The sequence below is a fragment of the Paenibacillus lycopersici genome (assembly GCF_010119935.1).
GTDB classification, from domain to species: Bacteria; Bacillota; Bacilli; order Paenibacillales; family Paenibacillaceae; genus Paenibacillus_Z; species Paenibacillus_Z lycopersici.
In genome coordinates this window covers 4242045-4299389 of sequence record NZ_CP048209.1, presented here as the reverse complement: position 1 = coordinate 4299389, position 57345 = coordinate 4242045, and the positions used below count along the sequence as shown (strand labels likewise).

Genomic DNA, 57345 nt, shown 5'->3' with positions numbered 1-57345 from the left:
CCGGCGTGCGGGGCGACGTTCCCGCATCACCATCCGCGATTCGATATCGACGAGCGGGCGATGCTGATGTCGGCCAAGCTGATGGTGGCGATGGCGGAGGATTTCGCCGCGGAAGCTTCGTCCGACGGGGCGCGTTCCGAACGGTAACACGGACGGATGGCAACAGTTATTTGCGCGGCCTCGCGCATGACTGCCGCCGGAGACGGCCAACCTAAAGAATGCAAACGAGCATTCAAGGGAGGAACGCCGACGATGGCACGTTCAATCAAGGAATTGATGTCGACGGACTGCGTGACGGCAACGCTGCTGGATAATGTGTATGAGCTTGCGGTTTTGATGAGAGACCATGACATCGGTTTCGTGCCGATCGTGGACGGGAAGAAGCTGATCGGCATCGTCACCGACCGTGATTTGGTTATTCGCGGGTATGCGGCCAAACACCCGGGCTCGACGGCCGTGTCGGAAGTGATGTCGTCGGATATCAAAGCGATCGATGCGGATACTTCCGTCGACGAAGCGGCCATGATGATGTCGCGCAATCAGATCAGACGGCTGCCGGTCGTGGAGAACGGCAATCTCGTCGGCATCGTATCGATCGGCGATTTGGCCGTGAGAGACAAATTCGCCGATGAAGCCGGCGAAGCGCTCAGCGGCATTTCCCGGCAGGACGCGGACGATACGCAGCAGCATGCTTATCATTAGGAAAGACAATTTCGCTCGGAGAAGACGCCTTCAGGTCGGAGGCGTCTTTTTGATTGGAATCGACCGGACCGCAAACGGCGAGTGACAGTGTTTCCATGATTGTATATATAACATATTTAATATATCGTTTCGACAAAAAAACCGACAATGGACTCGAAATTCGAGAGGTTAAGTGCCGATAGCACGACAAATGCGAAGGAACGATAAGAAATATACGAAGTTTCTCATGAAAATGATTGATAATATATGTTAAATATATTATATTTGGATCAGGCCGTTGTGACCGGTTGCAGTTGAGGTAGAAGGAGACGCTTATGACGTACGAAGAAGTGAGCCCGACAACATGGAATTTCATATCCGTACGTTGGTCGGCGTCAACCGATGTGCCACCTTCAAACGTAAGAGTCCTTTCTATTGAGAAGCATCCGGAATTTCCGGCAAGCGGTTCCTTGATTCGGCTTCGGTATGCCGGTGAGCGGATCGCCGGCCGGAATGTATGGAATCGGTTCCTGTCTTGGCTGCGAGAAGACAGCGGACACGGTGCGGGCATGGCTTTCGCTGCGCGCCGCCGGTGCAGGGCTGCGATTTCAGCTCGCTTTGCTGGAATTTAAAGCGCTTACTCTATAGGAGGTGGAAAGGGAAATGGTTGTAAACGAAGCAAGAACCGAAGTTTTGCCGGCGAAGAAGAGCAAAACGTGGACGAAAGTCTGGAGCTTCAGACATGCGTACTTATTTATGCTCCCGGCTTTTATCTGGTACCTCGTATTCAGTTACTACCCGATGTACGGCATTTTGATCGCATTCAAGGATTTCAAGTACAACCTCGGTATTTTGGGCAGTCCCTGGGAAGGCTTGCGCTTTTTCAAGCAGTTTTTGAACGATTCCAGCTTCTATTCCGTGCTCCACAATACGCTGTCCATCAGCGCCCTGAAACTGTTGTTCGGATTTCCGGCTCCGCTGGTCCTCGCCTTAATGCTTAACGCCGTGATGCACGGCAAAATCAAACGGATTTTCCAAACGATTTCCTATCTGCCTCACTTTGTGTCATGGGTCGTTGTCGTGACGCTGATGCAGAAGATCCTTTCCCCGAACGTGGGGCTTGTCAACGACATCCGCGAACACATGGGGTTGAAACCGATCTTCTTCATGGGGATGCCGTCCTTATTCTATCCGCTCGTCGTCTTGTCCGATATCTGGAAGGGCATCGGATGGGGATCGATCATTTATTTGGCCGCGTTGACCAATATCGATCCGCATTTGTACGAAGCCGCGGATATGGACGGGGCGGGCCGCTGGAGCAAGCTGTTTAAAATCACGCTGCCGACCCTTACGCCAACGATCGGCATCCTGTTGATTTTCTCCCTCAGCGGCATTCTGAACGCGGGATTCGACCAAATTTGGCTGATGCAGACGCCTGCGACTTTGAGCGTCTCTGAGATATTGGACACCTACGTATTGAAAACGGGTCTCCAGCAAGGACAATTCGCGTATTCCACGGCGATCGGCTTGTTCAAGTCGGTAATCTCGCTGTTCCTCATCGTGATCGTGAACAAAGTATCCAAGAAGGTAAGCGACGTTTCGCTGTGGTAAACGACACTCAATTCATCGACTAAGGAGGTGCGGGTATGGGCGCGAGAAGAATGTCGGCTGCCGATAGAATGTATGCAACAGTGAACTATGCGGTGCTGATCGTATTCTGCCTTACGGCTCTCTATCCCTTTATCTATTTTCTGGCGCTATCGTTAAATGACGGCTATGACGCCATGAAAGGCGGCATTTACTTCTTCCCTAGGGTTGCCACCCTTCAGAACTACGCGAAAGCTTTTAACAACTCGCACATTTTGAACGCGTTCATGATTTCCATCTCCCGGACGTTGATCGTTACGACATGCTCCGTATTGCTGACGGCGCTGCTGGCCTACGGTCTATCGCGCAAAGGGCTGCCGGGAAGAAAGTATATCGTCTTCTTCTTCTTCTTTACGACCCTGTTCAGCGGCGGTCTGATTCCGACCTTTATCCTGTACCGGCAAATCCATATCCTGAACACGTATTGGGTGCTCGTGCTGCCGGCGCTGTACGACTTCTTCAACGCCATCGTCATGAAGACGTTCTTCGACGGGATTCCCGGAAGCCTGTCGGAATCGGCCCGAATCGACGGCGCAAGCGAGCTGTCGGTATTCTGGAGAATCATCCTTCCGCTATCGATGCCGGTATTGGCTACCATCGCCTTGTTCGTCGGCGTAGGCATCTGGAACGACTGGTTCACCGGGCAGTTCTTCATTCAGAAAGAGAACTTGCAGCCCGCGGCCACGTTCCTGAACAAAATGATCAGCGAGGCATCCTTCCAGTCCATGACCGGATCCAGCAGCGGCTCGGCCATCAAGAACATGAACGAAGCCCAAGTGGCGCTGCGCGGAGTTACGCCGGAAGCGCTCCGGATGACATTCGTCATTATCATCACGCTGCCGATCATCTGCGTATATCCGTTCCTGCAGAAGTTCTTCGTGAAGGGCGTGCTTGTCGGTTCGCTCAAAGAGTAGTCGAGGAGTATAAGAGGCATTGCCTTTTATATATAAAAATTTGCAAACGAAAGGGGCTTGTCAAATGCGTAAGACCAGGCTGAAACGTTCACTTAGCTTGACGGTTGCGATTCCATTGCTTGCATTGACAATGACGGCATGCGGAGGGAACAACAACGATCCGGGCACGACGGGCAATACGACCGACTCGACGAACGCGTCGAACACGGGGCAGAAAACGGATGCGCCCAAACCGGTCACATTATCCTTCCTGAGCGCCTGGAACGGCGGTGGAGCGGGCTTCCCGCAAGATCAGGAGAATAACCCCGTAGCCAAAGCGGTAAGAGAGAAAACCGGCGTGACGCTCAAGCTGGAATCGATTACGACGAGCGAAGTAGAGAAACTGAACACGATTTTCGCTTCCGACACGGTTCCGGATATCGTGAACGCGCCGTACTGGTCGACGACAAGCGGGGAAGGACAAGTCATCAAGAAGGCGGCCATGGAAGGACAGCTGCTGGATTTGACGCCTTATCTCGATAAATATCCGAACGTGAAGAAATTGATGACGACCGGCGTAGCCAAGGATTTCGCCGAATTCGATATGAACAGTCCCGACCTCAACGGCAAGCAATACGTCATTCCGATGCAGACGCCGGACGGAACTCCGGAGAGCATCCATAACTGGAATTACGGTCTCTACGCCCGCGGCGATATCTTGAAGGCGCTTGGCGTGAACCCTGCGGATATCGATACGGAAGATAAAGTGTACGACTTGCTCGAGAAGATCAAGAATGGCAATTTCAAGGATATCAGCGGAAAACCGGTCGTTCCCGCGGGTACGATGCATAACGGCTGGGACTACAGCCAATTCCTGTCCGGCTGGTCCGATTATAATATCTCCGATTTCCGCGAAGAAGACGGCAAGCTGATTTTCTGGACGCAATCCAAAGATCAGGAAGCGCGTCTGTTGTACATGAGAAAGCTGATCTCGAACGGTCTGTTCGATCCGGAAGCGTTCAGCAATACCGATACGACGGCGAACGAGAAGCTCGCTACGGGCAAGCTGGCCGTATTCGGCGCGCAAAGCATGATGGGACAATTGCAAAATACGCTGTATAAGACGAATCCGGAAATGCAGTACGAGCTGCTTGGACCCATGAAGAACAAGAGCGGCAAAATCGTGACGCAAGTCGAGAAGCCGGGCCGTTCGGGCTTCCCGGTCATCTTCCTGAGCGCCAAAATCAAAGATCCGGACGCAGCGCTTCGCTTGATCGATTATGTCAACAGCGACGAAGGCCGCCTGCTCGCTTATTGGGGCATTGAAGGCACGGACTACACGATGGTGGACGGCAAGCCGCAATGGATTCCGGACATGAAGAAGAAGTTCGACGACAATACGGACGTGAAACGCGACGAAGGTCTGAACTACCTCTCCGGCAGCTTCATCGGCGCGTTCTCTTCCGAAGTCACCTGGCCGACGCCGGAGGATCAGAAGACGCAGTGGGAGAAGCTGGAATCCAGTTTCTCGGCCAAGATGCCGATTCAAATTATCGACAAAGTCAGCGCGTCCTACCTTGAAAGAGATTGGCCGAAATACCAGAACTATATCGATAAGACGAGCAGCTTGAACTTCAACGACGAGTTCCAGAAAGCTTGCTTCGCAAAATCGGATGCGGAAGCATTGAAAATTTTGCACAACATCCAAGACAAGTACAAAGCAGCGGGCGTGGAGGAAATGGCTGAGTACGTGAGCCAAAAAGCAGCTGAACGTACGGACATCGGCTACTAGGATCGGGATTTACTACGGATTCATCCATCTGTCTTCCTAGCAAGCTTCGCAGCGAAGGACCGGACCGCGTTACGCGGTTTGGTTCTTTGCGTTATCCGGCAGTTTTGGCCGGCCTGCCGCAGGGTGCATATTTTCAACCGTTTCCAACCATACTGAATTATTATCTTGGAACCGGGAGCTGGTAATCGTGATGAAACGACAGAATCGCCCGCTTTGCGTACAGGCCGATTTGACCGTGCTGCTGGACGACAGGCATGAACAGTCGGATATGGCGCGCGAGCAGTTGAACCGTTTTGCCGATCTGACGAAACGTCCCGGCCATATCCATACGTATCGCATGACGCCGATGTCGCTCTGGAACGCCGCGGCGGCGGGCATGAAGCCGGAGGCCGTCATCGAAGCGCTCGATGCGTTCAGCTCCTACGAGCTCCCGCTGCAGGCCGTCAGCGCGATCCGCAAGCTGGGCGACCGATACGGGAAGCTGATGCTGCAGCATACGAGCGACGGACGCCTCCTGCTGCTCGGCGAAGAATCGCTGCTGGCGATGCTGGAGGAGAAGCCGTCGGTCGCCTCCGCGCTGCTCCCCGCGCAAGAAGAAGGGCGGCGGCTTGTGAAGCCGGAAGCCCGGGGAGTCATGAAGCAGGAGCTGATCAGGCTCGGTTATCCGGTCCTGGATTTAGCCGGGTACCGGCACGGCGAGGCGCTGGACGTGGAGCTGCGCGCGACTACGGCCGCAGGACGCCCGTTCCGGCTGCGGGACTATCAGGAGCGGGCGGTCAATTTATTTTATCGGGAAGGGCAGGCCGATGGAGGAAGCGGCGTGCTCGTCTTGCCGTGCGGCGCGGGCAAGACGATCATCGGCATTGCGGCTCTTGCCCGCATGCGCTGCGACACGCTCATTCTGACCTCCAACGTGACGTCGGTGAATCAGTGGAAAGCGGAGCTGCTGGATAAGACGTCGCTGCGGGAAGAGCAGATCGGCACGTACGCCGCTTCGGCCAAGCAGGTGAGGCCCGTAACCATCGCCACCTATCAAATCTTGACCAGCCGCCGTCAGAAGAGCGACGAGTACGCGCATATGCGCTTGTTCAGCGAACGGAACTGGGGGCTGATCGTCTACGACGAGGTGCATCTGCTGCCTGCGCCCGTATTCCGCATGACGGCGGATCTGCAGGCGACCCGCAGGCTCGGCTTGACGGCGACGCTCGTCCGGGAGGACGGCCGGGAGCAGGATGTCTTCTCGCTGATCGGTCCGAAGCGGTTCGACCTGCCGTGGAAGACGCTCGAGACGCGCAGATGGATCGCTTCGCTGACGTGCACGGAGATTCGGCTGCCGCTCGCGCACGGCGAAGCGGAAGCGTACGTGGCCGCCGACGAGAAGGCGAAGATCCGCATCGCCGGGGAGAACGGCGACAAAGCCGAGGTCGTCCGCGCGCTGCTGGAGCGGCATCCCGGCAAGCCGGCGCTCGTCATCGGCCAATATTTGACTCAGCTGCACCGGCTGGGGGACGAGCTGAATGCGCCCGTATTGACGGGCGAGCTGTCCCATGAAGAACGATCCGTGCTGTACAGCCGGTTCAAGACGGGCGAAATTCCGGTGCTCGTCGTCTCCAAGGTCGCGAATTTCGCCGTCGATTTGCCTGAAGCGGCCGTCGCCATTCAAGTATCCGGCAGCTACGGTTCGCGGCAGGAGGAAGCGCAGCGGATCGGCCGAGTTCTCAGGCCGAAGGCCGGCGACAACGAGGCATGGTTCTATACGGTCGTGACGCAAGGGACGAAGGAAACGGACTACGCGGGCCGGCGGCAGCTGTTCCTGCTCGAGCAGGGCTATCGCTACGAGCTGGCGGACTGGGCGGAGCTGCGCGGCAAGCTGCTGGCGGAGGACGCGGCGAATCGAGGGGCTGCCCTGTGAATGCGGGCCAAATGAATGCGGGCCAAGTAAACGCGGGCCAAGCGAATGCGCATCCGATGAGCGCGGGTCAAATCGCGGCCCGTCTGACGGCCGAACAAGCCGACCGGCTGCGAAGCCATGCCCTATGGCGCGAATGCCATCCCGTAACGTGGCCGGAGACGCTGCTGGATCCCGGATGTACGGCGGCCGTCTGGCCACTCATGGCCGAAGAGGCCGCGCTTGCGCTTGAACTGATCGCCGCCGCCTTCGGGACGAGCCCGTTCACCGAGGAGCAGCTGCTGCAGGCCGCCAGGCCCGGAATCGCCGGCGCCGCATTGCGCCTTGGCTTGCATCGGCTCGGCGAAGCCGGCATCGTCTTCACGGTGCGGCGGGGCTGGGGCGAGAAGCTGTTCGTGCTGCCGCTGGACAGCCTGCTGCCGTGGCATGAGGCGATCCGAACGGCGCGCCGCGGTTCGGATCGCCGGCAGCAAGGCCTGCCGCCGGTTGAAATTGACCCCCGCGGCATCGATGCCGTCGAAGGCGATGGCTACGCTCCTCCGTTCAGCCTGCAGCTGCTGCACGCGATGGCGCATATGGCCGATGCCGGATTGAAGCTGACCGCGAAGCGGGTATTAACGAAGAAGACGATCGCGAGAGGCGCCGGGCAGTTGTTCGTCGAAGACGCGGCGCTGTCGGCGCTTATCCAGTCGCCGGATGCATCGGCCGGACCGAACGGCATGGCGGACGCAGTCTATCCGCCCGCGCTGCTGTTCGTGCTGGAGACGGCGTTTGCCTCCGGATGGCTTCGCGAAGCGAACGGCAGCCTGGTACGGGACGATGCGGCATGGCAGGGCTGGCTGCATGCGTCCCCGGCCGAAAGGGAAGCGTCGCTGCTGCGCCAGGTGCTGGCGGCGGCCTGCGCCCGTCATGCTGCGGCCGCTGCAGGGGCGGCTGCGTTATGTTCGCTCGCTCCGGGCGTATGGTACCGCGCGGCTGAGGTCGAGGCCGCTGCGGCGGCATGCCGGCGCTTGCTTGCCAAACCTCGGCCTTCCATGATCGATGACTGGTGCCGGCTGTTCATACAGATGGGCTGGCTCGAAAGGGGCGTAGACGGCACGGGTTCGACGGTCATTCGATGGCTGATCGAACCGGCGCCATTCCGCCGACAGGCGGAAAGCCCGGCCGGCGGCGATTCGGGGCGGTTCGCCCGAAGCGGCGTGCAGCTAACGCCGGACGGCGATTTGTACGTCGATGAGCATTGCGCCTACGCCGTCAGATGGCAGCTTGAAACGGCCGCCGAACGCCGCCGGACCGATATTACGACCGTTTACCGCATCCGGCCCGACAGCTGCAAGCGCGCGGCACGGGCGGGGCATACGCGGGAATCGCTGACAGCCTTTCTGGAGGAGCTTACGCAGGAACGCCTGCCGGATACCGTACGCGCCATGATCGTGCTCGGCATGGAGGGACGGAGCGGGGAGAACGGCGGCACGAGGCGGGATGAAACGAGTGAAGCTGCGGCTGTTCCGACTTGCGCGAACACGTTATTCGCGCAAGCCGAAGACGGCTTGTACGAACTGATTCAAGAGCGGACGACGCCCAGGCAATTGTTCGCCGGCATCGACGACGTCCCGTCCATGTGGCTGAAGCAGTTTCGGGCGTACCATCTGTCGACGAGGCGGGAGTTAATGGAACAAGCATTGCGATGGCGGACGGCGGTCAAACTAAACTGCGCGGGAGCCGTAACGCATTTCATCCCCGAGCGCATCATCGACGAGGACGGCGGATGGGCCGTATCCGGCTATAGTCGGCTGCGCTACGACGACGACCGGCATCGATTCCGGGAAGAGCAATTGACGCAGGTGAAGCTGTATCCGGCGATGTGGGACGAAATGATGCTCCTGCTGCCGATGCCGTTCGGCGGGTAAACGTTCTCAAAATCGCAGGCTGCTCTACCTATTTACGATCATGGTATGGTATGATACGTTTAAGGCAGAAGAGCCTATTGATATAGAGGGGGCGGAACTAATGGAAACATTGCCGTTATCGGACCCCGCAGCGCATGAATTGGATTTGCCGCTCTACGAATCTTTCGATTCCTTCGAGTCCGGCGATTCAACTTCGCTCGATATGGGTCAACTGTTGTTACGCGCCTACGACATTGGCGATTTAGTGAATCAGTCGGCGGAAGTCGCCGAATACGCATATTGGAAAACCGTTGTCGACGAGCATGAGCAAGTTCGCGAGCTCGTGAAGAAATTCGCCAAGGCGAAAGAGCTGTTCGCGGATTGCGAACGGTTCGGCCGGTTTCATCCGGATTATCATGCGGCGAAAGACAAGGTGAAAGAAGTCGAAGCGCAGTTGAACGGGATCGAGTGCGTCAGCCGGTTCAAAGCGGCGGAGCAGGCGGTCGACGATCTGCTGCTCGCCATCGCGACGGAAATCGCCGGCGCCGTATCGGAGACGATCAAGGTGCCAAGCAACGATCCGCTGCCCAAAGGAGGCGGCTGCGGAGGCGGCGGCTCCTGCAGCTGCGGAAGCGGCGGCTGCGGTTAGAGAGAGGAGACGGGAGCTTTCATGTTTTCGGAACGCTTAGGTTATATCGTATGGGTCAGCGATCTTAAGGCTGCCCGTTCGTTAGAGAAATACGGCACGGTGCATTACATGTCCCGTAAAATGCATTATGTCGTCATGTATATGAATGCGGATCGGGCGGAGGAGATCGTGCGCAACATGGGACGGCTGCCTTACGTGAAGCGGATCGAACGCTCGTACCGCAACGAAATCAAGACCGAGTATACGCAAGGCGTTCCCGACAAGACCCGCTATTACAGCATCTAGGACGCAGGCCCCCGGCTGGAGTGAAGTCGGGGGTTTTATTTACCCATTTAACCAACCATAATATGCCATATTTGGAGCAAGTTTATTTTTGAGTTGAAATCTCGGACATGCATGCTACAATAATATGGAAAGTAGATATAGATAATAAGGCCTACTTCCGGGGAGGGGTGGATCTGAAATGAAAGACAAGATTACAGAGCGATGGAACACGTACGAGTCGTTTCATGTCGATCTGGGCGACAAGAAAGTGGCGGATATTGTCATCACGAACCACGCCAAGAGCCGCTGGGCCGATCGCATCGAAGACAAGAAAACCGGCTACGAGGATATCGCCGACTTCATGTGGCAATGTTTGAAGCAAGGCCGAATCGAGCCGTACTATCGCAACGAGCAGGACGTCTATCTCATTGACGATGACCTGGTGTTCGTCGCGGAGTTTGCCGTATTGGAGAAAGAAACGGACTTGACCGGCAATCCGCTGCACAAGATGATCGTCGTTACCTATCTCGGACGCATGTCTGAGACGATCGAACTACGCGATTTGAAATCCTATTATTCCTGGCTGCGTCATTCCAGACGGATGACCTTGATCAAGAACAGCCGTAAACGGAAATAATCCATATATAACGCGAGCATGGCAGCGAGCACGGGGTGCGGGGACCCGTGCTTTTTCTCATTCGGACGATATTTCGGACTGCGTTTGATGTATAATAGGCGAAAGAGAAAGGAAGGGATGCCCTTCATGGCGCTAAATTTCCATCAGCTGCATATTTTCTATACCGTTGCGGAACGGGGGAGCTTCTCCGCGGCGGCCCAGGCGCTGCATATGACGCAGCCTGCCGTAACGATGCAAGTCCAGTCGCTGGAAGATTATTTCGGAACGAAGCTGCTGCACCGTTCGACGAAGCGGATCGAGCTGACGGAAGCGGGGAGGGCGCTCATGCCGTACGCCCAGCGCAGTATCGATCTGATCCGCGATACCGATCTGCAGATGTCCAAATTCACGAAGCAGCTGAAAGGCCGCCTGCAGCTTGGGGCGAGCCTGACGATCGGCGAATACATTTTGCCGCGGCTGCTCGGCCCCTTCGGGCAGGAATTTCCGCATATCGCGATCAGCATGAAAGTCATGAACACGGCGCAGATCATGGAAGAGATCGTCAATCATCAGCTTAATTTCGGCTTGATCGAAGCGCCGGTCAATCACCCTGACATGCATATGGAAGCGGTCTTGAGCGACGAGCTGAAGCTGATCGTCGGCAAGTCGCATCCGCTGGCGGGCGTGAAGGAAGTCGATCTGGAGGAAGTGATGAAATATCCGATCGTGCTCCGGGAGCAGGGATCCGGCACGCGGCTCGTCATGGAAGAACAGCTGCGGGCCAAACAGATGAACATCGCCGACATGAAGATCGTCATGGAGCTTGGCAGCACGGGCGCGGTCAAGTCCGCGGTCGAAGCCGGGCTCGGCATCTCGTTCGTATCCGCATCGTCGGTCAAGCACGAGGTGGCGCTCGGTCTGATTCAGATCATTCCGATCCGCGACGTACAGTTCAAACGGCAGTTCTATTCCATTTTCCTGAAATCGGCGCTGCTGCCGATATCGGCCGTAACCTTTATGACGTTTCTGAGAGAGAGGGATCTGCAGCAATGGCTATAATTCGGACGGGCAGGGCGGATTTGCATACGCATACAACGGCGTCGGACGGCATGCAGCGGCCGGCCGACAATGTCGCCGCCGCGAAGGCGAAAGGGCTGTCCGCCATCGCCATCACGGACCACGACACGGTGGACGGCATCGACGAAGCGATGGAAGCGGGCGAACGGCACGGCATCGAAGTCGTGCCCGGCGTTGAAATCAGCACCGTAGCCGACGGGATCGATATCCATATCCTGGGCTATTACGTCAATTGGCGCGATCCGGACTGGCGGGAGAAGCTGAAGCGGCTGATTACGCTGCGCGAACAGCGGAACGACATGATCCTCGCGAAGCTGAACGAGCTCGGCATGGCGATTACGCTGGAGGACGTGGAGGAAGAAGCGAGGCTGCAGGGCAAGGACAGCGGTTCCATGGGCAGGCCGCATATCGCCGCCGTGCTGATCAAGAAAGGCCATGTCGGCACGATGCAGGAAGCGTTCGACCGCTACTTGGCGCAAGGGGCGGCCGCTTACGCGAACCCGCCGCGGCTTCATCCGTTCGAAGCGTTGGATTGGATCCGCGAAGCGGGCGGAACGAGCGTCATCGCGCATCCCGGGCTGTACGGCAACGACGAGCTCGTCCGGGCGATCATCGCCCAAGGGGCGCAAGGCATCGAGGTCTTCCATTCCGACCATGACGAAGCTGCCGAAGCGCGGTATGCGCGGCTAGCCGCCGAGCATGGATTGATCGTGACGGGCGGTTCGGATTTTCACGGCGAACGGCAGGGCGTCATTTTCCATGGCGACATCGGCAGCCGCACGGTCGACGCGGCCGTATTGAATCAATTGAACCCGGCTTGGCGGAACGGGAACTAGGCGGACGAGTCGTGAACGGGCTGGAACCGTGGTTTGTTCGCGATTCATTCGTCACCTGGTTAAGCTGTTTATCGTTACGCAGCTTTAAGTTACGCAGCATGTAATTGAAACGCAAAAACGGCACGAAGCTTCTTCGCGAAGCTGTCGTGCCGTTTTTTGTTGGTGCCGGCTGCCTGCGCAGGGCCGCCGAATCCGGTTCAAGCTTTGATTTGCGAGGGGAGCTGCTTCAGCCGCTGCTCGTCCGGCGTGATGAACAGCGTTTTCTGATGATCGTAGATGACGAAGCCCGGCTTGGCGCCGCTCGGCTTCTTGACATGCCGGATCAGCGTATAGTCGACGGGAACCATGGACGACGAACGGGCCTGGCTGAACTGGGCCGCCAGCATGGCGGCTTCCTCCAGGGTGCTGTCGTTGAAGCTCGTGCCCCGAATGACGACATGCGAACCTGGAATGTCCTTCGTATGCAGCCACGTATCGTTCGGACCGGCAACCTTGTTCGTCAGAAAATCGTTCTGCGTGTTGTTCTTGCCGACGTAGATCGGCAGTCCTTCCGAGGACGTATAGCATAAGAGAGCGGGCTGCTTCGGCTTCTTCTTCCGGCTTCCGCGCTTCTCGCGCTGCCGCATGTAGCCCTGTTCGGCCAGCTCGTCGCGGATTTCCTCGATATCCGCCAAGGATGCGCTGTCCAATTGCTGCAGCAACGAGGCGAGATACCGGATTTCCTGCTCGGCCAGCTCCATCTGCCCGGTGACGAACGTCTGGCTGTTGCGGAATTTCGCGTACTTCTTGAACAGCCGCTGCGCGTTCTGCGAAGGCGTCAGCTGCGGATCGAGCGGGACGGTGACGACGGGCATATCCTCTTCATAGTAATTGGCCAGCTCCACGGAAGTATCGCCCCGTTTGATGAGGTGCAGGCTGGCCGTCAACAGCTCGCCCAAGATGCGGAATCGATCGGCGTCCTGCGCTTCGCGGAGCGACTCCTCGAGCTTCTCCAGCTTCTTCTCGTTCTTGCTGCGCTCGTTCTGCAGGAAGCGGAGGAGGTCGGACACGCGCTGCTTGACGGTATCGCGCTGCGCCTTGTCGCCGAAGAACGCCTCCAGGCAGGCGCTTACCGTATCGAACGAGGCGATTTCGCCGTTCAGATGCGTAAGCTGCGTAACGGAGAAGGCGGATTTCCCGCTGCCGCCCGCCGGCGTCACAATCTGCGGAGCGTAAGTTCCGGAACGGAACGCCGTCATCATGTCGCGGAAGCTCGGCCAGAGCGCCGCTCCGGCATGCCGCAGCTCGGCCAGCCCGTTCGGCAGCTTGACGCCCGCGTTCGCCGCTTCCGCGCGGTGTACGATCTCCTTGGCCAGCAGCGGGCTGATGCCGCTGAACGCGGCGACGATCAGCTTGTCCGGCGTAAGCGACTCGACCGGAACGGGCTTCGGCGCGGAGCCGAAATGGATGCTGTCCTCGTCGGGGATCGGCGGATGGACCAGCAGCTGCCCGGCGGCATGCATCGCCTCGGCGAATTCCTGCTCGCCGTCGATCTCGAACGGATCGCGCTTGCCTTGCTCCGGCGGCGCGACATAGGCGGTGCCGGGCATAATGACGCGATAGCTGCTGATGGACGGCGTCACGTGATGAATGCCGTCATGGATCATCTCCGATGCCGCATCGAGCAGAATAATGTTGCTGTGACGCCCCATCAGCTCGATCACGATCCGTTTCTGGAACGTATCGCCGAGCTCGTCGCGCTGCCGGACGTCGATATGCAGGATGCGCTCGTTGCCGACCTGGCTGACGGCTTCGATGACGGCGCCTTCGCAGTGCTTGCGCATCAGCATGCAGAACATCGGCGCTTCCAGCGGATTGACGAACGTCTCTTCCGTCCAGTGAACGCGCGGATACGTCGGATTGGCCGACAGCAGCAGCCTGCCCGGATTGCGGCCGCCGCGGATTTGCAGCACGAGGTCGTGCGGCGAAGGCTGGTGGATTTTATGAATGCGCGCGCCTACGCAGGTTTGAAGCTCGTCTGCGATCGCGCGGGTAACGATTCCGTCTAATGCCATAATGTAAAATTCCCCTTTGCATGGACTTCATCTTCCTATCATGCCATAACCCGTCCAAAAACTTAAGTCCCGGCTGGGATATTTTCCGGTTTGTCCGAATACATTTAGCCCATAGAGGCTGTCCGTTCGGGCGGCGAGTATCGGAAGGGAGTCGGAGCAATGGAACAGGGAATGTGGCATGGGCTGGAAACGGCCGACCTGGCGCAAGCGCTGGATGCGAACCTGGATACGGGACTGGCGCCGGGCACGGCAGCCGAGCGGCTGGCGCAAATAGGCCGAAACGAGCTGTCGGAGGGGAAGAAGACTTCTCCGCTGATGCTGTTTCTCGGCCAGTTCAAAGATTTCATGGTGCTGGTGCTCATGGGGGCGACGTTAATCTCGGGGCTGCTCGGCGAATACCTGGATGCGATTACGATCGTCGCGATCATCGTCATCAACGCGGTGCTCGGCTTCGTGCAGGAATTCAGGGCGGAGAAATCGCTGCGCGCGCTTAAGGCGCTGTCCGCCCCGATGGCCAAGGCGCTTCGCGGCGGCGATATCGTCGTCATTCCGGCCAGCGAGCTCGTCCCCGGGGACGTTGTCGAGCTCGAAAGCGGCGACCGGATTCCGGCGGATCTTCGTTTCATCGAGACGAACAGCTGTTATGCCGAGGAGTCGGCGCTCACGGGCGAATCGGTGCCGGTCAGCAAGCATTGCGACCCGATCAAGGCCGCCGATATCCCGCTCGGGGACATGCGCAATATCGGTTTCATGGGCACGATGATCACCCGCGGCACGGCCAAAGGGATCGTCGTTCGAACGGGCATGAACACGGAAATGGGCAAAATCGCCAATCTGATCCAGCAGACGGAAACGATGGAAACGCCGCTTCAGCATCGCCTGGAGCAGCTTGGCAAAATCCTCATCATCGTCGCGCTTGCGCTCACTGTCATGGTCGTCGTCGCGGGCATCCTGCATGGGCAGCCGGCGTACGAAATGTTCCTTGCCGGCGTCAGCCTGGCGGTCGCGGCCATCCCGGAAGGGCTTCCGGCCATCGTAACGATCGCGCTCGCGCTCGGCGTGCAGCGGATGATCAAACGGCGCGCCATCGTGCGGAAGCTGCCTTCCGTCGAGACGCTCGGCTGCGCGTCCGTCATCTGCTCCGATAAGACGGGCACGCTGACGCAGAACAAAATGACCGTGACCCAGCTGTGGATCGGCGGGCGCGGCATGGATATCACCGGCGAAGGGTACGAGCCTGCCGGCGGCTGCTTCGAGGGCGGCAAGCCCGTCGACATAAAGCACGATCAATCCCTTCGCCGCTTGCTGCAGGTCGCCGCGCTCTGCAACAACGCGACGGTGACGAAGCTTGATCAAGATCCGGATGCCATCAAGCGCAAGAAGAGCAAAACGGCCGTCGTTCAAGACGAGTGGGTGCTGAAAGGCGATCCGACGGAAGGCGCGCTGACCGTATTGGCCGCCAAGCTGGGCGCGTCGGCGAAATCGATGGAGGGGCTCTACAAGCGGGTCAAGGAATATCCGTTCGATTCCGAGCGGAAACGGATGTCCGTGCTCGTCACGCATCAAGGCGGCCGGCTCATCTGCACGAAGGGCGCGCCGGATATGTTAATGAATCAATGCACGTACATGCTGTGGGACGGCAAAGTCGTGCCGTTCACGGCGACGCTGAAGCAGAAGGTGAACGATGCCGCGGAGAAAATGGCGGCCGGCGCGCTGCGCGTGCTCGGCTTCGCGTACCGCGAGCTGCGCCCGCAGGACGCCTCGGAAGTCGAGTCGGACGTCGAGAACCAGCTCATCTTCGTCGGCCTGTCCGGCATGATCGATCCGCCGCGCCGCGAAGTGAAGGACGCCATCGCGAATTGCCGCCGCGCGGGCATCAAGACGGTGATGATCACCGGCGACCACCAGCTGACGGCGGAAGCGATCGCCGGCCAGCTCGGCATCATGCCGCGCGGCGGCATCGCCGTCAGCGGCCAGCAATTGAACGAGATGACGGAGGAAACGCTCGACAGGCTGGCGGACAACATTTTCGTCTATGCCCGCGTCTCGCCCGAGCATAAGCTGCGCATCGTCAAAGCGCTGCAGCGCAAAGGCCATGTCGTGGCGATGACCGGCGACGGAGTGAACGACGCTCCGGCGATCAAAGCGGCCGATATCGGCATCGCGATGGGCATTACGGGGACCGACGTCTCCAAGGAAGCGTCCTCGCTCGTGCTGAGCGACGACAACTTCTCGAGCATCGTGGCCGCCATCGAGGAAGGCCGCGGCATCTACGAGAACATTCGCAAATTCATCCGGTACCTGCTCGCGTCGAACGTCGGCGAAATCCTGACGATGTTCCTGGCGATGATGGCGGGCCTGCCGCTGCCGCTCGTGCCGATTCAAATTCTGTGGGTCAACCTTGTGACGGACGGCCTGCCGGCGATGGCGCTCGGCGTCGACCAGGCGGAGAAGGATCTCATGCAGCAGAAGCCGCGCTCCGCGAAGGAAAATATATTCGCCCGGCGCCTGGGCTGGAAAATCATCAGCCGCGGCATACTGATCGGCGTCTTCACGCTCCTGGCGTTCTGGGTTACGCTGCGCATCAGGCCGGGCGATCCGCAAAACCTGGTCCATGCGCAGACGGTCGCTTTCGCCACGCTGGTTATGGCGCAGCTGATCCACGTGTTCGACTGCCGCAGCTCGCGGTCGATCTTCCACCGCAACATCCTGCAGAACAAATACTTGCTGTTTGCCGTTCTGTCCTCCGTCGTGCTGATGGCGGCCGTCCTGTACGTGCCGATGCTGCAGCCGATTTTCAAAACCGTGCCGCTCATGTTCCGCGACTGGTGCCTCGTCATCGTCGCCGCCGGCATCCCGACGTTCCTCATGGGCATCGGCAGCGTGCTCGGCACGTCGAACAAGAAGAAAACCAAATGGCCGCTGCAGGGACAGAAATCGATTGCGCGTTAAATTCACTCGTAATGATGGTTCGGGACCGCCGGAATGCATTTCCGGCGGTCTTTCGCATGAGCAGGTCAGCCTGTTGTTACGTGGTGGCCTCGGCATGTCGAGAAGGTCCGAGGGATTTCCGGTGCAGGCGGCGAGTTAAGGCGCTTTGAACGTCCAAGCAGCGGCGATAGCGTTGTGTTATGAGGTTGACAGCCGTCATGCGCCGTCCCACTTCGCGCAGGGAGCTGCGCGAAGTGCCGGAAATGCGAAGGATACGGACATGAGATCCTTTATTTGCCCGTATTCATCGTTTGTTGCTTGCTGCCGGACAGGAGATTCGCTATTACTGTCGAAAGTCGGGTTTTCGCTTCATTTCGGAGCCGATAACGAATCCAATGTCCGATCGCTGCCTTCAAAACGCCGATTTCGACCAAATAGCGGATCCTCTGTCCGCCTGCATTTGCGCGAAAAGAAAAGCTGCTCTAGCCGGTCGGTACCGTCGTCAGCCGCTGGTCTTGACCCGAACGCGTTCTCCACAGTCAGAGGTCAACCCGTTATTAGGGTTGGCCTGTTTCTCTGTTCGTGTATTGGCCAGCGGCAGTGGCAGCGGCAGGCCATATACCTTGACCCGGCGTCATGGTTTATAATGAGCGCATGGAGGCGTTGACGGATGAAAATCAATGAAATCGCCGAGCGGCTCGACATGACGCCGCGCGCGATCCGGCTTTATGAAGCCCGCGGCTTGCTGAAGCCGGAGCGGGAAGCGGAGAACGGCTACCGGAGCTTCGCGGAAAGCGATGCGTGGCGGCTGCAGACGATCGGGGCGCTGCGCGGCGCAGGGCTGGGGCTGGGCGCGGTCAAGGCGCTGCTCGACAAGCTTGATCAAGGCGATTCCGCGACCGTGCATCATTATTTGGAGCTGCAGCGGATGGCGCTCGCGTCGAAGTGGGTGGAGGGGAAATACGCGATGACGATGCTGGACGAGCTGATCGGCCGATTCGAGGACAAGGGACGGCTCGACGCCGCGGATCTATTCGAGCTGACCGGCAGGCTGAGAACGATCCGGCGGCAGCAGGAGACATGGATCGATGCCTGGCAGTTCGACGACATCGCGCCGCAATTCGACCGTTCCGCCGCGCTGCTGTCGACCGGCACGGCGCTGACGCAGGACGAATACGACCATGTGCTGGATCTGATCGCGCAATGGATATCCCCGCGTCCGGGCGAGCAGGGGCTCGACATCGGGACGGGGACGGGCAACTTGGCGGGGCTGCTTGCCTCGCAAGGAACGCGGATGTCCGCCGTCGATCAGTCCAAGGAAATGCTGGCGATATGCCGGGACAAGCATCCTGGCGTCGCGGCCAAGCTCGGCAACGCGCTGGCGCTGCCGTTCGTGGACGAGCGGTTCGCGCTCGTCGTATCCGCGTTCGCGCTGCATTTTCTGAACGGGGACCAACAGACGCTGGCGGTGGAGGAGATGAACCGCGTGCTTGCGCCGAACGGCCGCATCTGCCTGGCGGGATTGATGACGGACGGGCACGAGGACGGCGAGGAAGCCGCTCCTGCGGCTGCTGGCGATGCGGTAGGCCGGGAGCACGTATCCGAGAGGCATGCGATCGACCGCGGCCGGCTGATGGCCTGGTTCAAGGCGCATGACTACATTACCGTTCATTATGCGGTCAACCCGCAGATCGGCGTCCTGTACGCCGTCCGCAAACATTGACTTGACTCTCACCCTGCGTCATCCCTCAAGCTGAAGCGGCAGCAAACATTCAGGCTTCGTTGTACCCTAGCGCATATTCACTGACGCATATGGGATACTGCTTGCCTAGCAATCCCGGTAGCGAACAATGTTCGCTGCCCGGGCATGCAACTGCAACCTACCAGGGAGGGATACGCATGATTCAGCACGACATCATTTATCGGAGCGAGACCGAGCGGTACGACCGGCTTATCGCCAATGAAGACAGGGACGGCAACGTATTTCGCGCCATCCGCCGGATCGTGCCCGGTCTTCAAGGACTGGACGCGGCGGACATCGGTGCCGGAACGGGCAAAATCGCCAGAAAGCTGGCGCCGCATGTGCGGTCGCTCGTCATTACGGATGCCTCGGAGGCGATGCTGGCCGTGGCCGAGAAGCATTTGATCGCCGAAGGCCGCGCCAACTGGCGCAAAGCGCAAGGAATGAACGACCGGCTGCCGCTCGCCGACGATGCCGTCGATTTGCTGACAGCGGGCTGGACCGTCTGTTACTCGGCGAGCGCGAACGTCCCGGATTGGGAGAACAACCTGGCGCGCATCCTGCGCGAAATCGCCAGAGTCGTCAAACCGGGCGGCACGGCAATTCTGTTCGAAAACTTCGGCACAGGCACGAGCGTCCCCAATCCGCCGGATTTCTTGACGGCGTACTATGCCAAGCTAGAGGGGCAATATGGATTCTCGCATCAGCATATCCAGACCGATTTTGTGTTCGAGTCCATGGAAGAAGCGGCGGCGCTGACCGAATTCTTCTTCGGCCGCGAGATCAGCGAGGAAGTCGTACGGACGAAAGCCAAGCGGGTTCCGGGGTTCACGGGCGTCTGGTGGAAGAAATATTAAGAACGCGCCGCAAAAAGCAAGCGTACAAGCGTCCTCCGTCAAGGAGAGCGCCTGTACGCTTACGGTCTATCCGTGAAAGAAAACCAACTTCGCCGCCAAAGAACCGGCGGCCACCAATTGCCGGCGAGTAAAACGAGCCCAGGCAATCCAGAAAACCAACTTCGCCGCCAAGAACCAGGCGGCCACCAATTGCCGGCGAGTAAAACGAGCCCAGGCAATCCAGAAGACCAACTTCGCCGCCAAGAACCAGGCGGCCACCAATTGCCGGCGAGTAAAACGAGCCCAGGCAATCCAGAAAACCAACTTCGCCGCCAAAGAACCAGGCGGCCATCAATTGCCGGCAAGCAAAGCGAGCCCAGGCAATCCAGAAAACCAACTTCGCCGCCAAGAACCAGGCGGCCACCAATTGCCGGTGAGTAAAACGAGCCCAGGCAATCCACTCCCGCGCCAAAAGTTAAGCGTGTCCCGCAAGGGACGAAAGCGACTCCGGCACGATTCACCGCACCAAGCGTCTCAGCGGCGCATCACGTTCTCATGGTCCCGCAAGGGACAGCAGGTCACTCGCGACCGCCAAACGTAAAGCGTGTCCCGCCAGGGACGAAAGCGAGTCCTGCACGACGTGGCCCGAGTGCGCTGCTCAGTATCGCCAACGTTATACCATCCGGGTGTCCAGAGGGCGGAGCCCTCGGGGTCCCCCTTGGAAAGGGGGATTTAGGGGGATGGACTCCTTAGTAGGCCCCCGCTCCTTTAAAGGTGCCCTTGTCCAGGTCCATCACATTGACGGATTCGGTGTTGCCGGCATTGTCGACGGCGAAATACTCCACCTTATGCGTGGTATTCGCCATAATATCGAATTCGCCGTCGTACGTTTTCCATAACAGCGAGCCGTTGATGCGGTATTTGAGCGTGAGCACGCCGGATCCGCCCGCGCCGTCGCTGGCTTGGAGCGAAACGTGGAAGCCCTTGACGTACTGCTTGCTTCCGATGGTGCCGTAGATCGGCTCGAAGTGATATTTCGTGACCGGGTCGGCGTTATCGATACCCAGCTGGATATCGTACGTGGTCGTATGGCCTTCCGTCACAATGACGTTATTGGCCCCGCTGGGAACGTGGCCGAGAGCCGAAGCCTGGATCGGATACGTGCCGGGATTTAGGTCTTTCAAGGTGTAGATCCCTCTGAGGTTCGTAATGACGGTGTTTCCGTTGGAATCCGTAACCAGAGCGCCGATGACCGGCTTCCCGCTGGTATCCGTGACTTTCCCGGTAATGACGCCGAGGGCGGACAATTGAATGTTAAGCGTCGTTTCCTTGCCGGCGGTGACGACAACGCCCGTAATCGTCTTGCTTGCATAGCCGCTGGCAGAGGCGGTGACGCTGTAAGTACCGGGATTCAAATTCGACAACGAATATTTGCCGGCGCCGTTCGAGATGTCCAGGACCGGGAGAACGCCGACCGTGACTTTCACGACCGCGCCTTTGATTTTATCGCCGTTCGTGTCCGTGACCTGCCCGGCGATGCTCCCTTTGGTCTGCGCCGCGAACGATACGGAGGGCGCGAACAAGTGAAGCAGCAGCATGATGCTCAAGAGCGCGAAAGCCTTGAATAACCATTGCTTGGACTGTAGTTGGGCCATTAGGGGCTGCACCTCATCTTTAGTAGAATGGTTTTGCGCAATGCGACGATTCGTTATAAACAACGGGCACCGCTGACGTTAACTCGGCGACAGAACTTCCCGCTTCCAGAAGTCCCCGTCCCAAATGAACTGCCAATCCAGCCCGCCGTGCTCCGTATTCCGAATGTCCAGTACATCGAGCCGAGGAGCCTCCCACGCTTTCTTGCCTTGCTGATGATACGAGCTTTGATCCATTTCCTTCATACCGACACCAGCCTTCTCTAGATTTTGTTCGTACGTACCGCCGACTCTGCGAAAATACGATGATACAAATTGTATCGCGATTATTATGACATTGTAAAACGGGAATGTTAATAGGTTCCAAGAACTATAGGCATGCCTAATTATGTCGGATTTTCGGGATTCGCAATAATTCTATTCAATCAACCATGAACATTCGGCCGCATATTCTTCAGTTCAACAAGGCATGCGTTATGACTTAATGCCCATCGCTTCAGGCATGCAAAGCGATCCGCCCGAAGCAGCCGAGTGCGCTGCAAGGCAATCCGACGATATACCTTCCGGGTGTCCGCAAGGCGAAGTCCCGGGAGAACGCCCCGGAGAAGGGGATTCGAGGACGGGAGACTCATTAAAATACATGAAAGTGATGCAAAAATGCAAAGATTAAAGTACAATAATTAATTATAATAATTGCATAATGAAAGCCACTGGGCTGAGGGAGTGCAATTATAATGAATTTTACTAAAATGCATGGACTGGGCAACGATTTTATCGTCGTAGCGGGCGAAACGAAACTGCCGGATAACGCGGCGCAGCTCGCCGAGCAGCTCTGCAACCGCTTTTTCGGCATCGGAGCCGACGGACTCGTCTATATTCTGCCTTCGGAACAGGCGGATTTCCGGATGCGCATCATCAACTCCGACGGTTCCGAAGCGGAACAGTGCGGCAATGCCATTCGCTGCGTAGCGAAATACGTCTACGACAAAGGCTTGACGAGTCAAGAATCGTTGACGATCGAGACGCTCGGCGCCGGCGTGCAGGAAGTGCAGCTGACCGTGGACAACGGCAAAGTCGCGAAAGTCCGCGTCAATATGGGGCAGCCGATCCTGGAAGGCTTGAAGGTGCCGACGACGATCGACGCCAATCCGGTCATCGACCGGGCGATCGAGGTGGACGGACGAGAATTCAGATTTACGGCCGTCTCGATGGGCAACCCGCACTGCGTTATCTACGTCGACGACGCGGTGAATTTCGACCTAGCGGCATGGGGACCGAAATTGGAAGTGCATCCGCTGTTCCCGCGCAAAATCAATGTGGAATTCGTGACCGTCCGCTCCAGGGAGCATACGGACATGCGCGTGTGGGAGCGCGGCGCAGGACCGACGCTGGCTTGCGGTACGGGCGCATGCGCGACCGTAGTAGCCTCGGTACTGAACGGCTTGACGGACCGGGCGGCGACGGTTTCGCTGAAGGGCGGCGACCTGCTGATCGAGTGGGACGAAGCGACGAACTACGTATACATGACCGGGCCGGCGGCGGAGGTGTTCGGCGGTACCGTGTAAGAGATATAACGAAGGAGTTTTGACAATGAAACCGGATTTAAGGGAAACGCTGCGAACGCGTATCTTGACCGGCGACGGCGCGATGGGAACCTACCTGTACGGGATGGGGTTCCCTGTCGGCGTTTCCTACGAAGAATTCAACTTGCTGCGACCGGAAGTCATCGCTGACGTGCATCGCCGCTATTACGAAGCCGGAGCGAGAATCATAGAGACCAATACCTTCTCGGCGAACCTTGCGAGCTTGACGAATTACGGCCTTGACAACGAAGTCGAAGCCGTCAACCGGGCAGGCGTGCGGATTGCCCGTTCGGCCGTCGGCAGCGACGCATTCGTCGTAGGCGCAGTGGGCTCCATCCGGGCCGGCAAGCGCAAGAACATGTCGACCGGCAAGCTGGAGCGGCTGTTCCGCCAGCAGATCGACGCGCTGCTGACCGAAGGCGTGGACGGCATTCTGCTCGAAACGTTCTACGATCTGGAAGAAGCGCTGATCGCGCTGCGTATCGTGCGCGGGCTGTCCGGGACGCCGGTCATCTGCCAGTTCGCGGTCGAGAAAGAAGCCGTGCTGATCGACGGCCAGCCGGTCGAAACGGCCTTCGAACGCCTGCGGCTTGAAGGCGCCGACGTGGTCGGATTCAACTGCCGCAGCGGCCCGAACGGCATTCTTCGCGCCATCGATACGCTGAGCGGCGACTTGCGGCTGCCGCTGTCGGTCTATCCGAACGCGGGGATTCCCGATTACGTGGACGGCAAGTACATCTATGGCACGACACCGGAATATTTCGCGCAGTACGCGCGCACGTTCGCCGATCGCGGCGCGCGCATCATCGGCGGCTGCTGCGGCACGACGCCGGAGCATATCGCGGCGATCGCGGCGGCGCTGGACGGCTACGTCCCGCAGCCGGCAGCGGCCGTCGACCCGGCGGAACCGGAGCAGCCCGCGCGGACGGAACGCATCGTCGTCCAGGATAGGGAAGCGCGGAAGCGCGAAGCGGAGAACGCGGAAGCGACGATTGTCGATCTGGTGAAGCGGCGCCATACGGTCATCGTCGAGCTCGATCCGCCGCGCGACCTCGATATCCAGAAGTTCATGGATGGCGCCAAGGCGCTGAGAGCGGTCAAGGCCGACGCCGTGACGATGGCGGATAACTCGCTGGCCGTCACGCGAATGAGCAACATCGCGCTTGCGGCGCTGGTGCAGGAGCAGGTCGGCATTCGGCCGCTCGTCCATATCGCATGCCGCGACCGCAATTTGATCGGAACGCAGTCGCATATGATGGGGCTGGACGCGCTCGGCATCGATCACGTGCTGGCGGTGACGGGGGACCCCGCAAGATTCGGCGATTTGCCGGATTCCAGTTCCGTGTACGACCTGACGTCGTTCGAAATGATCCGGATGATCAAGCAGCTGAACGAGGGCATGGCGTTCTCGGGCAAGCCGCTGAAGCAGAAGGCGAATTTCATTACGGGAGCGGCATTCAATCCGAACGTGAAATATTTGGATAAAGCGATCGCGCGGCTCGAGAAGAAGATCGACACGGGCGCGGATTACATCATGACGCAGCCGGTGTACGACAAGGAATTGATCGTTCGCATCGCGGAAGCGACGAAGCATCTGCAAGTGCCGATCTTCATCGGCATCATGCCGCTTGCCAGCGGCAGAAACGCAGAGTATCTCCATAACGAGGTGCCCGGCATTCAGCTGTCGGACGACGTTCGCAAGCGGATGGCGGGACTCGAGGGCGAGGCGGGACGCGCCGAAGGCGTGCGCATCGCGGAAGAGCTGCTGGACACGGCGATGGATTGCTTCAAAGGCATCTATCTCATTACGCCGTTCATGTTCTACGGTATGACGGTCAAGCTGACGGAGTATGTTTGGCGAAAAACGGGCAGTTTAACCATATAACCCCGTTTTTACTCCCGTTTGCGCTTTAGCACTTGTTCGTCCATTCAAAATGGATTAATATAGACAATGGATGCACTTGCCATGCCGCTACCAATGCGTTAGAATTAGGGACTCGAAGTCTTTGCTGACGCAGGCGGGGAACGGCTGACGTAACGTATGCTCCGGACTTTTTTCGTCAAGAATAGTGCAATATTCTGCCATTGCGGATTTTTTCATTGCTTGCACTTATCTATAAGTCGTGTACTATTCATATCCATGCACGAGAGATACCGGGGGGAACATAAACATGGCCATAAAGCTCATTAATATTGGTTTCGGGAATATCGTTTCCGCCAATCGGATCATTTCCATCGTCAGCCCGGAATCGGCGCCGATCAAACGGATCATCCAGGAAGCGCGCGACCGGCATATGCTGATCGACGCGACTTACGGGCGCCGCACGCGTGCCGTCATCATCACGGACAGCGATCATGTCATTTTGTCAGCGGTTCAGCCGGAAACGGTGGCGCATCGTCTCTCCACCAAGGACGACGATCACGACGAATAGTAACGGGGAGTCATATGAACAGAGGATTGTTAATCGTATTGTCCGGTCCTTCGGGCGTAGGCAAAGGCACGGTATGCGCCGAGCTGCGGCGTAAGCAGAACGAATTGGTGTATTCCGTATCGGCAACGACGCGTTCGCCTCGCCAAGGCGAAATCGACGGGATCAATTATTTTTTCAAAACAAGAGAGCAATTCCAAGAGATGATCGCTCGCGACGCGCTGCTGGAACATGCGGAATACGTGGGCAATTACTACGGAACGCCTCGCGATTTCGTCGAGCGCACGCTTGCATCGGGCAAGGACATCATTCTTGAAATCGAAGTGCAAGGCGCGCTCAAAGTAAAAGAGAAATTCCCTCAAGGCGTTTTCATTTTCTTGGTGCCGCCTTCCCTTGACGTGCTTAAACAGCGCATTACGGGACGCGGTACGGAGAATGCCGATATTATCGACCACCGGATGAACGTTGCGGTGGAAGAGATGAATTTGATCCGTTACTACGATTACGCGGTCGTCAACGACCAGATCGATGCCGCATGCCACCGCATCCAATGCATCATTACGGCGGAGCATTGCCGCAAGGAACGGTTTATCGAAGAACTCGAAGAAGTGAAGGAAGCTTCCGAGAAAGCTTGAGTGTGAGGTGAGAGAGCATTGTTGTACCCATCGATCGATGAAATGATGAAGAAAGTCGACAGCAAGTATTCGCTGGTTGTCGCAGCCTCGCGCCGTGCGCGCAAGCTTCGGGACGGAAGCAAGAGCGAGATTCGGAATCCGAAATCGCATAAGTATGTCGGCGTTGCGCTGGAAGAAATCTACCACGACATTCTCGTGGTCGAGAGCACGCTGAACAAGAATGACGAAGCATGAAATCATTCGCGTAGAAGAACAGGCCGCTTTCCCGTATTGGGTTGGCGGTCTGTTTTCATCCCGCTGAGCCGATGTTGAGCATGAAGCGTTGCACCCGTAGAAGGCGCCGGATGAACGGGCGCCTTTTTCATTCCGCTCGTTCTTACAGCTAATCGTATCGTTAATTCTTATAGCTAATATTGATGTCATCGCCGTTCATTTCGTCGGAAATTTCGTCCTTCAGATCCGAACTCATGCTTTTCCACCAGGTGGTTTGCATCCAATCGATCGTCTCATGCCGGAGTGCTTCGTATTTCTTTTTGGCGGTTTCGTATTGCCCTTTCAAGTATCGTTGATACGTATGTCCGCAAATCGACAGGACGAAGACAAGCAGGAAAGAGCGATTGCCGGCGATGGTTCCTACGAATTCCATGAGGTTGGACTTGTTCCCGATGCGAGAAAGCTGTTGGTAGATAGAGAACAGGAGCAAAAGTGACAACGCATACGTAAACATGGTAAACACGGTATACGAGGCTTTGAAGCGATTTAACGTTTTTTTCCTGTCCTTCAGCTTCTTGATTGTCGAAACGACATCGGCTGAAACATGATCCTGCCACGGCATCCGTCATCCGCCCCAATATGAATGGTTTAGTACATGCTATGCGGATCGCGCGCGCCTCATGTCTGGTTGGGACGGGGAACGAGCGGGAAAAATCGCGGCTTCCGCCATAATCGATCGGCCCGCGCGGCGGCAGCGTTCCGTAAGCGATGACGATCATCGGCACGACAAAGAATTGCAATATTTTTGCGTATGGATATGATGAGATAGAGCGTGTTTATGCAAGGTAAACCTCCAATTCGCATCATAATTTCCGCATTATATAGGAAGCATGGCCTCGGGCTGTTCGGACAAGCCCGCAGCGGGCTGCGCCAAGAAGAGAGGAGAGAATTCCATGCTTACAGGCAAAACCATACTGCTGGGGATTTCCGGAGGCATCGCGGCGTACAAGGCGGCGACGATCTGCAGCCGGCTGACGCAAGCCGGGGCGAAGGTCCGCGTCATCATGACGGAGTCGGCGACGAAGTTCATCGCGCCGCTGACACTGCAGACATTATCCCGCCATCCCGTTTATTTGGACACGTTCGACGAATTCGATCCGTCCGTCGTCGCCCATATCGATGCGGCCGACAGCGCGGACCTCGTGCTGGTCGCGCCGGCGACGGCCAATATCGTAGGGAAAATGGCGAACGGCATCGCGGACGACTTCCTGAGCACGATGCTGCTCGCGACGACCGCGCCCGTCATCGTGGCCCCTGCCATGAACGTGCATATGTACGCGCATCCGGCGGTAGAGCGGAATATGGCGCTGCTGGCCGAGCGCGGCGTGCGTTTCGTCGAGCCGGGCACCGGGCTGCTCGCATGCGGCTACGTCGGCAAAGGCCGCCTGTCGGAACCGGAAGAGATCGTCGCCGCCGTGCAGCGCTTCTTCGCGTCGCGCAGCGAGCTTGCCGGCAAGACCGTCATCGTCACCGCCGGCGGAACGGTGGAGCGGCTCGATCCGGTGCGGTTTCTGACGAACGACTCTTCCGGCAAGATGGGCTTCGCGTTCGCCGAAGCCGCCGCGAATCGCGGGGCGGACGTGACGCTGATCGCGGGGCGGACGACCGCGCCGCCGATCGACGGCGTCAAGCTCGTGCGCGTGGAATCCGCCGAACAGATGCTGCATGCCGTCCTGGAGCGGTACGATGCCGCCGACCTCGTCATCAAAGCGGCCGCGGTCGCGGATTACCGGCCGGTCGAGCAGGCGCCGACGAAGATCAAGAAGAGCGAGGAGAAGCTCGTCCTCGAGCTGGAGCGGACGACCGACATCCTGAAGACGCTCGGCGAGCGCAAAACGCATCAATTCCTCGTCGGATTCGCCGCGGAGACGGAGCGGGTCGCCGAGTATGCGATGAGCAAGCTCGTCCGCAAGAACTGCGATCTGCTCGTCGCGAACGACGTATCCCGGGAAGGGGCGGGCTTCAACGTCGATACGAACGTCGTGCAGCTGTACGGCAAGGAAGGGCTGCTTGAATCGCTGCCGCAGCTTCCTAAGCGGGAAGTGGCGGAGCGCGTTCTGGAGCGGATCGTGCAGCGGATGCGCGATAAGGCGGCCGGGGAGGCCGGCGAATGATCGCCCGAGTGATCGTGGACGTGCCGAGCCGGGCGACGGATCGGCCGTTCGACTACGCCATCCCGGCGGACATGGAAGGCTGGGTGGAAGTGGGGAGCCGCGTCGGCGTCCCATTCGGCGGACGCGTCCTGCAAGGGTTCGTCGTCGGCATCGCCCCTTTCGCGGATATCGACGCCAAGCGGCTGAAGCCGATCGCGGAGCTGCTCGATCATATCCCGCCGCTGTCGCCGGATCTTGTGGAACTGGCGCAGTGGATCGGCGACAAATACTGCTGCCCGCTGACGACGGCGCTGCAGGCGATGATTCCGTCGGCGCTCAAGGGCAAGGCGGATTCCGTCGTTTCGCTGTCGGAAGATGCGAAGGAAGAAGACGCCGGCCAGCTGCAGCTCGATGTCGCCGAGCCGTGGTTTCAATACATACGACAGCACGGCGAAGTCCGGCTGGCGCTGCTGCAGGAACGGTTTCCCGGCGCCGCCGCTGGCATCAAAGCGGCCATTCGGCGCGGCGCGCTGACGGAAGAAGTGTCGATCCGCGACCGGCTGAAAGTCCGCAAAGTGCTGACGGTATTCCCGCCGGACAACCCGGACGCCGTGCGGGCCGAACTGGCGGCGGCTACACCGCGGGCCGCGAAGCAGCAAGAAGCGGCGCGCTACATGCTGGCGAACCCGACGCCGATCGCGCTTGCCGCGCTCGCGCAGGAGCTTGGCGCAACGACGGGGACGATTCGCGGCGCGGCGGAGAAAGGCTGGCTTTCGATCCGCGAGACGGAGCAGCGGCGCGACCCTTACGCGGGCCGGGGGTTCAAGCGGACGGAGCCGCTGCCGCTGACGGAAGGGCAGCAGACGGTGTTCGGCGAGCTCGCGGAAGCGCTCGACAACGAGGCGTCCCGCGTGTTCCTGCTGCATGGCGTGACCGGAAGCGGCAAGACCGAAGTATACCTGCAAGCAATCGCGCGGTGTCTCCTGGCGGAGCGGCAGGCGATCGTGCTTGTGCCGGAGATCGCGCTCACGCCGCAGATGGTGGAGCGGTTCAAGGGCCGCTTCGGCGATTCCGTCGCCGTGCTGCACAGCCGCCTGTCCAGCGGCGAACGCTACGACGAGTGGCGCAAAATCCGCGAAGGACGCGCGGAAGTCGCCGTCGGGGCGCGATCCGCGGTGTTCGCGCCGTTCAGGCGGGTTGGTCTGATCATAATCGACGAAGAGCACGAATCGTCGTATAAGCAGGAGGAAAGCCCCAAGTACCATGCGCGGGACGTCGCCGTGCAGCGCGCCAGGCAGCACGGGGCGATCGTCGTGCTCGGCTCGGCGACGCCGTCGCTGGAGTCGTTCGCGGCGGCATCCGCATCGCGCGGCCAAGCGGACCGGGCGGCGTATGCGAGCCCGTCCGGCCATACGGGCCAAACGGACTACGGGAGCCCGGCCGTTCGGACGGGTCAACCCGACCAGGCCGGCGACCGGAGCGCTGCCGCCAAACGAGGGGCGGCCTTGCTGCCCATGCCCGACCGGGTGGCGGGGCGACCGCTGCCGAAGGTGCATCTGGTCGATATGCGCGACGAGCTGAAGGGCGGCAACCGCTCGATGTTCAGCCGGCAGCTGCACGAAGCGCTGCTGCAGCGGCTCGAGCGCGGCGAGCAGTCCGTGCTGCTGCTGAACCGGCGCGGCTACTCGACGTTCGTCATGTGCCGCTCCTGCGGGTACACCGCCCAATGCCCGCACTGCGACATTTCGCTTACGTACCACCAGAAGTCGCGGGCGCTCCGCTGCCATTATTGCGGCCATGCCGAGCAGGCGCCGGAGAAATGTCCTTCCTGCGAGAGCGAGCATATCCGATTCTTCGGCACCGGCACGCAGCGAGTGGAAGAGGAACTGGCGAAGCTGTTCCCGGGCATCCGCGTCATTCGGATGGACGTCGACACGACGACGGAGAAGGGCTCGCACGAGAAATGGCTGACGATGTTCGGCGAACGCCAGGCGGACGTGCTCCTCGGCACCCAGATGGTCGCCAAGGGGCTGGATTTTCCGTATGTGACGCTCGTTGGCGTCATCGCGGCGGATACCTCCCTGCATCTGCCCGACTTCCGGGCGGCGGAGAAGACGTTCCAGCTGTTAACGCAAGTCGCGGGTCGCGCCGGACGCCATGAGCTGCCGGGAGAAGTCATCGTGCAGACGTACAATCCCGAGCATTACGCCATTATCAGCGCGCAGCATCACGATTATTCGGCGTTCGTGCAGGAGGAGCTGAAGCACCGCAGGTTCATGGCCTATCCGCCGTTCTGCCGGCTCATTCTGGTGACGCTGTCCCACGAGCAGCTGGCGCTCGTCGTCTCGGAAGGCGAGAAGCTTGCAGCGACGCTGCGGGACCTTGCGCGGGCAGCCGGCATCCGGGGCTCCGACGAAGGCGACGGCAGCCGATTCATCGATATTCTGGGGCCGGTCGCGTCGCCGATTCCGCGCATGAAAGATCGCTATCGTTTTCAATGTATGATAAAATATCGAGGCAGTACAGGGGCTGCGGAGCTGTTGAAGCAGGCGATTTCGCTGGTTTCGGGCAGCAACGGGCAGCCGGCGGTAACCATGAGCGTCGACGTGGACCCGCAGGTCATTTTGTAAACGTTAATTCATAGGATATAGAGCAGCTATGACTGGGAGGTCGATGGATATGGCAATTCGATTAATCGTGCAGGATCCGGATCCGGTTCTTCGCGAACGGGCGGTAGAAGTAACGAAATTCAATGCCAATTTGCATAAATTGCTGAACGATATGGCGGAAACGATGTACGACGCGGACGGCGTCGGCCTCGCCGCGCCGCAGGTCGGGATTTCGAAGCGCGTCATCGTCGTGGATATCGGGGACGACAACGGCTTGATCGAAGTGGTGAATCCCGAAATCGTGGAAGCGACCGGCGAGCAGCTCGGGCCGGAAGGCTGCCTGAGCATCGCCAAGCTGAACGGCGACGTGCGCCGCGCGCTGCATATCAAGCTGAAGGGCGTCGACCGGAACGGCGCGCCGTTCGAGATGGAAGCGAGCGATTTCCTGGCCCGCGCGTTCCAGCATGAAATCGATCATTTGAACGGGGTGCTGTTTACCGATATCGCGGAATCCGTGTACGACATCAGCAAACGTCCCCGTCAGGACGGAGAGTGACCCATGCGCATCGTATTTATGGGCACGCCGGACTTCGCGGTGCCGTCCCTGGAAGCCGTGCTTGACGCCGGCCATACCGTCGAGCTCGTCGTGACGCAGCCCGACCGGCCGAAGGGCCGCAAAAAAACGCTGACGCCGCCTCCGGTCAAGGAAGCGGCGCTTCTGCGCGGCCTGCCGGTCGAACAGCCGGAGCGGCTGCGCGGCTCCGAGACCGCGGCGCGGATCGCCGAGCTGAAGCCGGATCTTATCGTGACGGCCGCCTACGGGCAGATTCTGCCCAAGGCGGTGCTGGAAGTACCGCGGCTCGGCTGCATCAACGTTCACGGCTCGCTGCTGCCGCGCTACCGCGGCGGCGCGCCGATTCAGCGGGCGATTATGAACGGCGAAACGGTTACGGGCGTGACGATCATGTACATGGCGGCAGGGCTCGACACGGGCGATATGATCAGCGTTGTCGAAGTGCCGATCGCCGATACCGATACGTCGGGCAGCCTGTTCGAGAAATTGACGGCCGCCGGCGCGAAGCTGCTGGCCGAAACGCTGCCGGCGATCGAAGCGGAGACGGTCGAAGCGAAGCCGCAAAACAACGACGAAGCGACCTACGCGCCGAATTTGACGCGCGAAGACGAGCGGATCGATTGGCGCCTTCCGGCGCGCCGCATCTATGATCAGGTACGCGGCCTGTCGCCGATGGCGGGCGGATTCACGGTATGGAACGGCGAGCCGTTCAAAGTGTGGGGCTGCTCGCCGGTGAAACGCGGCGTCTCGCAGGCGGAACCGGGAACGGTGCTGTCCGCGTCCGACGAAGGCATTCTCGTGCAGACCGGCGAAGACGCCCTGCTGCTGACGACGATCCAGCCGGCCGGCAAGAAGGCGATGCCTGCGGCCGAGTGGCTGAAAGGCGCGCGGCTGGCGCCCGGCACCGTCTTCGGCGAAGGCGGCGGCGAACGCGAAGGAGCGGAATCGTGAGCGGGGGCGAAGATCAACGCGGGGGCGCGGGAGCAGGGGCTCGCGGCCGCACGGGCGCTGAAGCGAACGGACAAGCCCGCGGCGGAGCTCCTGTCGGTGCCGGTATCGGCGCCGGCGGCAGCTCGCGGCAGAAGCAAGGCGGCGGCAAGCCGCGCGCTCATCAGGGCCAAGCCGGCGCGAGACCCGGCGCGAAAGGCGGCGCGCGCGCGGACAGCCGGCAGCAGCCGGGAGCGCGCGGCGGGGCAGCAGCCGGACGCAGCCCTGGCGGCAAGCCGGCGCCGCGGCGCAAGACGGCCCGCGAAGTAGCGCTGGACACGCTGATCCGCGTCGCGGAAGCGGGCGCGTACAGCAATCTGCAGCTGAACCGCGCGCTGGAGGACGCCGGCCTGTCGCGTGCGGACGCCGGGCTCGCTACGGAGCTCGTGTACGGCACGATCCAGCACCGGCGGCTGCTGGACGACAAGCTGGACGCGCTGGTGGCGAAAGGGCTGGGCAAGCTGGCGCCGTGGGTGCTGGCGCTGCTGCGCATGAGCGCCTACCAGCTGCTGCTGCTTGACCGGATTCCGCCGCACGCCGCCGTCAACGAGGCCGTCGTCATCGCCAAGCGACGCGGCCATGCCGGCATCTCCGGCATGGTGAACGGCGTGCTCCGCAGCATGGAACGCAACCTGACCGAGCTGCGGCAGCCGGCGGAACCGGCCGATCCGGCGAAGCGCATCGGCATCAACCATTCGTACCCCGACTGGCTGGTGCGGCGTTGGATCGACGTCTACGGCGAGGAGACGACGGAGCGGATCTGCGCGTCGGGCAATGAACGGCCGCATGGCAGCCTGCGCATCAACCCGCTCAAGTTGTCGCGGGACAAGGCGATCGCGCTGCTGGCGGAGTCGGGCTGCGAAGCGAGCCCGTCCGCGCTGGCGGCCGAAGGCGTCGTCGTCAGCGGCGGCGGCAATCTCGCTCAGTCGGAAGGCTACCGCGACGGCTGGTGGACGCTGCAGGACGAGAGCTCGATGCTCGTCGCCGCCGTTTGCGCGCCCGAAGCCGGCATGAACGTGCTGGACTGCTGCGCGGCGCCCGGCGGCAAGACGACGCATCTCGCCGAGCTGATGGAGGACCGCGGGCAAGTCGTCGCGAACGACGTCCATCCCCATAAGCAGCAGCTCATCGACGAGCATGCCGAGCGGTTGGGCTTGCGCGCCGTAAGGACGGTCGTCGGCGACGCGGGCACGCTGTCCGAGCGGTTCGCGCCGGGCAGCTTCGATCTCGTGCTGCTGGATGCGCCATGCTCCGGCTTCGGCGTCATTCGCCGCAAGCCGGAGATCAAATGGACGAAGTCCGAGGCGGACGTCGCGGCGATCGCGGCGATGCAGTCGAAGCTGCTGGACGAAGCCGCGAAGCTGGTGCGCCCGGGAGGCGCGCTCGTGTACAGCACGTGCACGATCGAGCAGGACGAGAACGAGCGGCAGGTACTGAAATTTCTGTCCCGCCACGAATCCTTTAGGCTGGATGCCGATTGGCCGGAACGCGTGCTCCAGCCGCTGCGGACAAGCGGGATCGCCGGCGAAGGCTTCGGCGGCATGGTGCAGCTGCTGCCGCAGCATTTCGGCAGCGACGGCTTTTTCATCGCCCGGCTGAAACGATTGTCCGAGCAGCCCGTATAGCAGGAAAGCGCAGAACGCCCATGACAGCTGCGAAGTGGCCTGTTATGGGCGTTTGTGGTAAAATAACGATGGCAGTTCCCGGAACGGGAACGCCGCGAAACCATTTTGCATAGAAACAGGTGTTTAACCGATGAAACCGTTCATCTACGACTATACGCTGGAGCAGCTTCAAGATTGGATGAAAGCGAACGGCGAGTCCGCTTTCCGGGGGGCGCAACTGTTCGAATGGCTCTACGCCAAGCGCGTGAAGAGCTTCGAAGAGATGAGTAATTTGTCCAAGCCGCTGCGCCAGAAGCTGGAAGACCATTTTCAATTCGTCACGCTTAACGAAATCACCCGCTTTGAATCGAAGGACGGCACCGTCAAGTTCCTGTTCGGCCTTCACGACAACCATGCAATCGAAACCGTCATCATGCGGCACAACTACGGCAACAGCATTTGCGTCACGACGCAGGTCGGCTGCCGCATCGGCTGCACGTTCTGCGCCTCGACGCTCGGCGGCTTGAAGCGCAATCTGACCGCGGGCGAAATCGTGGCGCAGGTCGTGGTCGCCCAGCAGATGCTGGATGCGACGAACGAGCGCGTGTCGAGCATCGTCATCATGGGCTCCGGCGAACCGTTCGAGAATTACGACGCGACGATGACCTTCCTGCGCCTCATGATCCACGAGAAGGGGCTCAATATCGGCCAGCGCCATATTACGGTCTCCACGAGCGGCATCGTGCCGAGCATGTACAAGTTTGCCGAGGAGAACACGCAGATTAATCTGGCGATTTCGATCCACGCGCCGAACGACAAGCTCCGTTCCAAGCTGATGCCGGTCAACCGCCGCTTCCCGTTCGAGGAAGTGATGGAGGCATGCCGGAATTATATCGCGAAGACGGGACGCCGCATCACGTTCGAGTACGCCTTGATCGGCGGCGTGAACGACCAGAGCGAGCACGCGGAGGAGCTTGCCCAGGTGCTGAAGGGCATGCTGTGCCACGTCAATCTGATTCCGGTCAACCACGTGCCGGAGCGGGACTACGTGCGCACGCCGCGCGAGCAGATTTTCGAGTTCCACCGCATTCTGGAGAAAAATAAAATCAATGCGACCATCCGCAGAGAACAGGGTCACGACATTGCAGCGGCTTGCGGACAACTACGTGCTAAACATATGGAGTCTACGGCGGGGTGATGAGTTTTGAAAATGGCTTTGCGAAGTGATATCGGAAGAATTCGACTCTTAAATGAAGACCGGGGCTGGTGCGGCGAGCTGGAACCCGGTCTTGTCGTTGCTATCGTGGCGGACGGCATGGGCGGCCACAAGGCAGGCGACGTGGCAAGCCGGCTTGCCGTCGATACGTTTCGCGAAGCGCTGCAGGGATCCACGGCATCGATGACGGTGGAAGAACGCAAAACGCTGATCAGCCAGGCGATCCTGCAGGCCAATGAAGTCGTCTACGACACGGCATCCAACAATGAGCAGTACCATAATATGGGCACGACGGTCGTTGCCGCTCTCATGACGGAAGAGAACGGGGTTATCGGCCATATCGGGGACAGCCGCGCGTATCAATGGCGCGACGGCGTCCTCTCGCAGCTGACGGAAGACCATACGCTCGTGAACGAGCTGGTGAAATCCGGCCAAATCACGCCGGAAGAAGCCGCTAAGCATCCGCGCAGGAACGTCATGACGCGGGCGCTCGGCACGGACGAACAGGTCGAGGTCGATGTCAGGGGCATTTCCTGGCAGAAGGACGATGTGCTGCTGCTCTGCAGCGACGGCCTCTCGGGCATGATCGGCGCGGCGGATATAATCGCGACGCTGCGGCAGGATGAACTGGATCTGGATCAGAAAGCGGATAGGCTCGTTCAACAAGCGCTCCAAGCCGGCGGAGACGATAACGTAACCGTCGTGCTGCTGCATCATGCCGAAGACACAGAGCTTGAGGGGTGATCCGACATGATAGGACATGAGCTTGGCGGAAGATACGAAATCATTACGCGCATCGGCGGAGGCGGAATGGCGCTTGTGTACAAGGCACATGACGTGCTGCTCAACCGTTTCGTCGCCGTCAAGGTGCTGCGCCAGCAATTCGTGCATGACGAGGAATTTATTCGCCGCTTCAGGCGCGAAGCGCAATCCGCGGCATCGCTGTCGCATCCCAACGTCGTCAGCATTTACGACGTGGGCCAAGAGGAAGACACGCATTATATCGTCATGGAATACGTCGAAGGCAACAATCTGAACGAAATCATCAAAGAACGCGCGCCGCTGCAGGCCGAAGAAGCGGTCCGGATCGCGGTTCAAATTTGCGATGCCCTGGAGCACGCGCATCATAACCAAATCATTCATCGCGATATTAAGCCGCATAATATTCTTATCGGCAAGAACGGACGCGTCAAAGTGACGGATTTCGGCATCGCCCGCGCCGTCACGTCGTCGACGATCACGCAGACGAGCTCCATGGTCGGCTCGGTACATTATTTCTCGCCCGAGCATGCCAAAGGTTCCGTGACGGACGAGAAATCGGATTTATATTCGCTCGGCATCGTCCTATATCAAATGCTGACGGGCAAGCTCCCCTTCCTCGGCGAAAGCCCGATCAGCGTCGCGCTCAAGCATCTGCAGGAGAATTTCGAGGAGCCGCGCGTGCTCAACCCGTACATTCCGCAGAGCGTCGAGAACGTCATCCTGAAAGCGATGCGCAAAAATCAGCATGAGCGTTACCGTTCGGCGTCCGAAATGCTGCGCGATCTCGAAACATGCCTGCAGCCCGAGCGGCTGCACGAGCCGAAGATCGAGTTCAGCGATCCCGATTTCGACGAGACGCGCGTCATGCCGGCCATTCGCGGCAGTATTGCGGATACGCTGGCGGCGCCGAGCAAGACGACGGCGAAAGCCGATCCCGCGGACGCCGCGCAGCGCCCCTTGCGGCAGCAAGCTCCGCAGGCGGCGCCGGAACGGCTGGCAGCCACGGCTGCCGCGGCGCAGCAGGAGCCGCCGCCGGCCGATACCGAGGACCGCTGGGATTCCAGCGGACTCGAGGATAAGCGCAGGCGCAAGTGGGTCAAGCCCGTCGTCACGGTCGCATCGACGCTGATCATCATCGCGCTTGTATACTGGGGCGCGATGACGGTGCTAAGCTGGTTCGACATCGAAGAGGTCGACGTGCCGTATGTCGTCAACATGTCGGAGACCGACGCCCGCAGCACGCTTGAGCAAGCGGGACTGAAGGTCGAGGAACCGACGATAAGGACCGACAAGGAAGGCGTGGCCAAAGACATCGTCTACGAGCAGTCGAAGTCGAATCAACGGGTGAAGGTCGGCTCGTTCATTAAGCTGTACGTCAGCACGGGACCGGAAATGAAGACGGCGGACAGCTATCTCGGGAAGCAGTACGACGACGCGGTCGCGGCGCTTGTCGGGCTCGGCGTCAGCCAGGATCGGATTTCCAACGTGCCGATCTTCAGCGACGAGGCGCCCGGAACGGTTCTCGAGCAGACGCCGCAGGCCGGCGAGTCGTTCGATCCGAAGAAAGCGTCGTTCAAGCTCACGGTCAGCCAGGGCAGGGAAACGTTCAAGATGCCGAAGGTCGTCGACAAGATGGAGAGCGCGGCGATCGCGCAGCTTCGTTCCCTGGGGCTGACGGTGAACGATGCCGATATCGTCTACGAGCCGAGCTACAAGCCGAAGGGCACGGTAACGGCCCAGTATCCGTACGATCCGGACGCGGAAGTGGCCAAAGGCGCGGCGATTACGCTGACCGTAAGCTCCGGCTTGCCGGACGACGCGCTGACGTACACGTTCAACATGGTCATTTCGCCGGCGCAGGCAGGGAAGACGAGCGAAATCCGTATCGTATACTCTGACGCGACCGGGGAAAATATCGAATGGGGCAAGCGCAATATCAAAGATACCCAGCAGTTCTCCGTCAACGTGACGCTGGCGCCGAATACGGAAGCCAAGGTGACGATTATCAGGGATAAACAACCTGTCGATTCGTTCGCGAAGACGTACGAAGACGTCAAATCGGGCGTCGATTCGACGCCGGAAACGGTGCCTGGCCTGGATACGCCGCCGCCCGCCGACCAGCCGGCGCAAGGCGAGGCAAGTCCGCCGGACGGCGGTTCGAACGCTAACCCGCCGACGGACGCCGGCGCGGGCGCCCAGGGCACGGACAACGGAACAAATGGAGGAACCGATTCTGACACAGCCGTTGAGCAATAAAGTAACGAAAACCGGAAGGATCGTCAAAGCGCTGAGCGGCTACTATTACGTTCGCGCGGAAGACGCTTCCGCCGGCGCCGACGATATACAGTGCCGGGCGCGGGGCATCTTCAAGAAACGCGGCGAATCGCCGCTTGTCGGCGATCTCGTCGAATTCGAAGAGACGGAGAACGGGGAAGGCGCGGTCAACGCGATCCATCCCCGCAGCTCCGAGCTGATCCGGCCGCCCGTGGCGAACGTGGATTTGGCCGTGCTCGTCTTCTCCGTGACGGAGCCGGCCTTGAATTTGCAGCTGCTCGACAAGTTTCTCGTCCATATCGAGCATGCGGGCATCGAAGCGGTGCTCTGTTTGAGCAAACAGGATTTGGCCGAGGACGGCGAGGAGACGGAAGAGGCGGCGCGGGCGATTCGCGATGTGCGGCGCGTCTACGAGCCGATCGGATACGAGGTGCTCGGCACGAGCTCAAGGCGGGGGGAAGGCACCGTCGAGCTCAAGGAACGGCTTCAGGGGCATTTGGCGGTGTTTGCCGGCCAATCCGGCGTCGGGAAATCTTCGCTGCTGAATGCGCTCGTTCCGGGCCTTACGCTCGAGACGAACGAAATCAGCAACCGGCTGGGGCGCGGCAAGCATACGACCCGGCATGTGGAGCTGATCGACATCGGCGGCGGCTTCGTGGCCGATACGCCGGGGTTCAGCCAGCTTGATTTCGCGGAGCTCGGCATCGAAGAGCTAGGCAGCTGCTTCAAGGAGATGAGGGAGCTCGCCTCCTCCTGCAAATTCCGCGGCTGCACGCATATCCACGAGCCGGAATGCGCGGTGCTGGAAGCGTTGGAGAGCGGGGACATCGCGCCAAGCCGGCACGCCAATTACGTGCTGTTCATGGCGGAGATGAAAGAGAAAAAGCGGAGGTACTGACATGTCTATCATTGCACCATCGATCCTGTCCGCGGACTTCGCGGCGCTCGCGGAAGAAATCAAAGACGTGGACCGTGCCGGCGCGGACTGGATTCATATCGACGTCATGGACGGCCATTTCGTCCCGACCTTAACGTTCGGGCCGTTGGTCATTCAAGCGGTGAGACCGGCGACGAAGCTCGTCTTCGACGTCCATCTCATGATCGAACGGCCGGAGCTGCATATACCGAATTACGTTGCGGCCGGAGCGGACCGCATCACCGTTCACGCGGAAGCGTGCACGCATCTGCACCGCGTCATCCATCAAATCAAGGAAGCCGGCCTGCCGGCGGGCGTGGCACTGAATCCGGCAACGCCGGTCGGCGCGATCGAGAACGTCATCGGCGATATCGACATGGTGCTGATCATGACGGTCAATCCCGGTTTCGGCGGCCAGCAATTCATTCCGCAGTCGTTGAACAAGCTCCGCCAGCTGCGCGGGCTGCTCGCGTCCCGCGGGCGCGGCGACATGCTCGTCCAAGTCGACGGCGGCGTCAATGCCGAGACGGCGCCGCTGGTCAGGGAAGCGGGAGCGGACGTCTTCGTGGCGGGCAGCGCCGTATTCACCGCAACGGATCGGGCAGCGGCAATCGCTGCCCTCCGTTAAGGGGCGGCAAGCGATGTTCGAGCGACTGAAGAACACGTTCCTGCTGCTCTTGTACAGCGCCGGATGCGGCGTAGCCCTGTTCCTGTTTACGATCATCAAAGGGATGGCGAACCTGGCCTTCTCCCTGCTGGCCGTCTTGATTGCGATCTATTATTTCAGACGGGTAACTTCGATCGGGGGCCGCATCGGGTTTGCCGCGCTCGCCTTGCTGTTTTTCTTCATATCGGTCTTTATCTACGCGGCGATCACCGCCGTGAACACCGCTCCCTAGCGGGCATGGCGGAACAGAATAGGCGCAAGCCAAGTCCTTCGGTTTGGAATAGGACAGTCCGCAAGCGCATAGGATGGTTACATGAACGAACGTTCTTGTAGCCTTTTTTTGTGGGGAAACGCGAAAGGCGGGAACCGTTACGGATGTTTACGACCTGCCGTCAGGCGGTTTCGGCCTGCGGAGGCTCTGTCGATGAAGGGCCAGCACAACGCTTAGGAGGGGTGGAGCATGAAATTTTACACAATCAAGCTGCCGAAATTTCTGGGCGGCTTCGTGAAGGCGATTCTAAATACGTTTCAGAAGAGCTGACAGCGGCGCTCCGATCGGCTGCCCCTGGAACGATCCTGAGCATGCGGGTACATGAGCGCGGAAGACCGCTTGGCGAACGGCGGACTTCCGCGCTTAAGCATGCAAAAAAGCACCTGATGTGGATCAGGTGCTTTTTGTCCATGGCTTGATTACCCTTATACGCGGGTTACAAGGCCGGATTTAAGCGCACGAGTGCTGACATAAACGCGTTTTGGTTTGCCGTTAACTAGAATTCTGACTTTCTGAACGTTAACGCCCCAAGAGCGGCGGGTTTTGTTGTTAGCGTGCGAAACGTTGTTACCTACGCCAGGGCCTTTGCCCGTAACGAAACATTTGCGAGACATGGAATACACCTCCCCTGAAGAATCACTGCAAACAAACAGACTTCAATATAATAGCATATGTATCGACATTCTTCAAGCGGTTGTCAACAATCGATTATGACACCTACAGCTAATAAATCGGAGAAAAAAGTCGAGAAAGGGGTGCTGGACTTCAAAATCGTTCATATTTATAGTACAATGTAGATTAGTCCATAATAAAACGGTGAAGGAGTGGTTTTCCATGCCTCTGCAGATAAATTCCGAACTCGGAAACGTATATATAACCGATCATGTGATCTCCGTCCTGGCCGGTTCAGCGGCGATGGATTGTTATGGACTGGTTGGCATGGCTTCAAGAAAGCAGCTTAAAGACGGTATAGCCGAACTGCTTGGTCGGGATAATCTATCACGCGGTGTCGAAGTCCACCGAGAGAACGATCTTTTACACATCGATTTATACATCATCGTAAGCTACGGCACGAAAATATCCGAGGTCGCACATAACATTCAGTCGAAGGTGAAGTATGTGATGAACGAGGTTGTCGGCGTTAAGGTAGACGTTGTCAATATTTTTGTCCAAGGCGTACGGGTATCTCGGTAGGAAGGGGTAATCACGCTTGATCAAACGCTTTATTAACGGCTCGGATTTGACGGGAATGGTCCTGAGCGGAGCGGATAATCTGCAACGAAACGAAGCGCGCATCAACGCTTTGAATGTATTCCCTGTTCCGGACGGGGACACGGGATCGAATATGAATTTGACGATGACCTCGGGAAAACGCGAGCTTCTCAAAAATCCGAATCCAGCAGTGGGCAAAGTTGCGGAAGCGCTTTCGAAAGGCCTGCTGATGGGCGCCCGCGGCAATTCGGGCGTCATTCTGTCGCAATTGTTCAGGGGCTTCTCCAAGAGCATCGCGGCGCAGGAGCAGATCGACGCGCAGCAATTCGCGGCGGCGCTGCAGCACGGCGTCGACATGGCGTACAAAGCGGTCGTGAAGCCGGTCGAGGGCACGATCCTCACAGTGGCCAAGGACACGGCGAAGCATGCGGTGGCGTTCGCGAAGCGCAACAACGACATCGTTCAGCTCGTGCGGGAAGTCCATGCCCGCTCGCGGGAGTCGCTGGAACGCACGCCGGATTTGCTGCCTGTGCTGAAGCAGGTTGGCGTCGTCGATTCCGGCGGGCAAGGTCTCGTCTGCATCTACGAAGGCTTCCTCGGCAAGCTGTTGGAAGAAGCCGGAGGTACGGATGACCGCCATATCGGCGCGGAAGCGGCCGTGGCGCTCCAAGCGCCGGCGGCTGCGCCCAAACTGCCGGCTCCGCCTCCTGCGCGTCCGGCAGCGTTCCGGCATGCGAGCGCACAGTCCAAAATCGAAACGGACCATATCGAGTTTCTGTACGATATGGAATTCTTCATCAACCGCAAACAGTCGGGCCGCACGGGCCTGCGTTTCGACGAGGCGCTGTTCAAAGGCATGCTGGGCAGGGACGGCGATTCCATTCTCGTCATCGTCGATGACGAGATCATCAAGGTTCATGTGCACACGCGCAAGCCGGGCGACGTGCTCAATTACGCACTGCCGTACGGCGAGCTGACGGAAATCCATATCTTGAACATGCGGGAGCAGCATCGGGATTTGCTGCATGAAGAAGAGAGCGCGGCGATTGCCGGCAGCCCGCTTCCCGTAACGGCGGAGGTACTGCCGGAGACGGCGGTCGTGGAAGAAGCCGCGCTGGGCCTAGCCGTCTCGGAAGTGCTGACGGGCGCGCCCGCCGACGCCATCTCCGCGGAGCAGGCGCATGAACAGGCGCCGTTCGGCCTCGTTGCCGTCGCGATGGGCGAAGGCATCCGCTCGATCTTCCTTGATAACAACGTCGACGTCGTCTTGTCCGGCGGGCAGACGATGAACCCGTCGACGGAAGATTTCGTGAAGGCGATCGAATCGCTGTCGGCGGAGCATATCTACCTGCTGCCGAACAACAGCAACATCATTCTCGCCGCGCAGCAAGCGGCCGAGCTCAGCGAGCGCAGCGTAACCGTCATCGGCACGAAGAACATTCCGCAAGGGCTCGCGGCGGTGCTCGCCTTCCGCGAAGAGGAGTCGGCGGAATACAACGCGCAGGCGATGAGCGAAGCGGTGCTGCAGGTGCGATCCGGCCAAGTGACGAACGCGGTGCGGAATACGTCCATCGACGGCATCTCCATCCAGGAAGGCGATTATATCGGCATCCTGGAGAAAACGATCGTCACCGCTTCGCCAAGCCTTCTGGAAACCTGCAAGGAGCTGATCGGGCGCATGCTGGAAGACGGCGGAGAGCTGGTCACCGTGCTGTCCGGCGAGCAGGCGAAAGCATCGGAAACGGCCGAACTGACGGCGTGGGCGAAAGAAAGCTTCCCCGACGCGGAATTCGAAGTTCACGAAGGCGGCCAGCCGCTGTATCCATACTTAATCGCGGTCGAATAGGAGGTGCGGGGATGAGCGGCATTAAAATCGTAACCGACAGCACGGCGGACATTCCGAAGCGCGTCAGAGAACAGCTCGGCATCGAGATGGTTCCGTTGAAAGTCATGTTCGGCGAAGAATCGTACCTGGACGGCGTCAGCATTACGAACGATCAATTCTACGGACGGCTGGCGTCGGCGGCATCGCTGCCGACGACGTCGCAGCCTTCGCCCGGCGAGTTCACCGAAGTGTACGAGAAGCTGCAAAAGAAGTTTCCGCGGTCGTCCATCATTTCGATTCATCTCGCTTCCGCGCTGAGCGGAACGTACCAGTCGGCCATCCTTGGCTCTTCGATGATGGAGGAGCCCGGGGACGTGACGGTGATCGACTCGAAGTCCGTCTCCTACGGCCTCGGCATGCTCGCGGTGAAAGCGGCCGAAATGGCGGTCGCCGGCGCAACGAAGGATGAAATCCTGGCTGCGATCGAAGCGATCCAGAAGGATATGCGGATGTATTTCCTCGTCGATACGCTGGAATATTTGCAGAAGGGCGGACGGATCGGCAGAGCCGCCGCGCTCTTCGGCTCGATTCTGAACATCAAGCCGATTCTGAAGGTCGACCGGGACGGCGTCGTCTCGCCGGTCGACAAAGTGCGCGGCACGAAGAAAGCGATGCAGCGCATCATCGATCTGTTCAAGGAAGACTTCGGCGGCGAAATGATCGATATGACGGTCGGCTGGACGCATAAGAGCGAGCTGGCGCTCGAGCTTGCCGCCCTGGCGCAGTCGCAGCTGAACGTGCGTAACATCAGGCAGACGGACATCGGGGCCGTCATCGGCACGCATGCCGGTCCTGGCGCCGCCGCGTTATTTATTACTCGAGTGTGAGGTCATGGGGATGAAGCTGGATGAACTACCCGTCCGGCAAATGAAAGGCGTGAGTGCTCAGAAGGAATTGGAGCTTCACGCCTTTGGCGTTCATACGATCGCGGATTTGCTGGACTATTTTCCGTTTCGATACGAGGATTATCGCATTCGGACCCTTGGGGAAACGCAAGACGGCGAGAAGGCGACCGTTGAAGGCAAAATCATGGGCAACCCGATCCTGCAGCGGTATGGCCGGGCGAAGACGAGGCTGACCTGCAAAATCGCGGTCGACGGCGTCCTTGTGACGGCCGTATGGTTCAACCGGCATTTTCTGCAGGATCAGCTCGTTCCGGGGCGCGATATCGTGCTGACGGGGAAGTGGGAACAGAAGCGGCTGCAGATCACCGTGTCGGAATCGGAATTTCCCGACAAAGGCAAGGCGCGATCCGGGACGCTGCAATCCGTCTACTCCATTGGCGGGAGCATCACGCAGCAATGGATCCGCAAGACGATTGCGCAGGCGCTCGCGCAGTACGGAGAGATGGTGGAGGAAATTCTTCCGGCCGCTCTGATGGAGAAGCATGGTCTAATGCTTCGCCGCGAGGCGGTCAGGCATATCCATCAACCGGACGATATCGCGCAGGGACAAGCCGCCAGGCGCCGGCTCGTCTACGAGGAGCTGTTCTTGTTTCAACTGAAGCTGCAAGCGTACCGTTCGATGAACCGCAAGCGGATGGACGGCGTCGCCCATGTGGTGGAAGGGGAGGCGATCCGGGCGTTCTCGCGGACGCTGCCGTTCGAGCTGACCGATTCGCAGAAGAAGGTCGTCAACGAAATTCTGATCGACATGCGCTCGCATGCCTGCATGAACCGGCTGCTGCAAGGGGACGTCGGCTCCGGCAAGACGGTCGTGGCCGCCATTGCGTTGTTCGCTGCCGTCAAAGCGGGCCATCAGGGCGCGCTCATGGTACCGACGGAGATTCTGGCCGATCAGCATTACCGCTCCTTGCAGAGCTTGTTGGGCGGCGTAGGCATGCAGGTCGCGCTGCTAACGGGCAGCTTGACTGCGACGCAGCGGCGCGAAGTGCTGGACGGCCTGCAGATGGGGCTGATCGACGTCGTCGTCGGCACGCAGGCAATCATCCAAGACGGCGTATACTTCCGGAGTCTCGGTCTTGTCGTAACCGACGAACAGCATCGCTTCGGCGTTAACCAGCGCAGCGTCTTGCGGCGCAAAGGGCTGAATCCCGACGTGTTGACCATGACGGCGACGCCGATTCCGCGCACGCTCGCGATCACGGCATTCGGCGATTTGGACGTCTCCACGTTGAAGGAACGTCCGCGTGGCCGCAAGCCGATTCAGACGAATTGGGTCAAGCATTCCATGCTTGACCGCGTGCTCGGTTTTATCCGCCGCGAGGTCGAAGCCGGCAGGCAATGCTATTTCATCTGTCCGCTCATCGAAGAATCGGACAAGCTGGACGTGCAGAACGCGATCGACCTCCATATCCAAATCCAGCAGGCGTTCCCGGATATGCGGATCGGCTTGCTGCACGGCAGGCTGTCGGCCGCGGAGAAGGACGAAGTGATGCGCGCGTTCGGCGCGAACGAGGTGCATGTGCTGGTCGCCACGACGGTCGTGGAGGTGGGCGTCGACGTACCGAATGCGACGCTAATGGTCATCATGGACGCCGAACGGTTCGGCCTGTCGCAGCTTCATCAGCTGCGCGGCCGCGTCGGACGGGGCGGGCATCAATCGTATTGCTTGCTCATCGCCGATCCGAAGTCGGAGATCGGCCGGGAGCGGATGAAGATCATGACGGAGACGGACGACGGGTTCGAGGTATCGAGGCGCGACCTGGAGCTTCGCGGTCCCGGAGATTTCTTCGGAACGAAGCAGAGCGGCGTGCCGGACTTCAAGCTGGCCGATATGGCCGCGGATTTCGAGGTGCTGGAAGAGGCGCGCGACGATGCCGCGGAATTGACGGCGAGAGCCGAATTCTGGACCGAAGCGCCGTACGCCCGTCTGCGGGAAGCGCTGCGCAAAGATCAACTTTTTCAAGGTGAGCTGCTGGATTAAGTCGTGAAACCGGCATTTCCGGCATATAGTACATCGATGGCAAGGTTAGAGGCGAGCCACCGAACGGGTGGCATGGAACGAGGAGCCGCTGAAGCTGGACGGAGGTGCTATAACCGGAGATGAGCTATACGAAATTCGGCATTCGGCCTGAGCTGGTTGAGCGCGTAAAAGTGAAAATGAAAAATCCGGTCACGAAAGACCGGATTAAGATGATGCTGAACGGCGTGAGCAAGTACGATCTGCAAGATCGCGTCAAGGTGCGGAAGCTCGTCCGCATGGCGGCGGGTATCATGCAGGAGAATCTGACGGACCAGCAGGAAGAGCAGCTGATCGCGTTCGTCATCGCGCAGAAAATCGATCCGAACAATACGCTGCATTTAATTAAATTGTGGGCCATGTTTCGCTGATCCTTCGGGATCGGCGATTTTTTTCGCTATCGTCAGGTTAGGCGTTGGAGACGAGCGGCTCGATACAGGTTGCGTCGTCCTTCTTCACACTGCCGACGCCGTCGGCGACGGGATACGCTTCGAGCAACTCGTCGGGGAAAGGGCGCAGCAGCCGGTTCAGCGCGGCGGGATCGTTCATGGAACGGTCCAGCCACGCCGCTTCGTCCTCGCGCTGCAGGATGACCGGCATGCGGTCGTGAATCGGCGCCATCAGCGAATTGGGCGCGGTCGTCAAGATGGTGCAGGTGCTCAGCTTCAGGCCGTCCGGCGACGTCCACGTGTCGTATAGGCCGGCCATGCCGAACAGCCCGCGATCGCGTCTGACGATGCGCATCGGCTGTTTGCGGTTCTCTTGCCGCTGCCATTCGTAGAAGCCGTCCGCCGGGACGATGCAGCGTTTGCGGGTCATCAGCGGCCGGAATGCGGGCTTGTCCCACACGGTCTCCGAACGCGCGTTGATCATCTTATTGCCCAGCTTGATGCTTTCCGCCCAGGACGGGACCAGCCCCCATTTGAGCTCGCCGAGCCGGTTCTTCATGCCGTCGTTAATGACGGCCAGCACCATCTGCCCGGGCGCGACATTGAATTTGGGCTGCTGGAACGGAACGTTCGACTCGGCGATCAAGTAATGCAGCATCAGCTCCTCCAGCGTGACGGTAATCGTATAGCGTCCGCACATGCGCATCGGCCCCCTTATTCCGGACTGGCATAACGTTGAATAGTATTAGTATACTACAGCGGCTAATCATTGACAGAGCAGTTCATACTAAGCCAAGCGATAGATTTTCCGGAGGTAAAGGAGGGCCGGCATGCCGCAGCACCGCCCGCAGCGCAAGCAGCCTTCGCTGCTTGCCTGGTTGAATCACGTTATCCGTCTTATTCGAAATTACGTACTGCATCGGCAGGATGCCCGACATGCATCGCATGCGCTTGCCGAGCACGCGCGTCCTGCAGCGATGCGCCAAGAGCTCGTCAGCGAGCTGTTGGCGGCGCTGGAAGCGTTAGATGCGCGTACGGCGGAGGAGGCAGCGTCCGGCATGCCGTCAATCCCGCCTGCGTCGTCGTCGACAACTGCGCCAGCCACGCCAGCCACGACAGCGCCTGCAGAACCGAGAGCCTCGTCACCGTCGGAACAGGAGACGGAATCCGTTCTTGCGGTCAGCGAATCCATGGCTTTATTAACGGACGAGGAACGTGCGCTTATTCATCGCATCCACCATGAAACGGAAACCGCCAACAGGAACAATCTTACCCGTACGGAAGCCTACCGCGCGGTTTATTACCGCAGCCCGGAGCTGCAATGGGCGCTGCTCGCCCACCTGGTATCGCGCAACGGCGGGTGGAACATGACCGATCTGAAAGGCGAGCTGCTTCCGAAGCTGTTGGACGACGCCTCCCGCACGCATGCATTCATGATGCTCGAGCGGATTAATTCGCTCATCTTCCATGACGCGTATCCGCAATTGCTGTTATACGAAGCTTCGTGCAGGGAAGGGACGGACCTGTCGCGGCTGCTGCCCTACTTCGGCGTTTCGCGGTTCATGCTCCCGGTCTGGCGGCAGTTCTGGCAGCGCAGAGACTCCGTCCTGCTGACGACCGCGCTCATCGTGAACGAGCAGCATGTGATCGAGCGGCCGATTGTGCGGAGCGAGCACTTCCGGGCGCATGTCCTGAAGCGCGCGCCGTTCCTGCTGCAGATCCCGCTGCAAACGAACACGGTCGTCATGCCGTACGGGTCCCCCCTCGACTCCGGAGGCGAAATGATGCTAGCTGGACTCGTGCTTGAAGATTTCAGTGACGTCAAGGAGCGCGTCGAATTCGGCAAGCGGCTATACGCCATTCTGCTCGCGGTACCCGAAGTGATGGAAGGGGTGATGGCGTTCGTTCGCGGCGTGCACCACAGCGGATCGCGCGCGGATTACGCGCCGCATCTGTTCACGAAAGAACGCACCGGCCGGCGCGAGGACGACGGATACCAGGCGCGGCTCGAAGGCTGCAAGCTGACGAAGGCTGCTGCCGGAAAGCTGTACAGCCCCGACCTTCAAACCGCCTGGGCGGATGTGCAAGCGAAACTTCCGGAGCGAACGGACTGGTTCGAGAGCGCCGATGCGGTCGGCGGTTATTTCGAGGCGCTGCCGATGCCGGACGTCTTCGAAATTACGTTCGAGCACTGCATGGCGTTCAACAAACTCGAGCTGGCCGTTGAAGCGAAGCAGCGGTTCGGTTCGCACGGCAAGACAAAAGGCACTGATGCCCGCTGACCCTGTCAGCCGCATGCAGCGCCTTTTTGTCTTTAGTCTTTGTTCTTCATTTTGCCCGGTACAGCGAATGGTAACTTCCCGGTAAGCCTGCTCACCGTTTCAGCAGTTCCCGGCGGTACACGTATTCGAACAGGAACTCGAACGCTTCCAGATGGCGCTTCGCTTCGAATGCGTTCGCCCCCCAGGCGTAAATGCCGTGCTTGCGCAGCATAATGCCCGGAATGCGTTTGTTCAGACGCTCCGTCACTTCCGGAACGATGCTCGGAATATGCGCGAAATTGGATACGACCGGAATGTCGATATGCGCTTCCTCGTCCCAAATATTGAACGCCTTGATCAGCTCGACGCCGTCCACCGGAATCGATTTGCGCTCCCAGAACAGCTCGGACGCCAGATTGTTAAATACCGTATGAACGTGGAAAATCGCGCCGCAGCCGGTTTGCTTGTAAATTTCGCAGTGAATGAGCGTTTCGGCTGACGGCTTCAGCTTCGTCGGCTCGCTTGGCTTGCCGGCTTGGTCGACGAACAGGAAGTCTTCCGGCGTGGACAGCGATTTGTCCTTCCCGCTCGCGGTGATGGCGAAATGAAACTCATCGGGCGCGAAATCGCCGACGCGGATCGACAGGTTGCCGCTCGTGCCCGGGAACCAGCCGCGGCCGGCGAAGAGGCGCTTGACCTCCGACAGCTCCGCCAGCGCTTGTTGTTTGGCTTCTAATGGGATTTGTGCGAAAGACATCTTACGATTGCGCCTCCTGCAGTTTCATTTGATGGATGACGTCATGGAACGTCTCGTATTCGTGATGGGGCAGCCCGAGCTCCGCGCATTTCTGCGTCAGGTGGGAGCGGGAGAAGACGATATCGGCCAGCTTGGCGCCTTCGAAATCCGTCACGCTGTCGCCGATCAGAATGCGCTCGAACCGGTCGGACGGGAAGCGGCCAATGATCGTCTTCTTGCACATGCCGCAATCCGTCGTACAGCCGCCTTCGCAAGGATGGGGCCATGTGATTTCGATCCGTTCGCCGCTGAAATCGCTGCCGTTGCAATAGATATGGTCTTCCGGAATCCCGAACGGCGCGAGCAGCGGATAGACGAAGAAATCGATGCCGCCGCTCGTCACGTAGAATTGGATGTTGTTGTCCTTGCAATAGCGCAGCAGGTCCGCGAAGCCGGCCCGAATGCGGGCGTTGGAAATCGCATAGTCGATCACTTCGCGTTTCATGGATGCCGGCAGCAGCCGGAACAGCTCGCCGACGCCCTGCTTGATGCTCTTGGTCTGGTTGACGATACTGTTCACGATCGCTTCCCAGCCCGGCGGGTTGAAATGGCGGATAATCGCCACGATATTATCGTTCTCGGTAATCGTACCGTCGAAGTCGCAGAAAATCACGCGTTGTTTGGTCATGGATGTCCGTACCTCGCTTGTGGTCATGGTTGTTTATGTCCCCAGCTGTCGATGGCCGCTTGCAGCGCTTCGTTGCCCGGCTGCGCCGCCGCGTCCGGCAGGGAGACGCCGTTCAGCGTTGCCGCGATGGCTTGACGGAACGCCTGTCCGCCTGCCGCCGTGCCCATCGGATGGCCGTGAATGCCGCCGCCCGCATTGACGACGACGTCCGTGCCGAAGTCGCGGAGGATGAGGGGCACGAGACCGGGATGAATGCCGGCGGACGGCACCGCGAAGCTCGGGCGGACCGGGAGCGCCGGATCGATCAGCGCGGCCTGTACCGCGAGGTTCTCTTCCCGCGGCATGACGACGGAGCCGTACGGCGACGGGAACAGGGCCAGATCCGCGCCGGCGAGGCGCATCAGCTTGCCGAGCAGCAGCGGGGCCGAGATGCCGTAATGCGGCGACGGATAGAAGGCGCCCGCCATCGCCGGATGGGCGGCGATCGGCACCGTGATCTCCGGATCGCTGCTCAGCTCGTGAAGCACGTCGAAGCCGTACGCCAGCACGTTGAAGAGCAGGGCGTTGGCGCCTGCGGCGATGGCCAGCTTCGCCTGCGAAGCAAGCTTCGACGTCGGACCGGTCAGGTTGACGGCGTACAGCAGCTTCTGGCCGGTTTCGGACTCCGCTTGGCGGGCCGCTTCCATGCATGTTTCGACGCGCTTCTGCAGCGGCGTCAGCGGGTTCTCGAACAGAATTTCGTCGTCCTTGATCAGGTCGACGCCGCCAAGCGCCTGCTTGTAGAACTGTTCGCGCAGGTTAGGCAGGTCGTGGCCGATGACGGATTTGAAGATGCTCATCAGCAGCGGGCGGTCATGCACGCCCAGCAAGCCGCGAACGCCGTTCAAGCCGAATTTCGGACCCGGGAACGCCGACAGGAAGTCCGGCGAGAAGCCGAGATCGAGCAGCTTGATGCGGCCGTCCATGGACAGCTTGCCGAATACGGTTACGAGCAGGGCGGGGATGTCGCGGCTGAAGTTAACGTCCGGATAGGCGATGACGATATCCGCGTATCGCGTTCCGGGCTCCGTTCCCGCGTGCTCCTCGACCGAAACGACACGGCCGAGATGCTTCTCCATTTCGGCTTTGCGCGCCTCGGGCAGGTCGGTCCAGCTGCCGACGGTCAGGCCGACGGCGATGCCGAGCGCTTTCTTCTGGAAATCCGCTTTGTCGTCAAAGCAACGATAAGCGGCCGTGCATACCGCGTGGCTCATTCTTTGGCCTTCCTTTCGATTTCGGCTCCCATTTCCATGGCGCGTTCGGCGCACCGGCTGACGGCGCCGAAGACGGCTTCCTTGAACCTGAATTCGTCGAACTTCTCGATCGCCGCCTGCGTGGAGCCGTTCGGCGACGTTACTTTGCGGCGCAGATCGGCCGGGTCCTCGCCTGTCGCCTTGACCATATGGGCTGCTCCGAGTATCGTCTGCAGCGTCAGCTCGCGCGCGGCTTCCGCGGATAAGCCGAGCTTCGTTCCCGCGTCGATCATCGCTTCCATCATGTAATAGAAATAAGCAGGTCCGCTGCCGGAAATGCCGGTCACGACCTCGATCATCGGCTCTTCGACGATCGCCGTCAGCCCGACGGCCTGGAACAGCGTGTCGGCAAGCCGGCGCTGGCCTTCGCTGACGGCGGCCGAGAAACTGATGCCCGTCGCGCCGAGCCCGATGGTGCTCGACGTGTTCGGCATCGTGCGAACGATCGGCAGCGGCTTGCCGAGCAGCGACTCGAGCGTCGCGATCGTCATGCCCGCGATGAGGGAGACGATCATTTGCTCCGGCCGGAGCAGGTCCCGTACGCGCTTGATCGCTTCGGCCGCATCCTTCGGCTTCATGGCGAGGAAGATAATGTCGGCTTCGCGCAGCATCGATTCCTTCTCGCCTTCGCTCAGAGCGCCGACGATGCCGTAACGGCTCGAAAGCTCGTTCATGCGCTCGGCGTTCTGGCGGTTCATCATGCCGATCCGGCCGGGCTCGGTCAACCCGCGGTCAAGCAGGCCGCGGACGATCGCTTCGGCCATGGAGCCCGCGCCGTAGAAACAGAGGCGCATCGTATTGATAGCCGGCGCGACGCCGGAAGATAGGGTAGTCATAATAGCTGGTTCCTCCTGTCATACCCGTGCATAGGCCGAGTAGTCGTTGCATTCATTGTGTAATACGCTAGTACAGTTCACAGCGGCGGGTGCCGATCGCGCTTGGCTGCGTCATATTCTTGAATTCACCGCGAGCGACTGCTGATATACGACCGAATTAAACGCTTAGCCGCGAACCTGACCGTTTCCATGGACGCGGAATTTGGTCGACGTCAGTGCCGGCAGGCCCATCGGTCCGCGCGCGTGAAGCTTCTGCGTGCTGATGCCGATCTCGGCGCCGTAGCCGAATTCGAAGCCGTCGGTGAAGCGGGTGGAGGCGTTATGGTACACCGCGGCTGCGTCGACGCGCTGCAGGAAGCTCGCGGCATTGACCGCGTTCTCGGTCACGATGCATTCCGAATGCATCGTGCCGAAGTCGGCGATATGCCGCAGCGCTTGCTCCAGATCGTCGACGATGCGGATATTCATAATGTAATCGTTATATTCTGTCGCAAAATCGCCATCCGATGCAAGCGACGCTTCAGGAAGTATCGCGCGCGTCCGCTCGCAGCCGCGCAGCTCGACATCGGCCGCAAGAAAACGGTCCGCCAGCGTGCGCAGATGCTGGCTTGCGAACGCTTCGTGCACGAGCAGCGTCTCCATCGAGTTGCACACCGACGGGCGCTGTACTTTCGCGTTGAAGGCGATGTCGGCGGCCATGTCGTATGCGGCGCTTTCGTCGACGAACGTGTGGCAGATGCCAGCGCCGGTCTCGATGACCGGCACGGTCGCGTTATCGACGACGTTGCGAATGAGCGAAGCGCCGCCGCGCGGAATGACGACGTCCAGCAAGCCGTTCAGCTTCAGCATTTCGTCGACGGAGGCGCGTGACGGATCTTCCACCAGCTGCAGCGCATCGGCAGGCAGCGCGGTTCCCGCGAGCGCCTCGCGCAGGACCTCGACGATGCGGCGGTTCGATTCCAGCGCGGCGGAACCGCCGCGCAGCACGACGGCATTGCCCGTCTTGAGGCAAAGGCCGGCCGCATCGACCGTTACGTTCGGACGCGCTTCGTAGATCATGCCGATGACGCCGAGCGGCACGGAAATTTTCTCGATGCGCAGGCCGTTCGGGCGCTCGAACGTCTCCAGCGTTTCGCCGACCGGATCGGGCAGCTCCGCGACTTGGCGCAGCCCTTCGGCGATGCCTTGGATCCGGTCCGGGGTCAGCTTCAGCCGATCGAGGAGAGACTCGCTCGTGCCGTTCGCACGGCCGCGGTCGATATCGATCGCATTGGCCGCGATAATGGATTGCCGGTGCTCGACGAGCGCGTCCGCCAGCGCGAGCAGCGCTTCGTTCTTCTCGTTCGTCGTCAGACGGTTCATAATTTGCGCGGCCGCTTTGGCCAGCGCCGCTTTACCGCGTACTTCGCTCATGGTTAGCCCTTCTTTCTTCCTTTTCTTTTTTCTTTTACTGGAATTACAATTGTGGTGATGACCAGAGGTCAAATTGGAGTCGGAAAAGTGAAACGGTCGCCTTTGTAGTCTGATTTCAACATATAATCACTTATAAATTAAAAGAAATCAGAACTACAACAGCGATTGGAGACCCAATTTGACAGCAGGTCATCTAACACCACAAATTTAATTCTTCAGCGTGACCCATTCGTCGCGATGGATCACTTCCATGCGGACGACCTCGACGCGCCGGCGCACTTCCTCCGAGCTGAGCCCTGCCGCGGCCTGCGCCTGCCAGGCGTCGTAATTGACGACGCCGCGGCCCAGCGTCTGGCCGGACAAATTGCATACCTCGACGACGTCTCCGGCATGGAACTCGCCTTCGATGCGGCGGATACCGGCAGGCAGGAGGCTCTTGTGGCCTTCCAGCAGCGCGCGCTCCGCGCCGTCGTCGACGATGATGCGCCCCTGCGGCATCGAGTGGAAGCCGAGCCATTGCTTCTTCATCGGCAGATTATGCAGGCTCGTATCGAAGTACGTGCCGCGGCCCTGGCCCGATACGGCAAGCTGCAGGTCGCCCGGTTCGACAACGCGGCCGATGAACGTCGGCACGCCGCCGCGCATGGCGATCCGCGCGGCATCGATCTTGGAACGCATGCCGCCCGTGCCGACCGAGGACCCGGCGCCGCCGGCGAAGCTCAGAATATCGTCGGAGATTTGGCCGACGCGGTCGATGCGCTTGGCGGCCGGGTTCTTCCTCGGATCCTCGGTGTACAGCCCGTCCATGTCGGTAATAATGACGAGCTGCTTCGCTTTGACCAAATTGCCGACGAGCGCGGACAACGTATCGTTCTCGCTGAATTTCAGCTCTTCCGTGGCAACGGTGTCGTTCTCGTTAATGATCGGCACGATCCCCTGCTTCAGCAGCTCTTCGATCGTCATTTGCGCGTTCTGTATCCGTTTGCGGTTCGAGAAGTCGGCGCGCGTCAGCAGAATCTGGGCGACGCCGACGCCGCCGTCGGCGCCGTAAGAGCCGAACGCTTCCTGATAGGCCTGCATGAGCAGCGCTTGGCCGACGGCGGCGGCGGCTTGCTTCTCGTGGATGATTTTCGGCCGGCTGGCATAGCCGATCTTGCGGAAACCGGCGGCAACGGCGCCGGATGTCACGAGCAGCACTTGATGGCCGGCTTCATGGAGCGCCGCCAATTCATGCGCGAAGAACGCGATGCGTTCGCGGTTGAGGCCGCCTTCTTCCGATGTCAGGGAGCTGCTCCCGATTTTGACTACGATGGTCTCTGTCATGCGATTCAAACCTTTCCCATGAATGGTACATGCATAATCCGGCTGAACATAAATAAAAAAACTTCCGCCTTTGCAAAATAGACAAAGGACGAAAGTTTACTTCCGCGGTACCACCTTTATTAACGGTCATGCCGATCCCGTAAGGGAGCATGCCGTTCGGCTTCATGGGCCTGGTAACAGCAGGCCGCTGTCCGACTCGTCGCCGGCCGTTCAGGGGTGGGTTTCCGCAGCAAGCGCGGTAAATTCTCGCAGCCAATGAATTTACTCTCTGATCGCGTCGCGGATTGCGTACTTAGCCCCGTCAATACGTTGCTTGTGTGAAGTTGTGAAGTTATAGCAAGCATACCATGTTCTGCGCCGCCGTGTAAAGCAAACGAAAGCCCGCAGGCGGCATCGCTGCGGGCTTCCTGAACACGACGGAAATGAATCGCGCGGCTGCGCTAACCGAACAGACGCAGTTTGCCGATCCGGCGGATGGCTTCCTGAAGCCGTTCCTCCGAAGCAAGCAGGCCAAGCCGGACATAACCTTCGCCGTGCGTGCCGAACCCGATTCCCGGCGCCAGGACGACATCCGCATGCTCCAGCACGTAGTCCGAGAACGAAGCGGAGGTGTGGCCCTTCGGCACGGGCAGCCAGCAGAAGAACGAGCCTGACGGCTTCCGGCTTTCCCAGCCGATTTCGTCCATGGCGGCGAACAGCGCGTTCCGGCGGCTCTCGTAAGCGGCCGTCAGCTCCGACACGCATTGCTGCGAGCTGGTCAGCGCGACCGCGGCCGCGGCCTGAATGCCGCCGAACAGGCTGCAGTAATAATGATCCTGCATCAGGTTGATCAGCGAGACGACCTCAGCATTGCCAAGCGCGAAACCGACGCGCCACCCGGCCATATTATACGTCTTGGACAGCGTGTAGAACTCGACGCCGACTTCCTTCGCGCCGGGCGACTGGAGGAAGCTGACGGGCGGGTTCCCGTCGAAGCCGATTGCTCCGTACGCAAAATCGCTGGCGACCACGATGCCGTGCTTTGCAGCGAAGTCGATCGTTTGCGCGTAGAAGTCGGCGCCCGCGGTCGCTCCGGTCGGATTGTTCGGGTAATTGATGAACATCAGCTTCGCCTTATCGGCCGCTGCCGGCGAAACCGCGCCGTAATCCGGCAGAAAACCGTTGCTTTCCCGCAGCGGCATATATTCCATGACGCCGCCGGCAAGCGCGACGCCGGACCAGTAATCCGGATACCCGGGATCGGGCACGAGGCAGACATCGCCGGGATCGAGCAAGCATTGGCTGATCTCGATCAGGCCCGTTTTGCCGCCGAACAAGACGGCCACTTCCTTCTCGGGATCGAGCTCGACGCCGTAATCTTCCAGATATCGTTGCGCGACGGCTTCCTTCAAGAATTTGTAGCCGCTGAACGGCGGATACTTATGGTACAGCGGGTTCGGAGCCGCTTCCTGCAGCGCTTCGACGATATGCGGCGGCGTCGGCCGGTCCGGATTGCCCTGCCCCAGATTGATGACATCGCGTCCTTTGGCCGCCTGCGCGTTCGCCTTGGCGACAAGTCCCGCAAAAAATTGAGCCGGCAAACCCGTCATGCGGCTTGCCGGTTGAATGTGAAATGCGTGTGTGCGTTCCATCGTAGTCCTATCCTCCAACCCATTTTCATGCCCTAAATGTAGCATATGGATCGAACGAGTGTCGAGTTCGCATGCGGAATGCGATAGAGATTAGAGGTCCATGGCCTTCAGGAACGGTTTGATATTGGATTTGAAATTAAGCAGGTAAGGTTTCCGGTTCTCGTCGAAAATAAGCAGCAGCTGCGGTTTCTTCGGACAGTAGAACAGGAAGACGTCCTGCGTGGTAACTTGGTCGGCGCCGGCTTTGACCGCCGTCGGCTCGTCGAGCGGAATGCGGAATACGAAGCCGCATTTATCTTCGGCCTGCAGCTTCGGCGAGAGTCCCGTATTCGCCTTCAGCCACGATTTGGCATAGTTCTGAAAGTCGGGGGTGTTCGGGACGGTTTTGACGACTTTG

At 59.6% G+C, this 57345-nt stretch carries 53 protein-coding genes (2 of these 53 running past the window's edge); 38 read left to right on the top strand and 15 right to left on the bottom strand.

Features of this window, described 5'->3' with window-relative positions; all coding sequences use genetic code 11:
• From GXP70_RS18975 to GXP70_RS18920, 12 genes are all read left to right on the top strand, one after another.
• Positions 1-147, top strand: the end of a protein-coding gene (locus GXP70_RS18975; RefSeq protein WP_162360552.1) for a M20 family metallopeptidase. 1056 nt of this gene lie to the left of the window's left edge; only the last 147 of its 1203 coding nucleotides appear in the window; its start codon lies beyond the left edge, outside the window; the stop codon is at positions 145-147.
• A 105-nt stretch (positions 148-252) separates the two neighbouring features.
• Complete coding sequence (locus tag GXP70_RS18970; protein ID WP_162358290.1) at positions 253-702, top strand: CBS domain-containing protein; 450 nt, start codon at positions 253-255, stop codon at positions 700-702.
• A 642-nt stretch (positions 703-1344) separates the two neighbouring features.
• Positions 1345-2292 (top strand): ABC transporter permease, encoded by a 948-nt coding sequence (locus GXP70_RS18965; RefSeq protein ID WP_162358289.1) that lies wholly within the window; start codon positions 1345-1347, stop codon positions 2290-2292.
• 35 nt (positions 2293-2327) lie between these two features.
• Positions 2328-3242: a carbohydrate ABC transporter permease gene (locus GXP70_RS18960; protein ID WP_162358288.1), complete on the top strand. Its 915-nt coding sequence runs from the start codon at positions 2328-2330 to the stop codon at positions 3240-3242.
• A 64-nt stretch (positions 3243-3306) separates the two neighbouring features.
• Complete coding sequence (locus GXP70_RS18955; protein ID WP_162358287.1) at positions 3307-5013, top strand: type 2 periplasmic-binding domain-containing protein; 1707 nt, start codon at positions 3307-3309, stop codon at positions 5011-5013.
• Positions 5014-5203: 190 nt separating this feature from the next.
• Positions 5204-6925: a DNA repair helicase XPB gene (locus tag GXP70_RS18950; RefSeq protein WP_225442880.1), complete on the top strand. Its 1722-nt coding sequence runs from the start codon at positions 5204-5206 to the stop codon at positions 6923-6925.
• Positions 6922-8832, top strand: coding sequence for a helicase-associated domain-containing protein (locus GXP70_RS18945; protein WP_162358285.1), 1911 nt, complete (start codon positions 6922-6924; stop codon positions 8830-8832). The genes GXP70_RS18950 and GXP70_RS18945 overlap by 4 nt, the downstream gene beginning before the upstream one ends.
• Positions 8833-9034: 202 nt before the next feature.
• Positions 9035-9460, top strand: a complete 426-nt coding sequence (locus GXP70_RS18940) for a YlbF/YmcA family competence regulator (RefSeq protein ID WP_225442879.1) — start codon at positions 9035-9037, stop codon at positions 9458-9460.
• Positions 9461-9481: 21 nt separating this feature from the next.
• Positions 9482-9745, top strand: coding sequence for a YlbG family protein (locus GXP70_RS18935; protein ID WP_162358283.1), 264 nt, complete (start codon positions 9482-9484; stop codon positions 9743-9745).
• A 178-nt stretch (positions 9746-9923) separates the two neighbouring features.
• On the top strand, positions 9924-10361 hold the full coding sequence (locus GXP70_RS18930; RefSeq protein ID WP_162358282.1) for a hypothetical protein: 438 nt from the start codon (positions 9924-9926) through the stop codon (positions 10359-10361).
• Between the two features lie 126 nt (positions 10362-10487).
• Entirely contained in the window at positions 10488-11399 is a 912-nt protein-coding gene (locus GXP70_RS18925; protein WP_162358281.1) for a selenium metabolism-associated LysR family transcriptional regulator, read from the top strand.
• Positions 11390-12253 carry a PHP domain-containing protein gene (locus tag GXP70_RS18920; protein WP_162358280.1) on the top strand — a complete coding sequence of 288 codons (864 nt, stop codon included), beginning with the start codon at positions 11390-11392 and terminating at the stop codon, positions 12251-12253. Before GXP70_RS18925 ends, GXP70_RS18920 begins: the two co-directional genes overlap by 10 nt.
• 197 nt (positions 12254-12450) lie before the next feature.
• Here the strand turns inward: GXP70_RS18920 and GXP70_RS18915 are convergent, their stop codons facing one another.
• Entirely contained in the window at positions 12451-14307 is a 1857-nt protein-coding gene (locus tag GXP70_RS18915) for an Rqc2 family fibronectin-binding protein (protein ID WP_162358279.1), read from the bottom strand.
• Between the two features lie 159 nt (positions 14308-14466).
• Here GXP70_RS18915 and GXP70_RS18910 point away from each other — a divergent pair, with 159 nt between their 5' ends.
• The 3 genes from GXP70_RS18910 (at position 14467) to GXP70_RS18900 (ending at position 19836) form a co-directional block, all read left to right on the top strand.
• Positions 14467-17259 carry a calcium-translocating P-type ATPase, SERCA-type gene (locus GXP70_RS18910; protein WP_162358278.1) on the top strand — a complete coding sequence of 931 codons (2793 nt, stop codon included), beginning with the start codon at positions 14467-14469 and terminating at the stop codon, positions 17257-17259.
• Positions 17260-17908: 649 nt separating this feature from the next.
• Positions 17909-18961 (top strand): MerR family transcriptional regulator, encoded by a 1053-nt coding sequence (locus GXP70_RS18905; RefSeq protein WP_162358277.1) that lies wholly within the window; start codon positions 17909-17911, stop codon positions 18959-18961.
• Between the two features lie 176 nt (positions 18962-19137).
• Complete coding sequence (locus GXP70_RS18900) at positions 19138-19836, top strand: class I SAM-dependent methyltransferase (RefSeq protein WP_162358276.1); 699 nt, start codon at positions 19138-19140, stop codon at positions 19834-19836.
• On the opposite strand, the gene GXP70_RS18895 is transcribed toward GXP70_RS18900, so the two are convergent.
• The 3 genes from GXP70_RS18895 to GXP70_RS18885 all read right to left on the bottom strand — a co-directional run bounded on the left by GXP70_RS18895 (position 19808) and on the right by GXP70_RS18885 (position 21713).
• Positions 19808-20224 (bottom strand): hypothetical protein, encoded by a 417-nt coding sequence (locus tag GXP70_RS18895; protein ID WP_162358275.1) that lies wholly within the window; start codon positions 20222-20224, stop codon positions 19808-19810. The genes GXP70_RS18900 and GXP70_RS18895 overlap by 29 nt on opposite strands.
• Positions 20225-20564: 340 nt before the next feature.
• A complete protein-coding gene (locus GXP70_RS18890) occupies positions 20565-21470 on the bottom strand; it encodes a carboxypeptidase-like regulatory domain-containing protein (RefSeq protein ID WP_162358274.1) in 906 nt (301 codons plus the stop codon).
• 78 nt (positions 21471-21548) lie between these two features.
• Complete coding sequence (locus GXP70_RS18885; RefSeq protein ID WP_162358273.1) at positions 21549-21713, bottom strand: hypothetical protein; 165 nt, start codon at positions 21711-21713, stop codon at positions 21549-21551.
• A 488-nt stretch (positions 21714-22201) separates the two neighbouring features.
• Here GXP70_RS18885 and dapF point away from each other — a divergent pair, with 488 nt between their 5' ends.
• The 5 genes from dapF to rpoZ all read left to right on the top strand — a co-directional run bounded on the left by dapF (position 22202) and on the right by rpoZ (position 26348).
• On the top strand, positions 22202-23032 hold the full coding sequence (gene dapF / locus GXP70_RS18880; RefSeq protein ID WP_162358272.1) for a diaminopimelate epimerase: 831 nt from the start codon (positions 22202-22204) through the stop codon (positions 23030-23032).
• Between the two features lie 25 nt (positions 23033-23057).
• Entirely contained in the window at positions 23058-24935 is a 1878-nt protein-coding gene (locus GXP70_RS18875; protein ID WP_162358271.1) for a bifunctional homocysteine S-methyltransferase/methylenetetrahydrofolate reductase, read from the top strand.
• A 286-nt stretch (positions 24936-25221) separates the two neighbouring features.
• Positions 25222-25482 (top strand): extracellular matrix/biofilm regulator RemA, encoded by a 261-nt coding sequence (gene remA / locus GXP70_RS18870; protein WP_020615370.1) that lies wholly within the window; start codon positions 25222-25224, stop codon positions 25480-25482.
• Between the two features lie 14 nt (positions 25483-25496).
• Complete coding sequence (gene gmk / locus GXP70_RS18865) at positions 25497-26114, top strand: guanylate kinase (RefSeq protein WP_162358270.1); 618 nt, start codon at positions 25497-25499, stop codon at positions 26112-26114.
• Positions 26115-26132: 18 nt separating this feature from the next.
• The gene (gene rpoZ / locus GXP70_RS18860; protein WP_162358269.1) at positions 26133-26348 is read left to right on the top strand and encodes a DNA-directed RNA polymerase subunit omega; all 216 of its coding nucleotides are present in this window, start codon (positions 26133-26135) and stop codon (positions 26346-26348) included.
• A gap of 160 nt (positions 26349-26508) precedes the next feature.
• On the opposite strand, the gene GXP70_RS18855 is transcribed toward rpoZ, so the two are convergent.
• A complete protein-coding gene (locus GXP70_RS18855) occupies positions 26509-26949 on the bottom strand; it encodes a DUF2663 family protein (RefSeq protein WP_162358268.1) in 441 nt (146 codons plus the stop codon).
• 331 nt (positions 26950-27280) lie between these two features.
• Between GXP70_RS18855 and coaBC the strand changes: the two genes are divergently transcribed.
• The 12 genes from coaBC to spoVM all read left to right on the top strand — a co-directional run bounded on the left by coaBC (position 27281) and on the right by spoVM (position 40630).
• Entirely contained in the window at positions 27281-28501 is a 1221-nt protein-coding gene (gene coaBC, locus GXP70_RS18850; protein ID WP_162358267.1) for a bifunctional phosphopantothenoylcysteine decarboxylase/phosphopantothenate--cysteine ligase CoaBC, read from the top strand.
• Complete coding sequence (priA, locus tag GXP70_RS18845) at positions 28498-31110, top strand: primosomal protein N' (protein WP_162358266.1); 2613 nt, start codon at positions 28498-28500, stop codon at positions 31108-31110. Before coaBC ends, priA begins: the two co-directional genes overlap by 4 nt.
• A 49-nt stretch (positions 31111-31159) precedes the next feature.
• Positions 31160-31645: a peptide deformylase gene (gene def / locus GXP70_RS18840; protein ID WP_162358265.1), complete on the top strand. Its 486-nt coding sequence runs from the start codon at positions 31160-31162 to the stop codon at positions 31643-31645.
• A 3-nt stretch (positions 31646-31648) separates the two neighbouring features.
• A complete protein-coding gene (gene fmt, locus GXP70_RS18835; protein WP_162358264.1) occupies positions 31649-32614 on the top strand; it encodes a methionyl-tRNA formyltransferase in 966 nt (321 codons plus the stop codon).
• A complete protein-coding gene (gene rsmB, locus GXP70_RS18830; RefSeq protein ID WP_225442473.1) occupies positions 32611-34275 on the top strand; it encodes a 16S rRNA (cytosine(967)-C(5))-methyltransferase RsmB in 1665 nt (554 codons plus the stop codon). Before fmt ends, rsmB begins: the two co-directional genes overlap by 4 nt.
• A gap of 130 nt (positions 34276-34405) precedes the next feature.
• The gene (gene rlmN / locus GXP70_RS18825) at positions 34406-35452 is read left to right on the top strand and encodes a dual-specificity RNA methyltransferase RlmN (RefSeq protein ID WP_162358263.1); all 1047 of its coding nucleotides are present in this window, start codon (positions 34406-34408) and stop codon (positions 35450-35452) included.
• 12 nt (positions 35453-35464) lie between these two features.
• Complete coding sequence (locus tag GXP70_RS18820) at positions 35465-36214, top strand: Stp1/IreP family PP2C-type Ser/Thr phosphatase (RefSeq protein ID WP_318652383.1); 750 nt, start codon at positions 35465-35467, stop codon at positions 36212-36214.
• Between the two features lie 6 nt (positions 36215-36220).
• Positions 36221-38488 (top strand): Stk1 family PASTA domain-containing Ser/Thr kinase, encoded by a 2268-nt coding sequence (pknB, locus tag GXP70_RS18815; protein WP_162358261.1) that lies wholly within the window; start codon positions 36221-36223, stop codon positions 38486-38488.
• Positions 38451-39404 (top strand): ribosome small subunit-dependent GTPase A, encoded by a 954-nt coding sequence (gene rsgA, locus GXP70_RS18810; protein ID WP_162358260.1) that lies wholly within the window; start codon positions 38451-38453, stop codon positions 39402-39404. The genes pknB and rsgA overlap by 38 nt, the downstream gene beginning before the upstream one ends.
• A gap of 1 nt (position 39405) precedes the next feature.
• Positions 39406-40050: a ribulose-phosphate 3-epimerase gene (rpe, locus tag GXP70_RS18805; protein WP_162358259.1), complete on the top strand. Its 645-nt coding sequence runs from the start codon at positions 39406-39408 to the stop codon at positions 40048-40050.
• A gap of 13 nt (positions 40051-40063) precedes the next feature.
• A complete protein-coding gene (locus GXP70_RS18800) occupies positions 40064-40321 on the top strand; it encodes a hypothetical protein (RefSeq protein WP_162358258.1) in 258 nt (85 codons plus the stop codon).
• Between the two features lie 228 nt (positions 40322-40549).
• Entirely contained in the window at positions 40550-40630 is an 81-nt protein-coding gene (gene spoVM / locus GXP70_RS18795) for a stage V sporulation protein SpoVM (RefSeq protein WP_040711006.1), read from the top strand.
• A gap of 155 nt (positions 40631-40785) precedes the next feature.
• Here the strand turns inward: spoVM and rpmB are convergent, their stop codons facing one another.
• A complete protein-coding gene (gene rpmB / locus GXP70_RS18790; RefSeq protein ID WP_162358257.1) occupies positions 40786-40974 on the bottom strand; it encodes a 50S ribosomal protein L28 in 189 nt (62 codons plus the stop codon).
• A gap of 220 nt (positions 40975-41194) precedes the next feature.
• Here rpmB and GXP70_RS18785 point away from each other — a divergent pair, with 220 nt between their 5' ends.
• From GXP70_RS18785 to GXP70_RS18765, 5 genes are all read left to right on the top strand, one after another.
• Positions 41195-41554 (top strand): Asp23/Gls24 family envelope stress response protein, encoded by a 360-nt coding sequence (locus GXP70_RS18785; protein ID WP_162358256.1) that lies wholly within the window; start codon positions 41195-41197, stop codon positions 41552-41554.
• Between the two features lie 55 nt (positions 41555-41609).
• Positions 41610-43418 (top strand): DAK2 domain-containing protein, encoded by a 1809-nt coding sequence (locus GXP70_RS18780; RefSeq protein WP_192043499.1) that lies wholly within the window; start codon positions 41610-41612, stop codon positions 43416-43418.
• Positions 43419-43429: 11 nt separating this feature from the next.
• A complete protein-coding gene (locus GXP70_RS18775) occupies positions 43430-44284 on the top strand; it encodes a DegV family protein (RefSeq protein WP_162358254.1) in 855 nt (284 codons plus the stop codon).
• Positions 44285-44294: 10 nt separating this feature from the next.
• Positions 44295-46343 (top strand): ATP-dependent DNA helicase RecG, encoded by a 2049-nt coding sequence (gene recG, locus GXP70_RS18770; protein ID WP_162358253.1) that lies wholly within the window; start codon positions 44295-44297, stop codon positions 46341-46343.
• A 119-nt stretch (positions 46344-46462) separates the two neighbouring features.
• The gene (locus GXP70_RS18765; RefSeq protein ID WP_162358252.1) at positions 46463-46750 is read left to right on the top strand and encodes a stage VI sporulation protein F; all 288 of its coding nucleotides are present in this window, start codon (positions 46463-46465) and stop codon (positions 46748-46750) included.
• Between the two features lie 37 nt (positions 46751-46787).
• On the opposite strand, the gene GXP70_RS18760 is transcribed toward GXP70_RS18765, so the two are convergent.
• A complete protein-coding gene (locus GXP70_RS18760; protein WP_162358251.1) occupies positions 46788-47468 on the bottom strand; it encodes an SOS response-associated peptidase in 681 nt (226 codons plus the stop codon).
• Between the two features lie 130 nt (positions 47469-47598).
• On the opposite strand from GXP70_RS18760, the gene GXP70_RS18755 reads away from it, so the two are divergent.
• A complete protein-coding gene (locus tag GXP70_RS18755) occupies positions 47599-49050 on the top strand; it encodes a DUF2515 family protein (RefSeq protein WP_162358250.1) in 1452 nt (483 codons plus the stop codon).
• Positions 49051-49141: 91 nt separating this feature from the next.
• On the opposite strand, the gene mtnB is transcribed toward GXP70_RS18755, so the two are convergent.
• From mtnB to GXP70_RS18715, 8 genes are all read right to left on the bottom strand, one after another.
• Complete coding sequence (gene mtnB, locus GXP70_RS18750) at positions 49142-49786, bottom strand: methylthioribulose 1-phosphate dehydratase (RefSeq protein WP_162358249.1); 645 nt, start codon at positions 49784-49786, stop codon at positions 49142-49144.
• A 1-nt stretch (position 49787) separates the two neighbouring features.
• Complete coding sequence (locus GXP70_RS18745; RefSeq protein ID WP_162358248.1) at positions 49788-50453, bottom strand: 2-hydroxy-3-keto-5-methylthiopentenyl-1-phosphate phosphatase; 666 nt, start codon at positions 50451-50453, stop codon at positions 49788-49790.
• A gap of 23 nt (positions 50454-50476) precedes the next feature.
• Positions 50477-51706, bottom strand: coding sequence for a 2,3-diketo-5-methylthiopentyl-1-phosphate enolase (locus GXP70_RS18740; protein WP_162358247.1), 1230 nt, complete (start codon positions 51704-51706; stop codon positions 50477-50479).
• Positions 51703-52581: a pyrroline-5-carboxylate reductase gene (gene proC, locus GXP70_RS18735; RefSeq protein ID WP_162358246.1), complete on the bottom strand. Its 879-nt coding sequence runs from the start codon at positions 52579-52581 to the stop codon at positions 51703-51705. The genes GXP70_RS18740 and proC overlap by 4 nt, the downstream gene beginning before the upstream one ends.
• A gap of 165 nt (positions 52582-52746) precedes the next feature.
• Entirely contained in the window at positions 52747-53994 is a 1248-nt protein-coding gene (locus tag GXP70_RS18730; RefSeq protein ID WP_162358245.1) for a glutamate-5-semialdehyde dehydrogenase, read from the bottom strand.
• A gap of 207 nt (positions 53995-54201) precedes the next feature.
• Entirely contained in the window at positions 54202-55317 is a 1116-nt protein-coding gene (gene proB, locus GXP70_RS18725) for a glutamate 5-kinase (RefSeq protein WP_162358244.1), read from the bottom strand.
• Positions 55318-55757: 440 nt separating this feature from the next.
• On the bottom strand, positions 55758-56948 hold the full coding sequence (locus GXP70_RS18720) for a pyridoxal phosphate-dependent aminotransferase (RefSeq protein WP_162358243.1): 1191 nt from the start codon (positions 56946-56948) through the stop codon (positions 55758-55760).
• Between the two features lie 90 nt (positions 56949-57038).
• A protein-coding gene (locus GXP70_RS18715) for a hypothetical protein (protein ID WP_162358242.1) crosses the window boundary here: on the bottom strand, positions 57039-57345 show its 3' portion. Its footprint extends 143 nt past the window's final position; only the last 307 of its 450 coding nucleotides appear in the window; its start codon lies off the right edge, out of view; it ends in the stop codon at positions 57039-57041.

Bases quoted from the DNA above. Each gene is read 5' to 3' on its own strand.
- GXP70_RS18970 (WP_162358290.1), top strand. From the start codon at position 253: ATGGCACGTTCAATCAAGGAATTGATGTCGACGGACTGCGTGACGGCA.
- GXP70_RS18965 (WP_162358289.1), top strand. From the start codon at position 1,345: ATGGTTGTAAACGAAGCAAGAACCGAAGTTTTGCCGGCGAAGAAGAGC.
- GXP70_RS18960 (WP_162358288.1), top strand. From the start codon at position 2,328: ATGGGCGCGAGAAGAATGTCGGCTGCCGATAGAATGTATGCAACAGTG.
- GXP70_RS18955 (WP_162358287.1), top strand. From the start codon at position 3,307: ATGCGTAAGACCAGGCTGAAACGTTCACTTAGCTTGACGGTTGCGATT.
- GXP70_RS18950 (WP_225442880.1), top strand. From the start codon at position 5,204: ATGAAACGACAGAATCGCCCGCTTTGCGTACAGGCCGATTTGACCGTG.
- GXP70_RS18940 (WP_225442879.1), top strand. From the start codon at position 9,035: ATGGGTCAACTGTTGTTACGCGCCTACGACATTGGCGATTTAGTGAAT.
- GXP70_RS18935 (WP_162358283.1), top strand. From the start codon at position 9,482: ATGTTTTCGGAACGCTTAGGTTATATCGTATGGGTCAGCGATCTTAAG.
- GXP70_RS18930 (WP_162358282.1), top strand. From the start codon at position 9,924: ATGAAAGACAAGATTACAGAGCGATGGAACACGTACGAGTCGTTTCAT.
- GXP70_RS18925 (WP_162358281.1), top strand. From the start codon at position 10,488: ATGGCGCTAAATTTCCATCAGCTGCATATTTTCTATACCGTTGCGGAA.
- GXP70_RS18920 (WP_162358280.1), top strand. From the start codon at position 11,390: ATGGCTATAATTCGGACGGGCAGGGCGGATTTGCATACGCATACAACG.
- GXP70_RS18915 (WP_162358279.1), bottom strand. From the start codon at position 14,307: ATGGCATTAGACGGAATCGTTACCCGCGCGATCGCAGACGAGCTTCAA.
- GXP70_RS18910 (WP_162358278.1), top strand. From the start codon at position 14,467: ATGGAACAGGGAATGTGGCATGGGCTGGAAACGGCCGACCTGGCGCAA.
- GXP70_RS18905 (WP_162358277.1), top strand. From the start codon at position 17,909: ATGAAAATCAATGAAATCGCCGAGCGGCTCGACATGACGCCGCGCGCG.
- GXP70_RS18900 (WP_162358276.1), top strand. From the start codon at position 19,138: ATGATTCAGCACGACATCATTTATCGGAGCGAGACCGAGCGGTACGAC.
- GXP70_RS18890 (WP_162358274.1), bottom strand. From the start codon at position 21,470: ATGGCCCAACTACAGTCCAAGCAATGGTTATTCAAGGCTTTCGCGCTC.
- GXP70_RS18885 (WP_162358273.1), bottom strand. From the start codon at position 21,713: ATGAAGGAAATGGATCAAAGCTCGTATCATCAGCAAGGCAAGAAAGCG.
- dapF (WP_162358272.1), top strand. From the start codon at position 22,202: ATGAATTTTACTAAAATGCATGGACTGGGCAACGATTTTATCGTCGTA.
- GXP70_RS18875 (WP_162358271.1), top strand. From the start codon at position 23,058: ATGAAACCGGATTTAAGGGAAACGCTGCGAACGCGTATCTTGACCGGC.
- remA (WP_020615370.1), top strand. From the start codon at position 25,222: ATGGCCATAAAGCTCATTAATATTGGTTTCGGGAATATCGTTTCCGCC.
- gmk (WP_162358270.1), top strand. From the start codon at position 25,497: ATGAACAGAGGATTGTTAATCGTATTGTCCGGTCCTTCGGGCGTAGGC.
- GXP70_RS18855 (WP_162358268.1), bottom strand. From the start codon at position 26,949: ATGCCGTGGCAGGATCATGTTTCAGCCGATGTCGTTTCGACAATCAAG.
- coaBC (WP_162358267.1), top strand. From the start codon at position 27,281: ATGCTTACAGGCAAAACCATACTGCTGGGGATTTCCGGAGGCATCGCG.
- priA (WP_162358266.1), top strand. From the start codon at position 28,498: ATGATCGCCCGAGTGATCGTGGACGTGCCGAGCCGGGCGACGGATCGG.
- def (WP_162358265.1), top strand. From the start codon at position 31,160: ATGGCAATTCGATTAATCGTGCAGGATCCGGATCCGGTTCTTCGCGAA.
- fmt (WP_162358264.1), top strand. From the start codon at position 31,649: ATGCGCATCGTATTTATGGGCACGCCGGACTTCGCGGTGCCGTCCCTG.
- rlmN (WP_162358263.1), top strand. From the start codon at position 34,406: ATGAAACCGTTCATCTACGACTATACGCTGGAGCAGCTTCAAGATTGG.
- GXP70_RS18820 (WP_318652383.1), top strand. From the start codon at position 35,465: ATGGCTTTGCGAAGTGATATCGGAAGAATTCGACTCTTAAATGAAGAC.
- pknB (WP_162358261.1), top strand. From the start codon at position 36,221: ATGATAGGACATGAGCTTGGCGGAAGATACGAAATCATTACGCGCATC.
- rsgA (WP_162358260.1), top strand. From the start codon at position 38,451: ATGGAGGAACCGATTCTGACACAGCCGTTGAGCAATAAAGTAACGAAA.
- rpe (WP_162358259.1), top strand. From the start codon at position 39,406: ATGTCTATCATTGCACCATCGATCCTGTCCGCGGACTTCGCGGCGCTC.
- GXP70_RS18800 (WP_162358258.1), top strand. From the start codon at position 40,064: ATGTTCGAGCGACTGAAGAACACGTTCCTGCTGCTCTTGTACAGCGCC.
- spoVM (WP_040711006.1), top strand. From the start codon at position 40,550: ATGAAATTTTACACAATCAAGCTGCCGAAATTTCTGGGCGGCTTCGTG.
- rpmB (WP_162358257.1), bottom strand. From the start codon at position 40,974: ATGTCTCGCAAATGTTTCGTTACGGGCAAAGGCCCTGGCGTAGGTAAC.
- GXP70_RS18785 (WP_162358256.1), top strand. From the start codon at position 41,195: ATGCCTCTGCAGATAAATTCCGAACTCGGAAACGTATATATAACCGAT.
- GXP70_RS18780 (WP_192043499.1), top strand. From the start codon at position 41,610: ATGGTCCTGAGCGGAGCGGATAATCTGCAACGAAACGAAGCGCGCATC.
- GXP70_RS18775 (WP_162358254.1), top strand. From the start codon at position 43,430: ATGAGCGGCATTAAAATCGTAACCGACAGCACGGCGGACATTCCGAAG.
- recG (WP_162358253.1), top strand. From the start codon at position 44,295: ATGAAGCTGGATGAACTACCCGTCCGGCAAATGAAAGGCGTGAGTGCT.
- GXP70_RS18765 (WP_162358252.1), top strand. From the start codon at position 46,463: ATGAGCTATACGAAATTCGGCATTCGGCCTGAGCTGGTTGAGCGCGTA.
- GXP70_RS18760 (WP_162358251.1), bottom strand. From the start codon at position 47,468: ATGTGCGGACGCTATACGATTACCGTCACGCTGGAGGAGCTGATGCTG.
- GXP70_RS18755 (WP_162358250.1), top strand. From the start codon at position 47,599: ATGCCGCAGCACCGCCCGCAGCGCAAGCAGCCTTCGCTGCTTGCCTGG.
- mtnB (WP_162358249.1), bottom strand. From the start codon at position 49,786: ATGTCTTTCGCACAAATCCCATTAGAAGCCAAACAACAAGCGCTGGCG.
- GXP70_RS18745 (WP_162358248.1), bottom strand. From the start codon at position 50,453: ATGACCAAACAACGCGTGATTTTCTGCGACTTCGACGGTACGATTACC.
- GXP70_RS18740 (WP_162358247.1), bottom strand. From the start codon at position 51,706: ATGAGCCACGCGGTATGCACGGCCGCTTATCGTTGCTTTGACGACAAA.
- proC (WP_162358246.1), bottom strand. From the start codon at position 52,581: ATGACTACCCTATCTTCCGGCGTCGCGCCGGCTATCAATACGATGCGC.
- GXP70_RS18730 (WP_162358245.1), bottom strand. From the start codon at position 53,994: ATGAGCGAAGTACGCGGTAAAGCGGCGCTGGCCAAAGCGGCCGCGCAA.
- proB (WP_162358244.1), bottom strand. From the start codon at position 55,317: ATGACAGAGACCATCGTAGTCAAAATCGGGAGCAGCTCCCTGACATCG.
- GXP70_RS18720 (WP_162358243.1), bottom strand. From the start codon at position 56,948: ATGGAACGCACACACGCATTTCACATTCAACCGGCAAGCCGCATGACG.